Annotated in this window: 45 protein-coding genes and 2 pseudogenes; 18 read left to right on the top strand and 29 right to left on the bottom strand. The window is 73.3% G+C overall.

Annotated features, from left to right (window positions below; all coding sequences use genetic code 11):
- Positions 1-87 (top strand): annotated as a pseudogene (locus tag AB0G14_RS26455) (phytochelatin synthase); the annotation flags it as partial.
- A gap of 65 nt (positions 88-152) precedes the next feature.
- Here AB0G14_RS26455 and AB0G14_RS26450 read toward each other — a convergent pair.
- Positions 153-341 (bottom strand): annotated as a pseudogene (locus AB0G14_RS26450) (glyoxalase); the annotation flags it as partial.
- A gap of 160 nt (positions 342-501) precedes the next feature.
- Here AB0G14_RS26450 and AB0G14_RS26445 point away from each other — a divergent pair.
- Positions 502-3,357: an aconitate hydratase gene (locus tag AB0G14_RS26445; protein WP_357701781.1), complete on the top strand. Its 2,856-nt coding sequence runs from the start codon at positions 502-504 to the stop codon at positions 3,355-3,357.
- Positions 3,358-3,479: 122 nt separating this feature from the next.
- Here the strand turns inward: AB0G14_RS26445 and AB0G14_RS26440 are convergent, their stop codons facing one another.
- From AB0G14_RS26440 to AB0G14_RS26405, 8 genes are all read right to left on the bottom strand, one after another.
- Positions 3,480-4,082 carry an ATP/GTP-binding protein gene (locus tag AB0G14_RS26440; protein ID WP_357701779.1) on the bottom strand — a complete coding sequence of 201 codons (603 nt, stop codon included), beginning with the start codon at positions 4,080-4,082 and terminating at the stop codon, positions 3,480-3,482.
- A complete protein-coding gene (locus AB0G14_RS26435; protein ID WP_350686947.1) occupies positions 4,063-4,449 on the bottom strand; it encodes a DUF742 domain-containing protein in 387 nt (128 codons plus the stop codon). The genes AB0G14_RS26440 and AB0G14_RS26435 overlap by 20 nt, the downstream gene beginning before the upstream one ends.
- 5 nt (positions 4,450-4,454) lie before the next feature.
- Complete coding sequence (locus AB0G14_RS26430) at positions 4,455-4,874, bottom strand: roadblock/LC7 domain-containing protein (RefSeq protein ID WP_350686945.1); 420 nt, start codon at positions 4,872-4,874, stop codon at positions 4,455-4,457.
- Positions 4,875-4,966: 92 nt separating this feature from the next.
- Complete coding sequence (locus AB0G14_RS26425; RefSeq protein ID WP_357701776.1) at positions 4,967-7,576, bottom strand: nitrate- and nitrite sensing domain-containing protein; 2,610 nt, start codon at positions 7,574-7,576, stop codon at positions 4,967-4,969.
- Positions 7,577-7,728: 152 nt separating this feature from the next.
- Positions 7,729-9,309: a prenyltransferase/squalene oxidase repeat-containing protein gene (locus AB0G14_RS26420; RefSeq protein WP_357701774.1), complete on the bottom strand. Its 1,581-nt coding sequence runs from the start codon at positions 9,307-9,309 to the stop codon at positions 7,729-7,731.
- The gene (locus tag AB0G14_RS26415) at positions 9,306-10,256 is read right to left on the bottom strand and encodes a terpene synthase family protein (RefSeq protein WP_357701772.1); all 951 of its coding nucleotides are present in this window, start codon (positions 10,254-10,256) and stop codon (positions 9,306-9,308) included. The genes AB0G14_RS26420 and AB0G14_RS26415 overlap by 4 nt, the downstream gene beginning before the upstream one ends.
- On the bottom strand, positions 10,253-11,593 hold the full coding sequence (locus tag AB0G14_RS26410; protein ID WP_357701770.1) for a cytochrome P450: 1,341 nt from the start codon (positions 11,591-11,593) through the stop codon (positions 10,253-10,255). Before AB0G14_RS26410 ends, AB0G14_RS26415 begins: the two co-directional genes overlap by 4 nt.
- A gap of 215 nt (positions 11,594-11,808) precedes the next feature.
- On the bottom strand, positions 11,809-12,717 hold the full coding sequence (locus AB0G14_RS26405; protein WP_357701768.1) for a GNAT family N-acetyltransferase: 909 nt from the start codon (positions 12,715-12,717) through the stop codon (positions 11,809-11,811).
- A gap of 91 nt (positions 12,718-12,808) precedes the next feature.
- Between AB0G14_RS26405 and AB0G14_RS26400 the strand changes: the two genes are divergently transcribed.
- A complete protein-coding gene (locus AB0G14_RS26400; RefSeq protein ID WP_357701789.1) occupies positions 12,809-13,057 on the top strand; it encodes a DUF2630 family protein in 249 nt (82 codons plus the stop codon).
- Between the two features lie 43 nt (positions 13,058-13,100).
- On the opposite strand, the gene AB0G14_RS26395 is transcribed toward AB0G14_RS26400, so the two are convergent.
- Both AB0G14_RS26395 and AB0G14_RS26390 read right to left on the bottom strand, forming a co-directional pair.
- A complete protein-coding gene (locus tag AB0G14_RS26395; RefSeq protein ID WP_357701766.1) occupies positions 13,101-14,042 on the bottom strand; it encodes an RIO1 family regulatory kinase/ATPase in 942 nt (313 codons plus the stop codon).
- 415 nt (positions 14,043-14,457) lie between these two features.
- The gene (locus tag AB0G14_RS26390) at positions 14,458-15,327 is read right to left on the bottom strand and encodes a carbon-nitrogen hydrolase family protein (RefSeq protein ID WP_357701764.1); all 870 of its coding nucleotides are present in this window, start codon (positions 15,325-15,327) and stop codon (positions 14,458-14,460) included.
- Positions 15,328-15,433: 106 nt separating this feature from the next.
- Here AB0G14_RS26390 and AB0G14_RS26385 point away from each other — a divergent pair, with 106 nt between their 5' ends.
- The 6 genes from AB0G14_RS26385 to mug all read left to right on the top strand — a co-directional run bounded on the left by AB0G14_RS26385 (position 15,434) and on the right by mug (position 19,784).
- A complete protein-coding gene (locus AB0G14_RS26385) occupies positions 15,434-16,006 on the top strand; it encodes a helix-turn-helix domain-containing protein (protein WP_350685345.1) in 573 nt (190 codons plus the stop codon).
- A 150-nt stretch (positions 16,007-16,156) separates the two neighbouring features.
- Positions 16,157-17,056 (top strand): TIGR04222 domain-containing membrane protein, encoded by a 900-nt coding sequence (locus AB0G14_RS26380; RefSeq protein ID WP_357701761.1) that lies wholly within the window; start codon positions 16,157-16,159, stop codon positions 17,054-17,056.
- The gene (locus AB0G14_RS26375; RefSeq protein ID WP_357701759.1) at positions 17,053-17,871 is read left to right on the top strand and encodes a DUF692 domain-containing protein; all 819 of its coding nucleotides are present in this window, start codon (positions 17,053-17,055) and stop codon (positions 17,869-17,871) included. Before AB0G14_RS26380 ends, AB0G14_RS26375 begins: the two co-directional genes overlap by 4 nt.
- Positions 17,868-18,314, top strand: coding sequence for a hypothetical protein (locus tag AB0G14_RS26370; RefSeq protein ID WP_357701757.1), 447 nt, complete (start codon positions 17,868-17,870; stop codon positions 18,312-18,314). The genes AB0G14_RS26375 and AB0G14_RS26370 overlap by 4 nt, the downstream gene beginning before the upstream one ends.
- Before the next feature lie 55 nt (positions 18,315-18,369).
- The gene (locus tag AB0G14_RS26365) at positions 18,370-19,137 is read left to right on the top strand and encodes an SDR family oxidoreductase (RefSeq protein ID WP_357701755.1); all 768 of its coding nucleotides are present in this window, start codon (positions 18,370-18,372) and stop codon (positions 19,135-19,137) included.
- Positions 19,137-19,784 (top strand): G/U mismatch-specific DNA glycosylase, encoded by a 648-nt coding sequence (gene mug / locus AB0G14_RS26360; RefSeq protein WP_357701753.1) that lies wholly within the window; start codon positions 19,137-19,139, stop codon positions 19,782-19,784. Before AB0G14_RS26365 ends, mug begins: the two co-directional genes overlap by 1 nt.
- 4 nt (positions 19,785-19,788) lie before the next feature.
- On the opposite strand, the gene AB0G14_RS26355 is transcribed toward mug, so the two are convergent.
- The 3 genes from AB0G14_RS26355 to AB0G14_RS26345 form a co-directional block, all read right to left on the bottom strand.
- Positions 19,789-21,765, bottom strand: a complete 1,977-nt coding sequence (locus tag AB0G14_RS26355; RefSeq protein WP_357701787.1) for an ABC transporter ATP-binding protein — start codon at positions 21,763-21,765, stop codon at positions 19,789-19,791.
- 112 nt (positions 21,766-21,877) lie between these two features.
- Entirely contained in the window at positions 21,878-22,645 is a 768-nt protein-coding gene (locus AB0G14_RS26350) for an enoyl-CoA hydratase/isomerase family protein (RefSeq protein WP_357701751.1), read from the bottom strand.
- Between the two features lie 46 nt (positions 22,646-22,691).
- Complete coding sequence (locus AB0G14_RS26345) at positions 22,692-22,919, bottom strand: helix-turn-helix domain-containing protein (protein WP_007462679.1); 228 nt, start codon at positions 22,917-22,919, stop codon at positions 22,692-22,694.
- 206 nt (positions 22,920-23,125) lie between these two features.
- On the opposite strand from AB0G14_RS26345, the gene AB0G14_RS26340 reads away from it, so the two are divergent.
- The gene (locus AB0G14_RS26340) at positions 23,126-23,725 is read left to right on the top strand and encodes a cadmium resistance transporter (protein WP_357701749.1); all 600 of its coding nucleotides are present in this window, start codon (positions 23,126-23,128) and stop codon (positions 23,723-23,725) included.
- A 134-nt stretch (positions 23,726-23,859) separates the two neighbouring features.
- Here the strand turns inward: AB0G14_RS26340 and AB0G14_RS26335 are convergent, their stop codons facing one another.
- Positions 23,860-25,464, bottom strand: coding sequence for an ABC-F family ATP-binding cassette domain-containing protein (locus AB0G14_RS26335; protein ID WP_357701747.1), 1,605 nt, complete (start codon positions 25,462-25,464; stop codon positions 23,860-23,862).
- 243 nt (positions 25,465-25,707) lie between these two features.
- Between AB0G14_RS26335 and AB0G14_RS26330 the strand changes: the two genes are divergently transcribed.
- On the top strand, positions 25,708-26,625 hold the full coding sequence (locus AB0G14_RS26330; RefSeq protein ID WP_357701785.1) for a neutral zinc metallopeptidase: 918 nt from the start codon (positions 25,708-25,710) through the stop codon (positions 26,623-26,625).
- Positions 26,626-26,685: 60 nt separating this feature from the next.
- Here AB0G14_RS26330 and AB0G14_RS26325 read toward each other — a convergent pair whose 3' ends face one another.
- The 11 genes from AB0G14_RS26325 to AB0G14_RS26275 all read right to left on the bottom strand — a co-directional run bounded on the left by AB0G14_RS26325 (position 26,686) and on the right by AB0G14_RS26275 (position 35,574).
- Positions 26,686-27,336 (bottom strand): acVLRF1 family peptidyl-tRNA hydrolase, encoded by a 651-nt coding sequence (locus AB0G14_RS26325; protein ID WP_357701745.1) that lies wholly within the window; start codon positions 27,334-27,336, stop codon positions 26,686-26,688.
- A gap of 34 nt (positions 27,337-27,370) precedes the next feature.
- Positions 27,371-27,997: a LysE family transporter gene (locus AB0G14_RS26320; protein ID WP_357701743.1), complete on the bottom strand. Its 627-nt coding sequence runs from the start codon at positions 27,995-27,997 to the stop codon at positions 27,371-27,373.
- A gap of 185 nt (positions 27,998-28,182) precedes the next feature.
- A complete protein-coding gene (locus AB0G14_RS26315) occupies positions 28,183-28,569 on the bottom strand; it encodes a hypothetical protein (RefSeq protein ID WP_357701741.1) in 387 nt (128 codons plus the stop codon).
- A 252-nt stretch (positions 28,570-28,821) separates the two neighbouring features.
- Entirely contained in the window at positions 28,822-29,259 is a 438-nt protein-coding gene (locus tag AB0G14_RS26310) for a metal-sulfur cluster assembly factor (RefSeq protein WP_357701739.1), read from the bottom strand.
- On the bottom strand, positions 29,256-29,732 hold the full coding sequence (gene sufU / locus AB0G14_RS26305) for a Fe-S cluster assembly sulfur transfer protein SufU (RefSeq protein WP_357701737.1): 477 nt from the start codon (positions 29,730-29,732) through the stop codon (positions 29,256-29,258). Before sufU ends, AB0G14_RS26310 begins: the two co-directional genes overlap by 4 nt.
- Positions 29,732-31,036: a cysteine desulfurase gene (locus AB0G14_RS26300; RefSeq protein ID WP_357701735.1), complete on the bottom strand. Its 1,305-nt coding sequence runs from the start codon at positions 31,034-31,036 to the stop codon at positions 29,732-29,734. The genes sufU and AB0G14_RS26300 overlap by 1 nt, the downstream gene beginning before the upstream one ends.
- Positions 31,037-31,066: 30 nt before the next feature.
- Positions 31,067-31,840: a Fe-S cluster assembly ATPase SufC gene (gene sufC / locus AB0G14_RS26295; RefSeq protein WP_350686401.1), complete on the bottom strand. Its 774-nt coding sequence runs from the start codon at positions 31,838-31,840 to the stop codon at positions 31,067-31,069.
- Positions 31,840-32,166, bottom strand: coding sequence for a non-heme iron oxygenase ferredoxin subunit (locus AB0G14_RS26290; RefSeq protein ID WP_357701733.1), 327 nt, complete (start codon positions 32,164-32,166; stop codon positions 31,840-31,842). Before AB0G14_RS26290 ends, sufC begins: the two co-directional genes overlap by 1 nt.
- A complete protein-coding gene (gene sufD / locus AB0G14_RS26285; protein WP_357701731.1) occupies positions 32,166-33,308 on the bottom strand; it encodes a Fe-S cluster assembly protein SufD in 1,143 nt (380 codons plus the stop codon). The genes AB0G14_RS26290 and sufD overlap by 1 nt, the downstream gene beginning before the upstream one ends.
- A gap of 80 nt (positions 33,309-33,388) precedes the next feature.
- Positions 33,389-34,819: a Fe-S cluster assembly protein SufB gene (gene sufB, locus AB0G14_RS26280; protein ID WP_357465121.1), complete on the bottom strand. Its 1,431-nt coding sequence runs from the start codon at positions 34,817-34,819 to the stop codon at positions 33,389-33,391.
- The gene (locus tag AB0G14_RS26275) at positions 34,816-35,574 is read right to left on the bottom strand and encodes a transcriptional regulator (protein WP_357701729.1); all 759 of its coding nucleotides are present in this window, start codon (positions 35,572-35,574) and stop codon (positions 34,816-34,818) included. The genes sufB and AB0G14_RS26275 overlap by 4 nt, the downstream gene beginning before the upstream one ends.
- 98 nt (positions 35,575-35,672) lie before the next feature.
- On the opposite strand from AB0G14_RS26275, the gene AB0G14_RS26270 reads away from it, so the two are divergent.
- Entirely contained in the window at positions 35,673-36,635 is a 963-nt protein-coding gene (locus tag AB0G14_RS26270; RefSeq protein WP_357701727.1) for a COX15/CtaA family protein, read from the top strand.
- Between the two features lie 82 nt (positions 36,636-36,717).
- Here the strand turns inward: AB0G14_RS26270 and AB0G14_RS26265 are convergent, their stop codons facing one another.
- The 3 genes from AB0G14_RS26265 to AB0G14_RS26255 all read right to left on the bottom strand — a co-directional run bounded on the left by AB0G14_RS26265 (position 36,718) and on the right by AB0G14_RS26255 (position 39,257).
- Positions 36,718-37,641, bottom strand: coding sequence for a hypothetical protein (locus tag AB0G14_RS26265; RefSeq protein WP_357701725.1), 924 nt, complete (start codon positions 37,639-37,641; stop codon positions 36,718-36,720).
- 6 nt (positions 37,642-37,647) lie between these two features.
- The gene (locus AB0G14_RS26260; RefSeq protein WP_357456832.1) at positions 37,648-37,980 is read right to left on the bottom strand and encodes a hypothetical protein; all 333 of its coding nucleotides are present in this window, start codon (positions 37,978-37,980) and stop codon (positions 37,648-37,650) included.
- Between the two features lie 317 nt (positions 37,981-38,297).
- The gene (locus AB0G14_RS26255) at positions 38,298-39,257 is read right to left on the bottom strand and encodes a heme o synthase (RefSeq protein ID WP_357701722.1); all 960 of its coding nucleotides are present in this window, start codon (positions 39,255-39,257) and stop codon (positions 38,298-38,300) included.
- A 252-nt stretch (positions 39,258-39,509) separates the two neighbouring features.
- On the opposite strand from AB0G14_RS26255, the gene tkt reads away from it, so the two are divergent.
- The 6 genes from tkt to pgl all read left to right on the top strand — a co-directional run bounded on the left by tkt (position 39,510) and on the right by pgl (position 48,082).
- The gene (gene tkt, locus AB0G14_RS26250) at positions 39,510-41,648 is read left to right on the top strand and encodes a transketolase (protein ID WP_357701720.1); all 2,139 of its coding nucleotides are present in this window, start codon (positions 39,510-39,512) and stop codon (positions 41,646-41,648) included.
- 16 nt (positions 41,649-41,664) lie between these two features.
- On the top strand, positions 41,665-42,846 hold the full coding sequence (tal, locus tag AB0G14_RS26245; RefSeq protein ID WP_357701718.1) for a transaldolase: 1,182 nt from the start codon (positions 41,665-41,667) through the stop codon (positions 42,844-42,846).
- Between the two features lie 147 nt (positions 42,847-42,993).
- Entirely contained in the window at positions 42,994-44,643 is a 1,650-nt protein-coding gene (locus AB0G14_RS26240) for a glucose-6-phosphate isomerase (RefSeq protein WP_357701716.1), read from the top strand.
- Between the two features lie 2 nt (positions 44,644-44,645).
- Positions 44,646-46,196 carry a glucose-6-phosphate dehydrogenase gene (gene zwf / locus AB0G14_RS26235; RefSeq protein WP_357701783.1) on the top strand — a complete coding sequence of 517 codons (1,551 nt, stop codon included), beginning with the start codon at positions 44,646-44,648 and terminating at the stop codon, positions 46,194-46,196.
- Between the two features lie 31 nt (positions 46,197-46,227).
- A complete protein-coding gene (locus AB0G14_RS26230; protein WP_357701714.1) occupies positions 46,228-47,244 on the top strand; it encodes a glucose-6-phosphate dehydrogenase assembly protein OpcA in 1,017 nt (338 codons plus the stop codon).
- 67 nt (positions 47,245-47,311) lie between these two features.
- Positions 47,312-48,082, top strand: coding sequence for a 6-phosphogluconolactonase (pgl, locus tag AB0G14_RS26225; RefSeq protein WP_357701712.1), 771 nt, complete (start codon positions 47,312-47,314; stop codon positions 48,080-48,082).
- Positions 48,083-48,211 lie beyond the last annotated feature (129 nt).

Below are 48,211 nucleotides of genomic sequence, written 5' to 3'. Positions count from 1 at the left end.
GACTCCGCCGACCCGGCCCAGGCCTCCTACTGGATCACCACCGAGGCCCTCGCCGACTGGATCGCCACCCGCGGCTACGCCGCCTGATCCAGACACCACCACCGACAAGGGCCGGCCCCGAACGGGGCCGGCCCTTTCGTCATGCCCGAAGCACGGGCGGGGCGGAAGTCGTCCTCGACACCCAGGTGCAGCTCTGCGCCGTGCCCGGTGAACCAGCAGCCACCACGGGCCGCCAACGCCGTGGGCTTGGGCTTCTCCGTCATGCCGAGCACACCCATGTAGAAGGCGCGGGACGCGTCCTCGGAACCGCGGGGGCAGGCGAGCTGGACGTGATGGATCATGGTGGTATCTCCTCGTCCCGAACGGTGGCACGAGGTTGCGAAGTTAGCAAGACGGACGTACGGTTTTGTTGACGACGAGAATCGGCGGTAAGTGTCCCCTAACCACGGCGGCACCCCGGCCGGTGCGACAGACTGCTCAGGACTACTCACGGTCGCTGGTGTGAAGGAGTACGACGTGGCGAGCCTCGACACCTTCGGTGCGAAGACCCAGCTACGCGTCGGAGACGCGAGCTACGAGATTTTCAAGATCAGCAAGGTGGAGGGCCACGAGCGGCTCCCCTACAGCCTGAAGATCCTCCTGGAGAACCTGCTCCGGACCGAGGACGGCGCGAACATCACCGCCGACCACATCCGGCAGCTCGGCGGTTGGGACCCCACCGCCGACCCGAGCGTGGAGATCCAGTTCACCCCGGCGCGGGTGCTCATGCAGGACTTCACCGGCGTGCCCTGCGTGGTCGACCTGGCCACCATGCGCGAGGCCGTCCGCGACCTCGGCGGCGACGCCACCAGGGTCAACCCGCTCGCCCCGGCCGAACTGGTCATCGACCACTCGGTCATCGCCGACCTGTTCGGCCGCGAGGACGCCTTCCAGCGCAACGTCGAGCTCGAGTACGAGCGCAACAAGGAGCGCTACCAGTTCCTGCGCTGGGGCCAGACCGCGTTCAACGAGTTCAAGGTCGTCCCGCCGGGCACCGGCATCGTGCACCAGGTCAACATCGAGTACCTGGCCCGGACGATCATGGAGCGCAACGGCCAGGCGTACCCGGACACCGTGGTCGGCACCGACTCGCACACCACGATGGTCAACGGCCTGGGCGTGCTCGGCTGGGGCGTCGGCGGCATCGAGGCCGAGGCCGCCATGCTCGGCCAGCCGGTCAGCATGCTGATCCCGCGCGTGGTGGGCTTCAAGCTCTCCGGCGAGATGCCGGCCGGCACCACCGCCACCGACCTGGTGCTCACCATCACCGAGATGCTGCGCAAGCACGGCGTGGTCGGCAAGTTCGTCGAGTTCTACGGCCCGGGCGTGAGCGCCGTGCCGCTGGCCAACCGGGCCACCATCGGCAACATGTCGCCGGAGTACGGCTCCACCGTGGCGATCTTCCCGATCGACGGCGAGACCGTCCGCTACCTGGAGCTGACCGGCCGCGACCCGCAGCAGGTCGCGCTGGTCGAGGCGTACGCCAAGGAGCAGGGCCTCTGGCACGACCCCGACGCCGAGCCGGAGTACTCGGAGCGCCTGGAGCTCGACCTGAGCACCATCGAGCCGTCCCTGGCCGGTCCGAAGCGCCCGCAGGACCGGGTGCCGCTGGGCAGCGCCAAGACGCTGTTCCGCTCGGCGCTGACCGACTACGTGGCCGCCGACGAGACCGGTGGCGACCGGGGCCGCGCCGCTGGCGTGCCGCAGCAGGAGAAGCCGTTCGGGGTCGTGGGCCACGCCGACGAGGCCAGCGCCGAGTCCTTCCCGGCCAGCGACTCCCCCGCCAACGGCGTCAGCGACCCGGCCGACGCCCCGCGCGACCTGGAGACCGCGGCGGTCGGCGCCGGCGGGCGGGCCAGCAACCCGATCCGGGTCACCGGCGACGACGGCACCGAGTTCGAGCTGGACCACGGCGCCGTGGTGATCGCCGCGATCACCTCCTGCACCAACACCTCCAACCCGCAGGTCATGATCGGGGCGGCGCTGCTGGCCCGCAACGCGGTGGAGAAGGGCCTGACCCGCAAGCCGTGGGTGAAGACCACCCTGGCCCCGGGCTCCAAGGTCGTCATGGACTACTACGAGCGGGCCGGCCTCACGCCTTACCTGGAGAAGCTCGGGTTCCACCTGGTCGGCTACGGCTGCACCACCTGCATCGGCAACTCCGGCCCGCTGCCGGAGGAGGTCTCCGCCGCCGTCAACGAGGCCGACCTGGCCGTCGTCTCGGTGCTGTCGGGCAACCGGAACTTCGAGGGCCGGATCAACCCCGACGTCAAGATGAACTACCTGGCGTCCCCGCCGCTGGTGGTCGCGTACGCGCTGGCCGGCACGATGGACATCGACCTGGCCAACGAGCCGATCGGCGAGGACAGCCAGGGCAACCCGGTGTTCCTGCGGGACATCTGGCCGAACACCGCCGAGATCCAGGACGTCATCGCCTCGGCGATCGGCGCCACCGGCTTCAGCTCGGCGTACGCGGACGTCTTCGCCGGCGACGAGCGCTGGCAGTCGCTGCCCACCCCGACCGGCGACACCTTCGCCTGGGCCGGCGACTCGACCTACGTCCGCAAGCCCCCGTACTTCGAGGGCATGGAGCGGGAGCCGAAGGCGGTCGCCGACATCACCGACGCCCGGGTGCTGGCCAAGCTGGGCGACTCGGTGACCACCGACCACATCTCCCCGGCCGGTTCCATCAAGGCCGACTCCCCCGCCGGCAGGTACCTCGCCGAGCACGGCGTGCCGCGGCACGAGTTCAACTCGTACGGCTCCCGCCGGGGCAACCACGAGGTCATGATCCGGGGCACCTTCGCCAACATCCGCCTGCGCAACCAACTGGTCCCGGGTGTCGAGGGCGGCTTCACGGTGAACCACCTGACCGGTGAGCAGACCTCGATCTACGACGCCTCGGTGGCCTACCAGGAGGCGGGGATCCCGCTGGTCGTCCTGGCCGGCAAGGAGTACGGCTCCGGGTCGTCGCGGGACTGGGCGGCCAAGGGCACCATGCTGCTCGGTGTCAGGGCGGTCATCGCCGAGTCGTACGAGCGGATCCACCGCTCCAACCTGATCGGCATGGGTGTGCTCCCGCTGCAGTTCCCGGCCGGCGAGACCGCCGAGTCGCTGGGGCTCACCGGCACGGAGACGTTCACCATCACCGGGGTGACCGCGCTGAACGACGGGCAGACCCCGCGCACGGTCAAGGTCAGCACCGACACCGGCGTCGAGTTCGACGCGGTGGTCCGGATCGACACGCCGGGTGAGGCGGACTACTACCGGCACGGCGGCATCCTGCAGTACGTGCTGCGCCGCATGATCGCCAGCTGACGCACCATCGAAAGGGCCCCTCCCGCGCTCGCGGGAGGGGCCCTTTTCGCTTACCGGTTCGGCGCTCTCCGGGCGAGGCGGCGTCGCGGCTCACCTGCCCGCGCGCCGACCCCGCAGTGGGGTCACTCGGCCCGGCGGCGAGCGTCCCGGGTCTTCATGGCGTGCTCCAGCAGCGTGATGAGCACCTCCTTGCTCGACTCCCGCTGCCGGGCGTCGCAGAGCAGCACCGGCACCCCGGGGTCGAGGTTCAGCGCCGACTGCACCTCGTCGAGCTGGTACTGCCGGGCGCCCTCGAAGCAGTTCACCGCCACCACGAACGGCGTGCCGCGCCCCTCGAAGTAGTCGATGGAGGGGAAGCAGTCCGCCAGCCGTCGGGTGTCCGCCAGCACCACCGCGCCGATCGCGCCGAGCGCCAGCTCGTCCCAGACGAACCAGAAGCGGTCCTGCCCTGGGGTGCCGAAGAGGTACAGCACCAGGTCGTCGCTGATGGTGATGCGACCGAAGTCCATCGCCACCGTGGTGGTCTTCTTGCTCTCCACCCCCGAGAGGTCGTCGATGCCGACCCCGCTCTCGGTCAGCACCTCCTCCGTGCGCAGGGGACGCGTCTCGCTGACCGCGCCGACCATGGTGGTCTTTCCCACGCCGAAACCACCCGCGACGAGGATCTTGATCGCGGTGGGCAGTGGCGGCGCTCCCGCCGGCCGCTCAGAGTGCCCGTAGTCCATTGATTACCGCCTCGAAAACGCTGTTGTCGGGAAGGCCGGCCGTGGTGCGCGGCTCGCGCACCTGCACCAGGCTGCGGGCCACCAGGTCGCCGAGCAGGACCCGGATGGTGCCCACCGGCAGGTCCATGTGGGCGGCGATCTCGGCGACGGACTGGATCCGCTGGCAGAGCCCGACGATCGCCAGGTGCTCCGGACCCAGTCCGACCTCCGGAGTCACGTCCGCGCGGGTCGCCGTCACCAGCGAGATCAGGTCGAACGTGCCGGTGACCGGCCGGGCCCGGCCACGGGTCACCGCGTAGGGGCGCACCACCGGGCCGGCATGGTCGTCGACCCACTGGTGCTCGGCGGACTCCCCCTGCACCGTCATCGCGGTTACTTCTCGTCGGCCGGCTGCTCGGTCCGCGACGGCGACGCGACGTACTTGCCGACGCGGGTGACCAGCATCGCCATCTCGTAGGCGATCAGGCCGACGTCGGCGTCCTCGCTGGCGAGGACGGCCAGGCAGGCGTTGCGCCCGGCCGCCGTGACGAACAGGAACGACGACTGCATCTCGATGATGGTCTGCTGCACCTGCCCGCCACCGAAGCGCTTGCCCGCGCCCCGGGCCAGGCTCTGGATGCCGGCCGCCATCGCGGCCAGGTGCTCTCCGTCGTCCCGGCTGAGCCCTCGCGAGGCGGCCATCAACAGGCCGTCCGTCGAGAGCGCGACCGCGTGGTCGGCCTGCTTCACCCGGCCGACCAGATCATCCAGCAACCACGTCAGGTCGGCACTCGAAGCCGTCTTCTGCGCCACTCGTCGTCCTCTTCTCCCCCGGCTGTTGTCGCCGTACTCGTCTGGGCTGACCGCCACGCCGCGGGGTCACCCCGCAGTGCGGGCGGTGCCGGTCAGGTCGCCTGCTGATCACCGACGTCGGGTCCCTCGCCGGCCCCGGCTCCCTCGCCTGTCTCGGGCCGGCCGCCGCCGGCCCCGCCGAGCAGCCGGGCGGCGTCCGTACGGCCACGCCGGGTGCCGCTCTGGTAGGAGCTCATCATCCGGCGCACCTGCTCCGGCGGGCGTACCGTGTCCTCGTCGTCGTTCCCGGCGGCGGGCTCCTCGCGCAGTTCCGGCGCGAGGCTGGCCTGCCGGACCCGGACCGGCAGCCCGGACCCGGTGCGCACCTGCTCGGGGCAGGGCACCCGCGCGGGGCCGGCGGCCGCCGTGCTCCCGGCCCCCGCCTCCGCCGCTCCGGCCGCCGGGACGGTCTCGTCAGGGGTGGCGGCCTCCGCCGGCGCGGACGTCTGCGGGGCGGCCACGGCCGGCCGGGCGGCGGTCACCGGCAGGCCGGTCGGGAAGGTCGGGCCGTCCAGGGCCGGCTGCATCGACGCGCCCCGGGCCCGGGTGGGCAGCCGCTCCTCCGTCGGGGCGGTGGCCGACAGGCTCCGGCCGCGCGCCCGGGTGGGCAGGGCGTCCCCGGCGGGGGCCTCGGCGTCCGGGGTCGACCGCGGCGCGGCCGGCGGCGCGGCCACGGCCACCGGCGCCGTGGCGGGCTGCCCGGCGGCGGGAGTGGACGTGGCCTCCGCCGGCGCGGCGGCCGGTGCCCCGGCGGGGAAGCCGCCGGAGGTGCTCGGGTCGGCGTCGTCGGCGGTGACCAGCTCGGCCGGGATCAGCACGACCGCGGTGGTGCCGCCGTACGCCGACTCCTTGAGCTGCACGCGCACGCCGTGCCGCTCGGTCAACCGGCTCACCACGTAGAGCCCCAGGCGGGAGGCGTTGGCGAGGTTCAGCTCGGACTGGTCGACGATCCGGTGGTTCGCGGCGGCCAGGTCCTCCTCGCTCATGCCCAGGCCGCGGTCCTCGATCTCGATGGCGAAGCCGTTGGCCACCATCTGCCCGCGCACCTCGACCGTGGTGTGCGGCGGGGAGAACGACAGCCCGTTCTCGATCAGCTCGGCGAGCAGGTGGATGACGTCACCGACCGCGCGGCCGGTCAGCGAGACCGGGCCGAGGGGCAGCACGTTGACCCGGGTGTAGTCCTCGACCTCGGCGACCGCGCCCCGGACCACGTCGACCATCGGCACGTTGCGCCGCCACGCCCGGCCCGGGGTCGAGCCGGAGAGCACGATCAGGTTCTCCGCGTTGCGCCGCATCCGGGTGGCCAGGTGGTCGACCCGGAACAGGTCCTCCAGCTCCTCGGCGTCGTGCTCGCGGCGCTCCATCGCGTCGAGCAGGGTGAGCTGGCGGTGCACCAGTGCCTGGGTGCGCCGGGCCAGGCTGAGGAAGACGTCCCGGACGTTGCGGCGCAGCTCGGCCTGCTCGACGGCGGTGCGGATGGCGGTCTCCTGCACGGCGTTGAACGCCTTGCCCACCTGGCCGATCTCGTCGTCGCCGAACTCCAGCGGGGGCGCCTCCTTGGCGACGTCGACCTCCTCGCCGTGGCCGAGCCGCTCGACCACGCCGGGGAGCCGCTCGTTGGCGAGCCCGAACGCCGCCTCGCGCAGCCGCTCCAGCTGCCGCACCAGGGCCCGGGCGGTGGTGACCGACATGGCAATGGAGGCGATGACGGCGAGCAGGCCCAGACCGGCGGCCAGCACCAGCCGGACGATGACGCCGGCGGCGATCGGCGTGGACCGGTCCACGAGCGCGTCACCGGCCTCGATGATGAACCGCTGCTGCTCCTCGGCCACGACGTCCGCCGCCGCGCGCCACTGGGCGGCCGTGACAGTCGGCGGGCCGGACGTCCGTCCCGCGAGGACCACCCGGTCCTCCAGGGCGCGGAACGACGTGTAGGTCTCGCCGCCGAGCAGCGCCTCGTACCGCGCCCGGTCGGCGTCGGCCAGGTCGGCGCGGGTCTGGCTGTCGAGGAAGCGCTGTGCGCCGACGGTGCGGGCGAAGGCGGCGGACTCCTCCGGAGTCATCCGGCCCGCGGCGAGCGCCCCGGTGACCAGCGCGTCCTCCTGGGACATGAGTTCCCGGACCCGGACGAGCTGGATCAGTGCCCCGGTTTCCCGCGCGAACTGATCGTCGTCCAGGTTGCCCAGCGACCCGTAGACCTGCAGCGTCGAGTCGATGAGCCCGGTGTACGCCTCGCCGGCGGCGGCCCGGTCCACCTGGCGGGTGCGGATCGACTCGCGCACGCTGCCCAGCCGATCCAACCCGGCGACGACCACGTCGATCTGTCGCTTGGTTTCGTCGCTCGCCGCCAGGTCGACCCGCCAGCCGCGGACGGACTCCCGGAAGTCGTCGGCGACGGCCTGGGTCCGCTGCCACTGCGCCTCGAGCTGGGCCCGCTCGGGCTCGCCCGCCCCGCCGAGGAACGCCGCGGAGGCCCGACGCTCCGCCTGCAGCTCCAGCACGAGCGGCTCACTCGGCTGGGCGACCCGGCTGTCGAGCGCCTGCACCCAGATGAGGTTGACGCCCTCCCGCAGCGTCACCCAGGCGGCGAAAGCCCACAGCGCAACGAGCGAGGCCAACATAGCCACGACTTTCCGGCGCAGATTCGAGCTGCGGGAACCCATGCGAAACCATCCCTGGCGGGGAGCCTGATTCATCCGATCGGCGGAGGCGCGTGTCGCTTCGACCGACCCGGCGCACGGTAGCAGTGTCACGACGATCGCTCAAGCGGTGCTGATCATGACGCTGCGCAGCGGGCCGCGGCCCGGTGCGACGGTCAGTGTCCTATATGGCCGCTCAGCCGCGCCAGGTGCCGCGCCGCCAGCACGGCGGCCCGCACGATCAGCATCGGATGGTAGAGATCCTTGTCGTGCCACAGTGGAGCGGCGTGCCCGGTGACGTCGTCGTGGTCGTCGAGGAAGGCCAGCGCACGCCGCACGGCGGCGCCGACACCCGGCCGCGGCGGCCGTCCGTTGCCGAGCAGCACCTGCACGGCGTAGGCGGTCTCTTCCGGGGTGCCGTCCCACAGCCCCCACGAGCCGTCGGCCCGCTGGGTGTCCCGCACCCAGTCGACCGCCCGGTCGAGCGCCGCAGCGGCGGCCTCGGGCGCGTACCCGACCAGGGCGGCGGCGACCGCCGAGGTGGCGTAGTACGGCGAGGCGTGCCAGCGGTCCGTCCACCGGCCGTCGGGGAGCTGGCCGTCGATCAGCCAGCCGGCCACCCGGCGCGCCACGTCGGCGTGCGGTCGCCCCGGTTGGTGGCGGGCGTGCCAGCCCAGCGCCTCCAGCACGTGCGCGTTCGTGGTGACCGACGCGCCGTCCTCGCCCCGCCAGGTGCAGAAGTGCGCTCCGGTGTCGTACGCCAGCAGGCTGTCGGGGGCGACCGGACGGCCGAGGTGGGCCAGCGCGAATAGGGTGGCGGCGGTGGTGTCGGCGTCCGTCGGGAGCCCCGGCGAGGTCGCCGCGCCGTCCGGGCCGACCACGGCGGCCAGGTCGGCGATCATCCGGCGGGGGACGTCCGGGGCCGCGCCGACCCGGGCGAGGCTGCTGAGCACCCACGCCCGCTCGAACACGGCGATGGGCGTCGTGCACGGGACGGGGCCGCCCCCCGGCCCGACGGCGTTCGTCAGGTAGCCCAGCGCCGCCCGGTCCACCCCTGGGCGGGAGGGGTCGCCCAGCCAGGCGGCGGTGGCGGCGGGCGAGGCGCCCACGGCGCCCAAGAGCGGCCGGACGGGCAGGTTCACCCGCGTCCGCTCGTCCAGCACCTCGAAGGCGTGCAAGAGCTTCTCCGGCACGGGCCGGCCGGCGGCGAGCAGCCGGCCGACCGACTCGGACCGGTGCCGCGTCATGCCGTGCGGCATCGGCAGCGGTAGTGCGTGCGCCCACCGCGACGGCTCGGCGCCGCCGGCCGGGCGCAGCAGCGCGTCGATCCGGTCGAGCAGGGCGGGCACGATCAGGTCCACGCCCGGCATGTCCGGCACCGGCTCGTCGGCGGCCAGCAGCCGCCGCAGCGCCCCGACGCCGCGGTCCATCACGGACGCAGGCAGGTGCGTCGGCTCGCCCCGCCCGGCGCCGGACACGCACCTCAGCAGCGCCTCCACCGCGCTGAGGGTCGGCACCAGCCCGTACGCGCCGGGCGCCCCCCACGCGCCGTCGGGCCGCTGCGCGGTCACCAGGTAGCGCAGGCGCCCGGCGTGCCCGGGCAACCAGGGCGCGTCGCTGACCAGCCGCGCCGTCTCGTACACCGAGGGCGAAACCGTGCCGGCGGGGCTGGCGGCCATCGCCGCCACGAGCGCCCGCCCGGCGGTGGCGAGCCCCGGCCCGCCGACCTCCGCCACGGCGACCGGGGCCGCCGTCACGACATCCCCCAGAAGTCGGCCAGCTGGTAGAAGCCGCTGCTGAAGCCGATCTGCCGGGCCAGGTAGTCCGCCTCCCGCGGGCAGTCCGCCCGGAGCGGGACGAGCATCCGCCGGCAGTCGTCCACCAGGGCGGCGAGCCGCTGCTCCACCTCGGCGCGGTCGTCGACCAGCAGGAGGGCGTTCAGGTCGCCCCAGCGCAGGTCCCGCTCGTACGTGCCGAGGTCGTTGGCGAGGCGCAGGGCGCGCTGCACCTCGTCGCTGACCACGACCAGGTCGTCGAGCCGGGCGAGCGTGGCCTCGTCCCCGGTGTGGATCCAGTGCGCGACGTTGACGATCGTGCAGGCGAGGTTGTCGGCGTTGGCGAGGTACGCGTCGAGGCTCGGCAGGGCCGCCCGGTCGCCGGAGCGCCAGGCCGCCCTCCATGCCCATTCCCGGGCCATCGCCGCCACCGTCGCGCCCAGGCTGTTCCGCCACAGTGGACGGTGTGCGGCGAAGGCCGGGGTCGTCGCGAGTTCGTCCTGGAGCGCGGCCAGGTAGGCACCGAGGTGGTCGTCGGCGGCGGGCGGCTCGCCGGCGGCCACCGAGACGCAGCGGCCGACGATCCGGTCGACCTCGTCCCGGGACTGTGCCCGGTGGTCGATCAGCCAGTCGAGGGCGAAGCCCCACAGCACGGTCCGGTTGGCGACCCGCAGCTGCTGCGGCGTACACCACGGGGCGCCGAACGCGATGGCCAGCGAGATGTTGGCGAACAGCATGGCGTCGAACGGCTCGGCGGGGAACAGCTCGGGGTGCGCGGCGGCCGACGCCTGGAGGTCGCGTTGCCCGCGGACGGCCACGCCGCAGATCCGCCCCTGTTCCCGCGCGTCGCGCAGCTCGTCCCGCCCCCCGCCTGCCGGCTCCGGTCCGGTCCCGGTGCCGTCCTGCGCGGTCGTCAGCGCCGGGATCATGCCGGCCTCTGCTCGCGAACCGGGGTCAGCGCCATGACCACCGGCCTGCCCGGGCGCAGGGCCGCCGCCAGCTGCTTGGGCGGCATCCCTGGCTCGCGCAGCCGGAAGCGGTAGCGGCTGAGGATCGTGGCCACCACGAGCGGAGCCTCCAGGTTGAACAGGTGATTGCCGAGGCACTGGTGCGGGCCACCGCCGAACGGGAAGTACGCGTACCGGTGGCCGCGGCGCGGCTGGTCGGCGCGGAACCGGTCGGGGTCGAAGGTGTCCGGGCGGTCCCAGTACCGGGCCAGCCGCTGGGTGATGTAGGAGCTGACGACGACGATGCTGCCGGCGGGGATGCGGGTGCCGCCGATGACGTCGTCCGCCAACGCCGCGCGCGGCAGCAGCCAGCCCGCGGGATACATCCGCAGCAGCTCGTCCACGACCGACCGGGTGTACGTGAGGGCGACCAACTGCTCCCGGCTGATCACCCGGTCGGTGCCCACCACCTCGTCCAGCTCCGCGTAGAGCCGTTCGGCGATCGCGGGGTGGGCGTCCAGGATCGGCCACAGCCAGGTCAGCACGGCGTAGGTGGTCTCGGTCGCGGTGGCGAACGAGGCCACCACGTCGTCGCGGACCCGCCGTTCGTCGAGCGGGCGGCCGTCGGCGTCCCGCGCGCGGGTCAGGGCGGCGAGCAGGTCGTCGCTGTCCCGCGGGTGGGCGAGCTCGGCCCGCACCAGCGGCAGCATGATGTCGTCAACGACACCGGTCGCGCGGCGCAGGGCGCGGTCCCCCGGCACCGGCACGGCGTCGGGCACGAAGGGCAGGAGCAGCCGTGCCCGCAGCGCGGTCACGATGGTGTCCTGGGCGGCGACGATCCGCAGCTGGTCGGCGAGGCTGACCCGGTCGGCGAAGAAGACACTGCTGATCGCCCGGCAGATGACCCGCCCCAGCTCCGCGCCGATGTCCAGCCACCGGCCGGTGCGGGCCGGCTCCTCGAACCCGTCCACCGCCTCGCTGACCGCGCGGCTCATGGTGTCCACGAGGGAGTCGATGCGCTTGGCCGTGAAGTGCGGCTGCATCCGCGCGCGACTGGCCTGCCACTCGGGGCCGTCGGACATGATGCCCTGCCCGGTGAACCGCCGCACCGGCCGCCAGAGCATGCTCCGGCCGCCGCGGGTGTAGTTGGCCGCGTTGTCCCGCAGGATGTGCTGCACGTGGGCCGGCTCGGTCACCAGGTACGGGCGGATGGTCCCGACGTTGAGCCGGATGACCTCGCCCTCCGCGGCGTCCGCCAGCGCGACGAGTTCGCGTAACGGGTCGCGCAGGAGGCCCGGCAGCATCCTCCACAGTGGCACGCTCCGCGCCGCCCGCCCGTGCGGCCCGTCGGAACTCCGGTCAGCCATGGCACCCCTCACAGTCACGCTTCGTGGTGACAGACCGTCCCCCGGACGGCTGCCTTACGTCACGATTCGGAGAGCATGCCATCACCCGTTCGGACCCGCCAGAGCCGTACGAGAATTTTGCTCATGGGAATGCTGATCCATGAAGGAATTCGTGTCGGGCGTCACTCCTAAAGCGAGCGCAGGTAACGCCACTCGGCGGCCGCCGGGCGGTAGCCGAACCACTCGTTCACCGCGCGCATGGCGTCGTTGCCGGCGTCGTTGACGGTGAACGCCCGCCGGTAGCCGGCCGACCGGGCCGACCGCAGCGACACGTGCTTGACCAGCCGGGCCAGGCCCCGGCCCCGCCACTCGGCCCGGGTACCCGTCATCCCCGACAGATAGCGGTCGCCGCCGTCGGTCAGCGCGACGCTGAACGCCACCACCGCCCCGTCCGCCACGGCCACCGTGGTGAGACCCCGGTCGAGGTCCGGCCGGTCCCAGTACGCGGCCCGCCAGTCGGCGTAGCTGATCTCGTCCATCCCCACGTCGCCCGGCTCGTCGGCGGCGGCGGCCAGGTCCGCCTCGTAGAGCGGGCGCGGATCGGGCAGGTCGGCGGCCGTGGTCAGCCGCACCCCGGGCGGCGGCGCGGGCGGCGCCGGCAACGCCGCCGCCAGGTCCAGGCACAGGATCACGTTGCGGCGGCCGGGCCGGTAGCCGCGTCCCTCGGCGAAGGAGCGAGCCGCCGGCTCGTCGGCCACCCGCGCGTACGCCCGGCGCACGCCGAGCCCGGCGAGCCGCTCCTCGGCGGCGGCGAGCAGCGCCGACCCGACGCCCCGCCCCCGCCGCTCGGGACGCACGACCAGGTTGACGAAGCCGAGCCCGGGCTCGGCGCTCTCGTGCAGCAGCCCCGTCCGGGCGACGCCGGCGATCCCGTCGCCCGTCTCGGCGACCAGCATCCCGAAGCGCTCCGCCGGCTTGCCGGTCGCCTGCCAGGCGAGCAGCTCGGGCGTGACGACCAGGTGGGGCGCGCCGGCGCGGAGCAGGCCGACCACCGGCGCCGCGTCGCGCGGCCCGGCGGCCCGGACGGTGGGGATCATGGCTGGGCAACCTACCGCAGCGGCCGGCGCGGCGGGGGCGGCCGGCGGTGGAATCCGGGCGCGCCCGCACGGCCTGTGCCAGGCTCAGGGCATGGACGACAAGACCATCCTGAACCGGATCACCGAGCTGGTCGACGAGGAGCACCGGCTGCGCGCCGACGCGCAGGCCAACGAGTCGGGCACCGACGACGACGCCCGCAACCGGCTGCGCGAGCTGGAGGAGTCCCTCGACCAGTGCTGGGACCTGCTGCGCCGGCGGCGGGCCGCCCGGCAGACCCACGGCGACCCGGACGCCCAGGGGATGCGCCCCAAGCCCGAGGTCGAGCGCTACCTGCAGTGACCCGTGCCCCGGGCGGCCGGCGCCGGCCGCCCGGGGCACCCGGTCAGCGGATCCCCGCCTCCCGCAGCAGCAGCGCGGTCAGCGCCGCCGGGTCGGCCTCCCCCGCCGGCAGCCCCCGGGCCGCGAACCAGGTCGCCACCACCCGGACGTCGCGGGCCAGGAACTCCGGCCCCTGCGGGTTGGCCACCACGTCGACCACCTGCGGCAGGTCGATCAGCACCAGCCGCCCCGCGTGCACCAGCAGGTTGTACGGCGACAGGTCGCCGTGCGCGAGGCCGGCGCGGGCGAGCACCACCAGGGCGTCCACCATCTGGTCCCACAGGTCGCGCAGCTCACCGGCCTCCGGCCGCAGCTGGGCCAGCCGGGGCGCGGCCAGCCCCTCGGCCGGGTCCCCGAGGAACTCCAGCATCAGCTCCGTGCCGCGCAGCTGCACCGGGTAGGGGACGGAGATCGTGCCGTACCGGGAGCCGATCTCCCAGAGCCGGGCCAGCGCGGCGAACTCGGCCGCCGCCCACTGGCCGGCGATCATCTGTCGGCCGAACGCGGTCCGCCCGGCCATCGCCCGGTTCTCCCGGGACCGGCGGACCCGGCGCCCCTCCAGATAGCCGGCGTCGCGGTGGAAGAGCCGGTGCTGGGCGTCCCGGTAGCGCTTGACGGCCAGCAGGCAGGACCGGTCGGTGCCGGGCACGGCCCGGCGCACCAGGTGGACGTCCGCCTCCTTGCCGGTCTTGAGCACACCGAGCTCGGTGTCCTTCGCGGCCAGCTCGGTGACCAGCCAGTCCGGGTGGGGCTGCGGGCCGTGCACGGCGTCGTCCCAGGAGGACCAGCGCTCCCCCGTGTCGGGGTCCGGCTCGGCGTCGGAGTCGGGGTCGGCGGGGGCGGGCTCGGCGGCCCGGCCGCGCTTCAGGAAGAGCGGTTCGTCATCGTCGAAGCGGCGCTTGCCGCGGGTACGGCGCTCGCGCGCCGGAAGGTCGTGATCGCGCACTGCGGTGGTGATCCCTTGCTCGAGGCTGATGGAGGCAGGTGGATGTGACCTGCGAAGACGGCCATGACCGACCCCCTCTCCTCGACCGGGCGCACGCCCGGGTGCACGATGCGCCGACCATGCTCACGGCCCGGCGGCGCCCGGTCAACCGAATTACCCGAGCCGCCCCCGACCCGCGCGCCCGGGACCGCCCCGACGGCACGGCCGGGCGGTCAGCGCGAAGATCCTGGGAGGGGGCTTGCTGACCCGCGCCTCCGCCGAGATCACCGCCGACGCCGTCCAGGAAACGTTCCGCCCTGGCGCGGAAGGGCCGGCCCGGTCGAGCAGGGTGTTGTCCAGGTCCAGCAGGAGCAGCGGCACTCGGGAGCCCTACGGGGCTCCGGTACCCGCTGACCGGCCCGAGCGGCGGCCTCCGTCAGGCCGGCAGCGACGAACGGGCGCGGCCCTGGTCGGGAAGGCGGTCGAGCAGCATGGAGTGGGCCGCCCGGGTGGCCGCGAGGGCCTCCGGTGCCAGCGCGACGACCAGCACGGCCTCGCCGGTGTCCGCGCCCCGCGCCAGCGGCCGGCCCTCCGGGTCGTAGACCGCGGCGCCACCGTTGAACCGCCACGGGTCCGCGCCGTCGACGGAGTTGGCGAACACCACGTACATCGTGTTGTCCAGCGCGCGGGCGGCGTAGTAGAGGTCGCGGCGGTGCTCGGAGCCGGCCAGGTAGCCGCTCGGGCACAGGTAGCCGTGCGCCCCGTCGGCCGCGGCGGCGCGGCCGTGCTCCGGGAAGCAGCCGTCGTAGCAGATGCCGAGCCCGAGCCGCCAGTCGTCGACGAGCAGGGTGGCCCCGCGGTCGCCGGGGCTGAACAGCTCGCGTTCGCCGCTCCAGAGCTGCTGCTTGTCGTACCCGACGCGGACCACGCCGGCCCGGTCGACCACCAGGGACGAGATGGTCCGCCGCCCGTCCGGGTGCCGGACCGCCGCGCCGACCACCACGGCGGCGGCGCCGTCGCGGGCGGCTTCGCGCAGCGGGTCCAGCCGAGGGTCGGCGACGGTCGCCGTGGCGTCGGCCGCGACGTCGGTGCCGGCCGGGTCGGCCGCGAGCGTCGGCGGGTGGTACGCGGGCAGGAAGAGCTCGGGCAGCACGGCCACCCGGGCGCCCCGTTCCGTCGCCCGGCGGACCAGCCGGGCGGCGCTCGCCGCGTTGCCGGCCACGTCTCCGGGGACAGGCTCGGCCTGCACGGCGGCGACGGTCAGCGGGGCGGCGGGGACCGCGACGGCGGCGGGGAGTGGCGTCACGGGCCCGATCGTAGCGGGCGGGCGAAGGCCCGATGATCATTCGTGCGGCGCAACCAAGCCGTACGTACGGTTTGCGTGACGGGGGGTGACCTGACACGATCGACCCGTGCCCAGAGTAAGTCAGGACCAGCTCGACGCGCGTCGGCAGGAGATCCTCGCCGCCGCGCGGGCGTGTTTCGCGCGGCACGGCTACGAGGGCGCCACCGTGCGTCGGCTCGAAGAGGCCACCCGGCTGTCCCGGGGCGCGATCTTCCACCACTTCCGCGACAAGGACTCGCTCTTCCTCGCGGTCGCCGAGGACGACGCCGCCGCCATGGTGGAGACGGTCGCCCGCAACGGCCTGGTCCAGGTGATGCGCGACCTGCTGGCCGGCGCGGTCTCCCCCGACACCACCGGCTGGCTCGGCAGCCAGCTGGAGGTCTCCCGGCGGCTGCGGACCGACCCGGCGTTCGCCAAGCGGTGGGCGGAACGATCGGCGGCGGTTGCCGAGGCGACCCGCGAACGGCTGGCCCGCCAGCGGGAGGCGGGCGTGCTCCGCGAGGACGTGCCGATCGACGTGCTGGCCCAGTTTCTCGAACTGGCCTACGACGGCCTGGTGCTGCACCTCGCGATGGGACGCCCCGCCGGCGACCTCGGCCCGGTGCTCGACCTGGTCGAGGAGGCGGTCCGCCGCCGCTGACCGCCCGCCCCGGGCACGGCGCCGCCCCGGGATGTCCGGGGCCGCCACCCGTTCCGTATCGGTCCGGTAACTCGCCCCTCGCGGTTGGTCCGCCCTGGCGGGACTGCTCCACAATGAGGCCGCGATCCCCTCGCACGACAGGAGCAGCAGATGTCTGTCCTCGCCGCACCGGGTGACACCTGGGGCATTCCCGGGCACGTCTTCCTTTGGGTCTACCTCCTCGCCGCCGCCGTGGTCGTCGTCGGCGCCATCGTCCACCGCGTCCGCGTCCTCGCCGGCCCGCCGGCCGGCGACGTCGGCCAGCTCGGCCCGCAACAGGTCGCCTACCTCAACGGCGGGGAGCAGCTGGCGATCTGGGCCTCACTCGGCGGGCTGCGGGGCAGCGGGGCGATCGGCGTACGACCGGACCGGCGGCTGACCACCGGCGGCCCCATGCCGGCCGGGACCACGCCGCTGGACCAGGCGATCCACCTCGCCGCCGGCCGGCACGCCACCACCCGGGAACTGCGCCGCGACGAGTGGGTACGCCGGGCGCTCGACCAGCTCCGGACCAGCCTGGAGCAGCGCGGGCTCGCGCTCACGCAGGCGCGCCGGGCGGCGCTGCGCCTGTGGTCGTTCCTGCTCACCCTCCTGCTGGCGGTCGGCGTGTTCCGGATCATCGCGGGCCTGTCGAACGACCGCCCGGTGGGTTGGCTCGTGCTGAGCCAGATCCCGCTGATCGTGGTGTCCGTCCTGCTGCACCGGGTGCCCTGGCGGACCCGCGCCGCCACCCGGGCGCTGCGCGGCCTGCGACAGCAGCACACCTACCTCGCGCCCGCGTCCACCCCCGCCTACGCCACCTACGGCGCGGCGGGCGCCGCGATGGGGGTGGCGTTGTTCGGCACCGCGTCACTGTGGGCGATGGACCCCGGCTTCGCCGAGCAGGCCGAGATCCAGCGGCAGGCGGCGAGCGGCGCTGGCGGCTCCTCCGGCTGCGGTGGCGGCAGCTCGTGCGGCGGGGGCGGCGGGGGCGGCGGCGGGGGCGGCTGCGGAGGCGGGTGCGGGGGATGACCGGCCCGCGCGGGGTGGGCATCGGCTGGCGACCGGAGATCGCCGGTTTCGTCGCCGACCTGCCCGGGCTGCGCTTCGTGGAAGTCGTCGCGGAGGGCGTCACCGCGACCGGGCCGCTGCCGGCCGGGCTCGCCGAGCTGCGCGAACGCGGCGTGACCGTCGTGCCGCACGGCGTACGGCTCTCCCTCGGCGGCGCGGAGCCGGTCGACCCGGCCCGGGTCGCCCACCTGGCCGCGGTGGCGGAGCTGGTCGAGGCGCCACTGGTCAGCGAGCACATCGCGTTCGTCCGGGCCGGCGGCGTCGAGGCCGGCCACCTGCTGCCGCTGCCGCGCAGCCGGGAGGCGGTCGACGCGGTCTGCGCCAACGTCGCCCGCGCACAGGCCGAGCTGCCGGCGCCGATCGCGCTGGAGCCGATCGCCGCCCTCTTCGACTGGCCCGACGACGAGCTCGACGAGGCCGACTTCCTGACCGAGATCCTGGACCGCACCGGCGCGTTCCTGCTGCTCGACGTCGCCAACGTGTACGCCAACGCCCGCAACCGGGGCGGCGACCCGGTCGCGCTGCTCGACCGGCTGCCCCTGGAACGCATCGCCTACCTGCACGTGGCGGGCGGCGCCGACCACGGCGGCTTCTACCACGACACCCACACCGACCCGGTTCCCCCGGCGGTGCTCGACCTGCTGCGCGAACTGTGCGCCCGGCACCGGCCGCCGGCGCTGCTGCTGGAACGCGACGGGCACTACCCGCCCGCGGCCACGCTCCGCGCCGAGCTGGACGCCCTCGCCACCGCCTCCGGCTTCCCGGCGGTGACGTGAACGGCGACCTGGCCGCCCGGCAGGCGGAACTGGTGGCGGCGCTGGTGGCCGGCGGCCCGCCCCCGCCCGGCTTCGACCCGGCCGCGCTCGCCGCCGCCCGGGCCGCGCTGCTGCGCAAGCGGGCCGGGGACGTGGCCCGGCACTGGCCGCTGCTCGCCGCCGGCCTCGGCACGGACTGGCCGGCGACCTTCGCCCGGTGGGCGGCGGGGCGGCCGACCGCCGGCTCCCTGCGCGACGGCTGGGACCTTGCCCGCGACCTGCGCGACCGGGGCTCGCTGCCGCCGCTGGGCGCGGAGGAACTGGCCGCCCGGGACGCCACCGACCGCTACGACGGGCACGGGCCGCCACGGCCCCGCCGCCTGCCAGGGTGGGGGCGCGCCGGCGGCGCCGTCGCGGTCCAGCTCGCCGGTCGGGTACGCCTGCTGCGCCCCGCACGCCGCTGACCCGACCCACCGCCCCCGGCTGGCGCATCCGCCCGGGTACGGCAGGATCGACGGCATGGATCTCGGACTGACCGATCGGGTGTACGTACTGACCGGTGCCTCCCGCGGCCTGGGCTACGCGACCGCGGAGTGCCTCGTCGCCGACGGCGCCCGCGTGGTGCTCTCCGCCCGGGACGCCGACGCGGTGGCCGCCGCCGCGCAGCGCCTCGGCGGGCCGGACCGGGCCGTCGGGCTGACCGCCGACCTCGCCGACCCGACGACACCGGAGCGGCTGGTGGCGGCGGCCCGCGAGCACTTCGGGCGCCTCGACGGGGCGCTGGTCTCGGTGGGCGGGCCGCCGCCGGGCAGCGCCGCGTCGGTCACCGACGAGCAGTGGCGCCGATCCTTCGAGACGGTCTTCCTGGGCACCGTCCGCACGGTGCGTACGGTCGCCGCCGCCCTGGGCGAGGGCGACGGCGGCGCGATCGGGCTGGTCCTGTCGACCTCGGCCCGTTCGCCGGTACCCGGCCTGGGCATCTCCAACGGCCTGCGGCCCGGCCTGGTCGGGATGGCCAAGGACGTCGCCGACGAGTACGGGCCCCGGGGCGTACGGATGGTCGGCCTGCTGCCCGGGCGGATCATGACCGACCGCAACGTCGAGCTGTTCGCCACCACGGGCGACCCCGAGCGGGCCCGCGCGGAGGCCGAGGCGGGCATCCCGCTGCGCCGCATCGGCGCGCCAGCGGAGTTCGGCCGGGTGGCCGCGTTCGTGCTCTCCCCCGCCGCGAGCTACCTCACCGGGGTCACCGTGCCGGTCGACGGTGGCGCGCTGCGGAGCCTGTAGTGGTCCCGCCCCCCGGCGGACCGGCCGGGGCCGGGGGCACCGGACGGGGTGGCCGCCCCGAACCGACACCCGACCCCGGGAATGCCGCGCACCGGTATCCGCGGCCCACGCGGGAGGAACTCGCCGCGGCGGCGGACCGCACCCTCCCCGACCTCGTCACGCCCGGGCTGGACGTGCTCTTCGTCGGCATCAACCCGGGCCTGTGGTCGGCCGCGACCGGGTGGCACTTCGCGCGGCCCGGCAACCGATTCTGGCCGGCGCTGCACCGGGGCGGCTTCACGCCCCGGCTGCTGCACCCCGCCGAGCAGGACGAGCTGCCCGGCCTCGGGCTGGGCATCACCAACATGGTCGCGCGGGCCAGCGCCCGGGCCGACGAGCTGACCGCCGCCGAACTGGTGGAGGGGGCGGAGATCCTCAGCGGCAAGGTCGAGCGGTACCGCCCCCGGTGGGTCGCCGTGGTCGGGGTGACCGCGTACCGGATCGGGTTCGCCCGGCCGAAGGCGGCGTTCGGCCCGCAGCCGGAGCCGCTCGCCGGCGCCCGGCTCTGGGTGCTGCCCAACCCCAGCGGCCTGAACGCGCACTTCACCCCCGAGACCCTCGGCGCGGCGTTCGGCGAGCTGAAGGCGGCGGTCGTCGCCACCGGCTGAGGCGTCAGTTGGCCGCGGCCGGCGGCATCGCCTCGTCGGCGACGTAGGACCGCAGCGGCAGACTCACCGGCTCGGGGCCGGTCGCGTCCACGTACGGGGTGGGCGAGTCGGCGACCGCGAACTGGGTGCGGTAGAGCTCGGCGTAGAGCCCGCCCACGGCGACCAGCTCCTCGTGCCGGCCCCGCTCGACGATCCGACCGTCGTCGAGGACCAGGATCTGGTCGGCGTCGCGGACGGTGGAGAGCCGGTGCGCGATCACCAGCGCCGTACGCCCCGTCAGCGCCACCGACAGCGCCCGCTGCACCGCCGCCTCACTCTCCGAGTCGAGGTGCGCGGTCGCCTCGTCGAGGATCACGATCGACGGGGCCTTGAGCAGCAGCCGGGCGATGGCGATGCGCTGCTTCTCGCCGCCCGAGAAGCGGTAGCCGCGCTCGCCGACGGTGGTGTCCAGCCCGTCCGGCAGGGACCGCACCAGGTCGGCGACCTGCGCGCCGGCCAGCGCCGCCCAGATCTCGTCGTCGGTGGCGTCCGGCTTGGCGTAGCGCAGGTTGTCGGCGATGGTCTCGTGGAACAGGTGCGAATCCTGGGTCACCACGCCGATCTCGTCGCGCAGCGAGTCGAAGGTGGCGTCGCGGACGTCGACCCCGCCGACCAGCACCTGCCCGTCAGTGACGTCGTAGACCCGGGAGATCAGCATGGACAGCGTCGACTTGCCGGCCCCGGAGGGCCCGACCAGCGCCACCATCTGCCCCGGCTCGACGGCGAACGAGACGCCCTTGAGCACCGGCTCGTTGACCGTACGATCCAGCGCGGCGACCTCCTCCAGCGAGGCCAGCGAGATCTCCGCGGCGCTGGGGTAGCGGAACCGCACGTCGCGGAACTCGACCCGGCCGCTGCCCCGGGGCACCGCGACGGCGTCGGGCTTCTCCTCGATGGCGGGCTTCAGGTCGAGCACCTCGAAGACCCGGTCGAAGGAGACCAGCGCGCTCATCACGTCCACCCGGACGTTGGACAGCGCGGTCAGCGGGCCGTAGAGGCGGGTGAGCAGCAACGCGAGGGTGACCACGGTGCCGGCGCTGACGTTGCCGGTGACCGCGAGCCAGCCGCCGAGGCCGTAGGTGAGCGCCTGGGCCAGCGAGGCGACCAGCAGCATCGCGACGAAGAACGTCCGCGAGTACATCGCGGACTGGATGCCGATGTCGCGGACCCGCTCGGCCCGCCCGGCGAACCGGCGCGCCTCCACCTCGGGCCGGCCGAAGAGCTTCACCAGCAGCGCCCCCGAGACGCCGAAGCGCTCGGTCATCGTCGCGTTCATCTTCGCGTCGAGGTTGTAGGACTCCCGGGTGATCTCGGCGAGCCGCTTGCCGACCCGGCGGGCCGGGATGATGAAGACCGGCAGCAGCACCAGCGACAGCGCCGTGATCTGCCAGGAGAGGGTGAACATCACGGCGGCGGTGAGCACCAGCTGGATGACGTTGCTGACCACGCCGGACAGCGTCGACGTGAACGCCCGCTGGGCGCCGAGCACGTCGTTGTTGAGCCGACTGACCAGAGCGCCGGTCTGGGTGCGGGTGAAGAACTGCAGCGGCATCCGCTGGACGTGGTCGTAGACCCGGGTGCGCAGGTCGAGGATGATGCCCTCGCCGATGCGGGCCGAATACCACCGCTGGGCCAGGGAGAGCAGCGCGTCGGCCACGGCGAGTGCGGCGATGACCAGGGCCAGCCGCACCACCAGGTCGCCAGCCCCCGAGCCGCCCCGGCTGATCGCGTCGATCACGTCGCCGGCGAGCACCGGGGTGGCGACCCCGATGATCGCAGCCAGCACCACGGTCACCAGGAAGACGACGATGTCGCGGCGGTAGGGCCGGGCGAAGGCCACGATCCGGCGGGCCACGCCGCGCTTGAGCCGGTGCGTGGAGATCTCGTCGCGGCTGCGCATCGACCGGAGCATGCTCCAACCGGCCATGCCGCCACCGGACATCGGGTTGGACACGTTCACCTCCGGGTCGTCGGGTCGACCGCACCGTCAGGTCGATTCTCCCGACGACTCTGACAACCTCGGTCGTAACCCGGATCTTCCCGAACGGTCCTTACTATTCTCCCCGCCCGGCGAGATCGCGCAGCCGACGCGTCTGCGCCTCGCGCTCGGCCCGCTGCTGCTCGCCGGCGGACCGGCCGGCAGCGCCGGCCAGCAGCGCCTTGATCTCCACCACCGCGTCCCGGTTGTTGGCCAGCAGGCCCGCCGTCAGGTCGCGCACCGCGGCGTCGAGGTCGGCGTTCGGCACGACCAGGGTGGCCAGGCCGATCCGGTCCGCCTCGGCGGCGTCCATCCGCCGGCCGGTGGCGCAGATCTCCAGCGCGCGGGAGTAGCCGACGAGGTCGACCAGGCGCTTGGTGCCGGCGAGATCCGGCACCAGGCCGAGCGTCACCTCGGCCATGGAGAACTTCGCGTCCTCGGCGAGCACCCGCAGGTCGCAGGCGAGCGCCAGCTGGAAGCCGGCGCCGATCGCGTGGCCCTGCACGGCGGCGACGGAGACGATGTCGGGCCGGTGCAACCAGGTGAAGCCGCCCTGCAACTCCGCGATGCGGTCCGCGCACTCCTGCTCGGGCAGGGTGGCGAGCTCGGCGAACGAGCCCGGCCCGGAGGCGCCGGCCACCGTCAGGTCGAGGCCGGCGGAGAACGCCCGCCCCTCGCCACGGACGACCACGACGCGGACGTCGCCGGGCAGATCGCGCGCGAAGTCGCTCATCGCGCGCCACATCGCCGGGGTCTGGGCGTTGAGCACGTCGGGCCGACACAACGTGACCGTCGCGACCGGCCCTTCGCATTCCAGCCGAACCCCGGTCGCCTCGGCGGTCACCGGACGACCCGGGGCGCGGTGCTGGTGGACGACGCTGGGGGGCGGGTCACGCCTTCTTGCGGCGCCGGGCGCCGCCGCGCTGCCGCAGCTGCACCCCGGACTCGGTGAGCACCCGGTGGATGAACCCGTAGGAACGGCCGGTCGAGGCCGCGAGCGCGCGGATGCTCTCACCCGAGGTGTACCGCTTTACCAGGTCCTTGGCGAGCGTCTGACGCTCGGCTCCGACGATCCGGCGACCCTTCTCAGTGCTGGTGGCTGTGCCAGTGGCTGCCATGCTGTGTCCTCACGTCCCAGACTGTGCGGTTCGGATACGGTCCCACCTATTAGACCGCCTCGAACGATCATGCGCCAGATATCAACTCTTCGCCAACCGACACGCTATGCGTTGTCATCTTCCCGATAGAGTGATACTCCCGACCCGGCCGGGGTCGGCGCAGCGTGCCCGCGCGGCGACGACGGGCGCTCCGTACCCTGCCTGACGTGACGGACCTCCTCGACACGGCCGCTGGCGCGGCGGTGGTCTTCGCCGCCACCGACATCGACGACATCGTCGTCCTGACGCTGTTCTTCGTCGCCGCGCGCAGCACCGGCCGCCCCCGCACCTGGCAGATCGTGGCCGGGCAGTACCTGGGCATCGGCGCGCTGGCGCTGGCCAGCGCGGTGGTCGCGGCCGGGCTGCTGGTGGTGCCCGATCCGTGGACCGGGCTGCTCGGGCTGCTGCCGATCGCCCTCGGCGTGCGCGCGCTGCTCGACCGGGAAGCCGACGAGGCCCCGGCGGTGGTGGGCTCCACGCTCGGGGTGGCCGGGGTGACGATCGCCAACGGCGCGGACAACATCGCCGTCTACGTACCGGTGTTCCGCGCCCTCGGGCCGGCCGACAGCGCGGTGTTCCTGCTGGTCTTCGTGGTGCTCGTCGCGCTGTGGTGCGCGGCGGGCGCCTGGCTGGGCGGCCACCCCCGGGTGACCGGTGTGGTCGAACGAGCCGGCCACTGGCTCGTCCCGGCCGTGTTCATCGCCATCGGCGTGGTCATCCTGGCCACCTCGAACGTCCTCCCCCACCTCCTGACCCTCCTGCCCTGACCCCCCTCGCCGCGAGCCGCGAGCCGCGAGCCGCGAGCCGCGAGCCGCGTTGATCATGAAGTTGTTGCGCTCCGCCCGGGGCGTCGCGACAACAACTTCATGATCGACGCCGTGGGCCGGCGTCGGGCGGTGGGTCAGGCCAGCTCGACGAGTTCGAGCAGGTCGTCGCTCCAGGCGTCCTCGTCGCCGTCGGGGAGCAGGATGGCGCGGTCCGGCTTGAGCGCCATGACCGCGCCGGGGTCGTGGGTGACCAGCACGATCGCGCCCGGGTAGCGGGCGATGGCGTCGAGCACCTGCTCCCGGCTGACCGGATCGAGGTTGTTCGTCGGCTCGTCGAGCAGCAGCACGTTCGCCCCGGAGCAGACCAGGGTGGCCAGCGCCAGCCGGGTCTTCTCGCCGCCGGAGAGCACCCCGGCCGGCTTGTCCACGTCATCGCCGGAGAACAGGAACGCGCCGAGGATCTTCCGCAGGTCGGTGTCGGTCTGCTCGATGGCGGCGCTGCGCATGTGCTCCAGGACCGTGCGGTCCACGTCGAGCGTCTCGTGCTCCTGCGCGTAGTAGCCGAGCCGCAGGCCGTGGCCGGCGTGCACCTCGCCGGTGTCCGGCTCCAGCAGGCCGCCGAGCATCCGCAGCAGGGTGGTCTTGCCGGCGCCGTTGAGGCCGAGGATGGCCACCCGGGAGCCCCGGTCCACCGCCACGTTCACGTCGGTGAAGATCTCCAGCGAGCCGTACGACTTCGACAGGCCCGTCGCGGTGAGCGGGGTCTTGCCGCACGGGGCCGGGCTCGGGAAGCGCACCTTCGCCACCTTGTCGGCGACGCGTACCTCCTCCAGGCCGGCGATCAGCTTCTCGGCCCGCCGGGCCATGTTCTGCGCGGCGACGGTCTTGGTGGCCTTGGCCCGCATCTTGTCGGCCTGCGCCATCAGCGCGCCGGCCTTCTTCTCGGCGTTGGCCCGCTCCCGGCGGCGGCGCCGCTCGTCGGTCTCGCGGGCCTCCAGGTACGCCTTCCAGCCGAGGTTGTAGACGTCGACCACCGAGCGGGTGGCGTCGAGGAACCAGACCTTGTTGACCACCGACTCCAGCAGCGAACCGTCGTGGGAGATCACGATCAGGCCGCCCTTGTGGTTGGCGAGGAAGCTGCGCAGCCAGGTGATCGAGTCGGCGTCGAGGTGGTTGGTCGGCTCGTCGAGCAGCAGGATGCCGCCGCCGTTCTCGCCGGCGTCCCGGAACAGGATCCGGGCCAGCTCGATGCGGCGACGCTGGCCGCCGGAGAGGGTGCCGATGGTCTGCGCGAGCGCCCGGTCCGGCAGCCCGAGGTTGGCGCAGATCCGGGCGGCCTCGGCCTCGGCGGCGTACCCGCCGAGGGAGGCGAACTGGTCCTCCAGCGCGCCGTAGCGGCGGACCAGCCGGTCGTCGGCGCCGTCGGCGAGCTTGGCCTCGATCTCCTTCATCTGGGCCATCAGCACGTCCAGGCCCCGGGCGGAGAGCACCCGGTCGCGGCCGGTGACCTCCAGGTCGCCGGTCCGCGGGTCCTGCGGGAGGTAGCCGATGGCGCTGCGCCGCTCGATCTGCCCGGCGTAGGGCTGCCCCTCGCCGGCGAGCACCTTGAGCGTGGTGGTCTTGCCGGCGCCGTTGCGGCCGACCAGACCGATCCGGTCACCCGGCTGCACCCGCAGCGTGGTGTCGGACAGCAGGATCCGGGCGCCGGCACGAAGCTCCAGGCCGGTGGCAGTGATCATGTCGGAGGACTCGCTCTCGGGGTCTGGAAGGGCTGACTCAGGGCACGCGAAAGCGCCGGCGGGCACGAGGCCCGTCGGCGCGGGGCGGTTCAGCCTTCGCAGAGCAGCACGTGGCAAGTGTACCGGGCGTCGCCCGACCGCCCCGCCGGATTACCGACCAAGATCATCGGGTACCGAAACGCCGTCCGGACCCGGTCCGGTACCGCAACCACCAAAACGGATCAAACGGTGATCGGGGTAGACATGGAGCTGAACGAGAACGCGCGGATCGACACCAGCCAGGTGGACGACCGGCGAGGATCCGGCGGGGGCGGCGGGCTGGGCGGCATTCCCATCCCGATCGGCGCCGGCCGGGGCGGCATCGTCGGCCTCGTCATCGCCGTGCTGGTGGCCCTCGTCGGCGGCGGCTTCGGCCTGAACGCCGCCACCAACGGCGGCGGGGACCCGCAGGGCGACAACACGTCGCTGGAGCAGAAGTGCTCGGCCGACGACGCGCTCCAGCAGCTCGACTGCCGCAACGCGCTCTACGTCAACTCCATCCAGGCGTACTGGCAGAAGGCGCTGCCCGAGGCGTTCGGCGAGCAGTACCGCCCGTCCCGGACGGTGTTCTTCAGCCAGGGCGTCAACACCGCCTGCGGGCAGGCCGACTCCGGCGTCGGCCCGTTCTACTGCCCCGCCGACGACCTGGTCTACATCGACCTCACCTTCTACCGGGTGCTCGCCCAGCAGCTCGGGGCCTCCGGCGAATTCGCCCAGCCGTACGTGCTCGCCCACGAGTACGGCCACCACGTGCAGGACCTGCTCGGCACCGAGGCCCAGATGCGCCGCCAGCAGCAGCGCGACCCCGACAACGCCAACGCGCTCTCGGTCAAGCTGGAGCTGCAGGCCGACTGCTACGCCGGCGCCTGGGCGAAGAACGCCACCGGCACCGCCGACTCCAGTGGCCAGAAGATCTTCACCAGCATCAGCGAGCAGGACATCCAGCAGGCCGTCGACACCGCCGAGAAGATCGGCGACGACGCCATCTCCGAGCGGGCGAACCGGCCGGTGAACCCCGACGAGTTCACCCACGGCTCGTCGCAGCAGCGCAAGGAGTGGTTCACCCGGGGCTACTCCACCGGCGACCCGAAGTCCTGCGACACCTTCAGCGGGGCGCTGTGAGCCCGTCGCCCGCCCCGCAACGGGGTCCCGCGTCGCCGCGTCGGCAAGCGGGGCCCCGGTTCAGTTGAAGGGGTCGCGGACCAGGATCCGGACCGCCCGGGCAGCCGCGATCGCGCCGACCAGCACGGCGTGCCGGGGCTCGGGCACGTCCAACAGCCGCTCCGCGCGCAGCGCCGCCAGCGGCGCGAGCCGCCGGTCGGCCAGCACGGCGTCCACCGCCCGCCGGTCGCCGCCGCAGACCAGCGCGCTCAGCGACGACGCCTCCGGCAACAGCAGCCGTACGGCCAGCTCGGTCGCGTCGCCCAGCGCCGCCTTCGCCTGGTTGTCGCGCCGCCGGGCGAAGCGCTGCTGGGACCAGCCCCCGGCGGCGGTGCGGCCCTGCACGTACCGGGTGTCCACCTTCGACACCGTCAGCTCCTCCCCCGCCGCGACGCCCACCGCCACCGCGCCCTTGCGGGCCAGCAGCAGGCCGATCCGGCGGGGTGTGGCCGCGGCGGCCACGAATCCGGGCACGTCCGGGGCGGCCGGCGCACCGGGCGGGGCGTGCAGCTCGGCGGTCGCGCCGTCCGGCGCGGCGAGCAGCAGCCCGTACCCCTGAATGGTCGTGGTGGGCGAGCCGTGCCGGTCGGCGAAGCCCTCGACCCAGCGGGCGACCCGGCCGGGGCCGACCTCGACCCAACGGCCACCCCCGGCTGCGGGTCGGCTGCTCATACGGCCGAACCTACGGCACCGGACCGTCGGCGGCTCAGTCGGGCAGCAGCATCGCGACGGCCAGCGCGGCGATGATCGCGCTGGAGAGCAGCGCGGTCACCAGCCGCCCGCGCGGCCCGGCGAGTACCCGGCCGACCAGGGTGCCACCGCCGGCGATGAGCAGTTGCCAGCTCGCCGAGGCGACGAACGCGCCGAGCACGAAGAGCGCGGCGGCCCGTGGATCCGGGTCGGCGGCATCGCCCCGGCCCAGCACGAGCGCCGCGAAGTACACCACGGTCGCGGGGTTCAGCAGGGTCAGCGCGAGCACGCCGGCGAAGGCCCGGGGCGGGGTGTCCAGGCCCCGACGGGCACCGGTCGTCCCGGTCGCGGCGCGCGGCCGCAGCGCACGCCAGGCACCGTGGCCGGCGAGGGCGAGCAGCACGGCGGCGGCGGCCAGCCGCAGCGGACCCGCGACCGGGGCGATCAGGCCGGCGACCGCGGCCCCGCCGAGGGCTGCCACGGCGGCGTAGAGCCCGTCCGCGGCGGCCACTCCGAGCGCGGCGGCGGCGCCGACCCGGAACGACGTGCGGGCGCTGAGCCCGAGGATGAGGATCGCGATCGCACCGACCGGCACGGCGACGCCGTAGCCGGCGACCAGACCGGCCAGGAACGCGCCGGTCACGACGGCCGGCGGCGGGTCGAGACGCGACCGGGCACCGTCCGCTGTCGCCGCGCGGCGGCGGTCGCGGCAACGGGGAGGCTCAGCACCGGGTACGTCTCGATCACGCCCCGATCCTGCTTCCCCACCTCACCCGCCGCCACCCATTTCCCGGCACTCGCCGGCTGCGACGGACGCCGCCGTGGGCGTCAGGCCAGCCGGTGCGCCGCGACCGTGTTCGAGCAGTCGGCGATGGTGGTGGGCTCCGAGACGCTGAGGGCGTCCAACCGGGACCACCCGTTGACTCCGGTGGTGGTGTTACGGAGGAAGATCCAGAGCGCGTTGGTGTAGGTGGCGCAGTGGACGTCGATCCCCTGACTCGGGTAGCCGAGCCCGCGACTGCCGCAGTCGATGTGCGGATAGGCCCGGATGTTGGTCCCGTTCCCGAACGAGATGGCACCCCCGCTGTACAGATCCGGGTGGGTGCCGTGCCCGCTGCAGTGGGCACTGGCCGGGCTGGCGGGCAGCAACGCCAGCGCCGAGCCACTCGTGACGAGCGCCAGCGCGGACGCGATGGAGAGCAACCGAGATCGCATGTGCCGTCTCCTCCAGATAGATGGTGACAACTATCGATAGAGGATGTCACGCGGATCGCACCCTGGCGTCGCTCCGCCGGAACGCGGCAGGGTGGAAGAGAAGGCAGTCCCCGCACGCGCCGGGCCATCCGCGGCTGTGGGACACCCGCGCCGTCGTCGGCGAGCTGGCCGCCGTCGTCCGTCGACAGGAACGCGTCGAGCGCGCCGCCCGGGAGGGGCGGCGCGCTCGACGGGGACCGACGCCGGGCCGGGTCAGACGTTGAAGCCGAGGGAGCGGAGCTGGTCGCGCCCCTCGTCGGTGATCTTGTCGGGGCCCCACGGCGGGAGCCACACCCAGTTGATCCGGATGTCGTCGACCAGGCCGCCGCCGGGGCCGGTGGTCAGCGCCTGGCGGGCCTGGTCCTCGATCACGTCGGTCAGCGGGCAGGCCGCCGACGTCAGCGTCATGTCCAGCGTGGCGACGTTGTCGTCGCCGACGTGCACGCCGTACACCAGGCCGAGGTCGACCACGTTGATGCCCAGCTCGGGGTCGACGACGTCCTTCATCGCCTCCTCGATGTCGGCGACGGCGGCCCGGGCACCCGCGGCCTTGCCGCCGTCACCCGCGGCCGGCGCGGCGGCGTCCGTGGCCGGCGTCGCCGTGCCCTCGGTCGCCGGCGTCGCCGCGGTGGCGGTGTCCTCGCTACTCATGCCTTAACCTCCGAAGGGCTCACGCCCACGCCGGCGCGTGCCGCGGCGTCCTTGAACGCCATCCACGGCAACAGCGCGCACTTCACCCGGGCGGGGTAGCGGGCGACGCCCGCGAACGCGACCCCGTCACCGAGCACGTCCTCGTCCGGCGTGACCTGACCACGGCCGGACATCAACTCCACGAACGCCTCGTGCACCCGGAACGCCTCACCCGCGCCCCGCCCGACCAGCAGCTCGTGCAACACGCTCGCCGACGCCTGGCTGATCGAGCAGCCCATGCCGTCGTACGAGACGTCGTGCAGCACGTCGCCGTCGGTCGCCACCCGGACCGTGACCTCGTCGCCGCAGGTCGGGTTGACGTGGTGCGCCTCGGCGACCCGGGCGCCCGGGTCGTCCGCGTCGCGCAGGCCACGGCCGTGCGGGTGCTTGTAGTGGTCCAGGATGATCTCCTGGTAGAGCTGGTCGAGCTGCATCAGTCGAACACCTTCCGCGCCTGCTCCAGGCCCGCCACCAGGGCGTCGATCTCCTCGGTGGTGGTGTAGAGGTAGAACGAGGCCCGCGTCATGGCCGGCACGCCGAACCGGGTGCACACCGGCCGGGCACAGTGGTGGCCCACCCGCACCTGCACGCCGAGCGAGTCGAGCACCTGCCCGACGTCGTGCGGGTGGATGTCGCCGAGGGCGAACGAGATGGTGCCGCCCCGGCCCACCGGCACGGTCGGCCCGAAGATCCGCAGGCCGCGCACCGTGGCGAGGGCGTCCAGCGCGTACGCCGTCAGCTCCTTCTCGTGCCACTGGATGGCCCGCATCCCGATGCCGGTGAGGTAGTCGACGGCAGCGCCGAGCGCGACCGCCTCGGCGATCGGCGGGGTGCCCGCCTCGAACCGGGCCGGCGGCGCGGCGAACGTCGAGCGCGCCATCGACACCGTCTCGATCATCGACCCTCCGCCGAGCACCGGCGGCATCGCCGCCAGCAGCTCGGCCCGGCCCCAGAGCACCCCGATGCCGGTCGGGCCGCACATCTTGTGCCCGGTGAACACGACGAAGTCGGCGTCGTAGTCGACCACGTCCATCGGCATGTGCGGCACCGACTGGGAGCAGTCGAGCAGCAGCAGCGCCCCCACCTCGCGGACCCGCTCGGTGATCCGCGCGGTGGCGTTGACGGTGCCGAGGATGTTGGACATGTGCACCAGGGAGACGATCTTCGTCCGCTCGGTGACCAGGTCCGCCAGCCCCGACTCGTCCAGGCGCCCGTGGTCGGTGACCGGGAACCAGCGCAGCGTCGCGCCGGTCCGCTCGCAGAGCAGCTGCCACGGGACGATGTTCGAGTGGTGCTCCATCTCGGAGATCACCACCTCGTCACCGGGGCCGAGCCGGAACCGCGGGTCGGCGTCGGGCCGCAGCGAAGCGTTGGAGAAGGCGTACGCGACGATGTTGATCGCCTCGGTGGAGTTCTTGGTGAACACCACCTCGTCCACGCTCGGCGCGTTGACGAACGCGGCGACCTTCGCCCGGGCGCCCTCGTACGCCTCGGTGGCCTCCGTGCCCAGCGTGTGCACCGAGCGGGAGACGTTGGCGTTGTGCATCGCGTAGTGCTCGGCGAGCACGTCGAGCACCTGCCGCGGTTTGTGCGAGGTGTTGGCGCTGTCGAGATAGACCAGCCGGTGCCCGTTGACCTCCCGGTCCAGGATCGGGAAGTCGGCGCGCACCTTCGCCACGTCGTAACGCGGCACGTCGTCGTACTGCGGCATCCCCGGCGGGATCGCGATGGTAGTCATGTCGACCGGCCCACCCATTCTCGAGAGGAATCAGGCCCGCGCCGAACCGGCCCCGGCGACGTACCGCTCGTAGCCCTCTTCCTCGAGCTTGTCGGCCAGCTCCGGGCCGCCCTGCTCGACGATCCGGCCGGCCACGAACACGTGCACGAAGTCCGGCTTGATGTAGCGCAGGATCCGGGTGTAGTGGGTGATCAGCAGCAGGCCGGTGTCGCCGGTGTCGCGCACCCGGTTCACTCCCTCGCTGACCACGCGCAGCGCGTCGACGTCGAGGCCGGAGTCGGTCTCGTCGAGGATGGCCATCTTCGGCTTGAGCAGCTCCAGCTGCACGATCTCGTGCCGCTTCTTCTCACCGCCGGAGAAGCCCTCGTTGACGTTGCGCTGGGCGAACGCCGGATCCATCTGGAGGCGCTCCATGGCCCCACGCAGCTCGCCGCCCCAGGTGCGCAGCTTCGGCGCCTCGCCGTCGATGGCGGTCTTGGCGGTACGCAGGAAGTTCGCCACCGAGACGCCGGGCACCTCGACCGGGTACTGCATGGCCAGGAAGAGGCCGGCGCGGGCCCGCTCGTCGACGGACATGGCCAGCACGTCCTCGCCGTCGAGGGTCACCGAGCCGCCGGTGATCTCGTACTTGGGGTGGCCGGCGATCGAGTAGGCCAGGGTGGACTTGCCGGAGCCGTTCGGCCCCATGATCGCGTGGGTCTCGCCCGAGCGGACGGTCAGGTCGACACCGGCCAGGATCGGCTTGAGCTCACCCTCGGGCAGCTTGACCGACACCTTCAGGTCGCGGATCTCCAGGGTGCTCATTATCGGGTCACTCCATTGCTCGGCGCGAGGCTGACGTAGATGTCGCCGTCGCGGACTTCGACGGGATAGACGGGAACGGGTTCGGTGGCGGGCAGCCCGGTCGGCTCGCCGGTCCTCAGGTCGAAACGGGAACCGTGCAGCCAACATTCCAGCGTGCAGCCGGAGACCTCCCCCTCGGAGAGGGCGACCGCGGCGTGCGAGCACTCGTCGTAGACGGCGTAGAAGGCGTCGTCCTCGCCGTGCACGATCGCGAGCTGCGTGCCGTCGACGTCCGCGGCGATCGCGGTGCCCTTCGGCACGTCCTCGGTCGAGCAGATCTTGATCATCAGGCGTCGGCCTTGCTCAGCCGGGCCTCGATCGCGTCGCCGAGCCGCTCGCGCAGCTCCTCGACCGGGATCTTGTTGATCAGCTCGGCGAAGAAGCCGCGGACCACCAGGCGCCGCGCCTCGCCCTCCGGGATACCCCGGGCCATCAGGTAGAAAAGCTGCTCGTCGTCGAAGCGGCCGGTCGCGCTCGCGTGGCCGGCGCCGGCGATCTCGCCGGTCTCGATCTCCAGGTTGGGTACGGAGTCCGCCCGCGCGCCGTCGGTCAGCAGCAGGTTCCGGTTGATCTCGTACGTGTCGGTGCCGGTCGCCTCGGCGCGGATCAGCACGTCGCCCACCCAGACGGTGCGCGCGCTCTCGCCCTGCAGGGCGCCCCGGTAGCCGACGTAGCTGCGGCAGTCCGGCACGCTGTGGTCGACCAGCTGGCGGTGCTCCAGGTGCTGCCCCGAGTCGGCGAAGTAGAGGCCGTACAGCTCGGCCTCGCCGCCCCGGTCGGTGTACTCCACCGAGGTGTACTGCCGGACCAGGTCGCCACCGAGGGAGACCTGGACGTGGACCACCTTGGCGTCCCGACCCAGCTTCACCTTCAGGTGCTGGGCCTGGACGGCGTCGTCGGCCCAGTCGGCGATGGTGACCAGGGTCAGCTTCGCCCCGTCGGCCACCGCCACCTCGACGTTGTCGGCCAGCGTCGCCGAACCGGCGTGCTCCAGCACCAGGGTCGCCTCGGCGAACCGGCCGACCTCGACGAAGGTGTGCCCGAAGGCGACGCCCTCGGCGCCGTCGCCGACCACCCGCAGGGTCACCGGGTCGGTGACCACGGCGTCGCGGGCGACCTGGACCAGCAGCGCCTGCCCGGCCCCGCCGTAGGCCAGCGCGCTGACCCGGTCGACCGGGGTGAGCACGCTGCCCACCCGGGGGTCGTCGGAGCCGATCCGCTCGACGGTCACGCCCTCGGGCAGGTCGCCGTACTCGTGGCGGACCGTGCCGGTGGCGGCCTGCGCCCCGCCGACCAGCCCGCGCAGACGCTTGAGCGGGGTGAAGCGCCACTCCTCCTCCAGGCCCGTGAGGGCCGGGAAGTCGGCGACGTCGTACGAGCGGAGCGCCTGCGACTTGGTGCTGGGCGGCGCGGAAGCCTGGGTAGTCATCTCTTCCTTGGTCTGTTTCGCGACGACGGTCTCTGGTGCGGGGGCGGCGGGCCGGCGGACCGGCCCGCCCCGGGTCGGCGTCAGCCGACCGCGCCCTCCATCTGCAGCTCGATCAGGCGGTTGAGCTCCAGGGCGTACTCCATCGGGAGCTCCTTGGCGATCGGCTCGATGAAGCCGCGCACGATCATCGCCATCGCCTCGTCCTCGCTCAGGCCCCGGCTCATCAGGTAGAAGAGCTGGTCCTCGCTGACCTTGGAGACGGTGGCCTCGTGCCCCATCGACACGTCGTCCTCACGGATGTCGACGTACGGGTAGGTGTCGGAGCGGGAGATGGTGTCGACCAGGAGCGCGTCGCACTTGACCGTGCTGCGGCTGTTGGTCGAGCCCTCCAGCACCTGCACCAGGCCGCGGTACGACGTGCGGCCGCCGCCCCGGGCGATCGACTTGGAGACGATGGTGGAGGAGGTGTGCGGCGCGGCGTGCACCATCTTGGCGCCGGCGTCCTGGTGCTGGCCCTCGCCGGCCATGGCCACCGAGAGCACCTCGCCCTTGGCGTGCTCGCCGGTCATGTAGACCGCCGGGTACTTCATGGTGACCTTGGAGCCGATGTTGCCGTCGATCCACTCCATGGTCGCGCCCTCGTGGCACACGGCGCGCTTGGTGACCAGGTTGTAGACGTTGTTCGACCAGTTCTGGATGGTCGTGTAGCGGCACCGGGCGTTCTTCTTGACGATGATCTCCACCACGGCGCTGTGCAGCGAGTCCGAGGAGTAGATCGGTGCGGTGCAGCCCTCGACGTAGTGCACGTACGCGCCCTCGTCGACGATGATCAGCGTCCGCTCGAACTGGCCCATGTTCTCCGTGTTGATCCGGAAGTAGGCCTGCAGCGGGATCTCCACGTGCACGCCCTTCGGCACGTAGATGAACGAGCCGCCGGACCAGACGGAGGTGTTCAGCGCGGCGAACTTGTTGTCGCCGACCGGGATGACGGTGCCGAAGTACTCCTTGAACAGGTCCTCGTGCTCCTTGAGGGCGGTGTCGGTGTCGAGGAAGACGACGCCCTGCTCCTCCAGGTCCTCACGGATCTTGTGGTAGACGACCTCGGACTCGTACTGCGCCGCGACGCCCGCGATCAGCCGCTGCTTCTCCGCCTCGGGGATGCCCAGCTTGTCGTAGGTGTTCTTGATGTCCTCGGGCAGGTCCTCCCAGCTGGTGGCCTGCTTCTCGGTGGACCGGACGAAGTACTTGATGTTGTCGAAGTCGATCCCGGTGAGGTCGGCGCCCCAGGCCGGCATGGGCTTGCGGCCGAACAGCCGCAGGCCCTTCAGCCGCAGGTCGAGCATCCAGGCCGGCTCGTTCTTCTTGGCCGAGATGTCCCGCACCACCGCCTCGTTGAGGCCGCGCTGGGCCACCGCCCCGGCGACGTCGGGGTCGGCCCAGCCGTACTCGTAGCGACCCAGGGCGGCGAGCTGCTCTTCCTGGGTCAGGGGCTGGACGATCTGCTCGGTCATCTATCTGTCCTCACAGTGGTGACGGTCTTACCGGACTGGGCGCGCCCCGGCTGGGCGGGAATGTGCGTGGTGCACACCCCGTCGCCGTGCGCGATGGTGGCCAGGCGCTGCACGTGGGTGCCGACCAGGCGGGAGATCACCGCGGTCTCGGCCTCGCACAGCTGGGGGAACTCGGCGGCCACGTGCGCCACCGGGCAGTGGTGCTGACAGAGTTGGCCGCCGGAGGCGATCGTGGACGCGTTGGCAGCGTAGCCCTCGGCGGTCAGCGCCCCGGCGAGCGCCTCGGCCCGCGCGAGAGGGTCGTCGCCGGCGTCCTCCATGGCGGCCCGGCAGCGGGCCTCCAGGGTGGCGACCTGGTCGGCGGCGAACGCCTCGACCGCCTCGGCGCCGCCGTTGTGCGCGATCCAGCGCAGCGCGGCGGTGGCCATGTTGTCGTAGTGGTGGGTGCCGCAGCGGACCCGGGCCGCGTCGGTCAGCAGGAACACCTTCGCCGGGCGGCCCCGGCCCCGGTGACCGCGGACCGTCTGGTCGCGGGCGACCACGTCACCGTCGGCAAGCATCGCGTCGAGGTGCCGCCGGATCGCGGCCGGGCTGAGCCCGAGCGCCGAGCCGAGCTGCGCGGCGGTGGTCGCCCCCCGCTCCAGCAGCAGGTGGGTGACCCGGTCCCGGGTGGAAAGGTCGCCGGCGGACACGGACTGACCGGCGGCCGGGGCGGCCGCCGGCTGGTGCCCGGAGAGCGCCGCCGCGTTTTTCACAACGCCCACGTTACGTAATTCGTCGGGGGGTCGCAAACCCGGGTCCCGGTGATCCGAACCACCGCGCCGGCGGAGTCGCACGAACCTCGATCACTACGGTGCGTAGGATTTGCGCCGTGACTCCATCCGTCCGGTTCCCGGTCTCCACCGCCCTGCTGCGCCGTCTCGCGCTCGCCTCGATCATCGCGAACGTGGGCATCGTCGTCACCGGCGGGGCGGTCCGGCTCACCCAGTCCGGCCTCGGCTGCCCCACCTGGCCCCGGTGCACGGACGAGTCGTACGTGGCAACCGCCGAGATGGGCATCAACGGGGCGATCGAGTTCGGCAACCGCCTGCTCACCTTCGCGGTCGGCGTCATCGCGCTGGCGGTGCTGGTGGCCGTGCTGCTGCAACGCCCCCGCCGCCGGGAGCTGCTCCCCCTCGCGGTCGCCGTGCTCTTCGGCATCCCGGCCCAGGCGGTCGTCGGCGGCTTCACCGTGCTCACCGACCTCAACCCGTGGGTGGTGGGCCTGCACTTCCTCGCCTCGATGCTCGTGATCGCGGCCGCGTACGCGCTGTGGCGGCGGATCGGAGACCCGGTCGGCCCGGCGGTGGCCGTGGTGCCGGCGCCGCTGCGGACCCTGGCGATGATCACCACCGTGGTCAGCGCGGCGGTGTTGGTGATCGGCACCTGGGTGACCGGCAGCGGCCCGCACGCGGGCGACCACGGCGCGGCCCGCAACGGCCTCGACCCGGAGTCGATCGCCCAGGTGCACGCCGACAGCGTCTTCCTGCTCATCGGCCTCTCCGTGGCGCTGGTCTTCGCGTTCCGCGCGGTCGGCGCGGCCCGGGCCGCACGGGCCGCCCTGGTGCTGGTCGCGGTGGAGCTGGGTCAGGGCCTGATCGGCTTCGTGCAGTACTTCACCAACCTGCCTGCGCTGCTGGTGGGCGCGCACATGCTCGGCTCCTGCCTGGTGCTGCTGGCCACCCTCTCGGTCCAGTGGGCCACCCGCGAACGCCGTCCCGTCGCGCCGGCCCCGGACCCCTCCCCCGCCGAGGACGCCGTCCCCGTCGCCGCCTGACGGGCGTCAGGCGGCGACCGACGGCGGCGTCCGCCGGCCCGGGCGCCGGGCGGTCCGCACCGTGGCGGCGCCCGGCGTCGGGTCAGCGTGGTGGGCGGCCCAGGTGGGTCAGGATCGCGCCGGCCAGGCGGTCGGCGGCGCCCTCGGCGTACCCGAGGAACAGCGACGGCTCGGTGAGCTCCAGCTCGACCAGGATCGAGGCGCCGTCCGGGCCGGGGATCAGGTCGACCCGGGCGTAGAGCAGCCGCTCCGGCCCGCCGGGCACCGCCGCGAGGGCCCGGTCCGCCACCGCCAGCTGCTCCGGGGTGGCCGTCCGCGGCGTGATCTCCTCGGGCTTGTAGAGCCCCTCCACGCCCAGGTCCGGCCCGGTGAGCATGGGGCCCTTGCGGATCGCGTGACTGTACGCCAAGCCGTCCGGGCCGGCCAGGAAGAGCAGCGCCGTCTCACCGGCGGTGTCGACGGCGGCCAGGTACGGCTGGACCATGGTCACGCGGCCGGCCGCCGCGAGCCGCCGCACGTGCGCGACGGCCAGTTCCCGGTGCTCCGGATCGGCCAGGTCGTACCGGCCGGTGTCCTGGCTGCCCGCGCTGACCGACGGTTTGAGCACGTACTCGCCGGAGTGGGCGGGCGGCTGCCAGCTCTCCCCCGGCTCCACCCACGTCGTGGGGACGGTCGGCACGCCCGCGGCGGAGAGCTCGGCGAGGTACCGCTTGTCGGTGTTCCAGCGGACCACGTCGGCCGGGTTGGCCAGGGCCGGGACGGCGGCCGCCCAGGCGACGAACTCGTCGCGGCGGGGCATGTAGTCCCACGGCGAGCGGAGCACGGCCAGGTCGTAGCCGGCCCAGTCGGCGGTGGGGTCGTCCCAGACCACCGGTTCGGCGGTCACGCCGCGGCGCGCGAGCGGGTCGAGCACCAGCCGGTCGTCGGCTTCGAGGGCGGGCAGTTCGGCACAGGTGACGAGAGCGACCCGGGGTTCCCCCCGGGTCGACTGGTGGTGGTTTGTCAATTTATGTCAACGGGCCATCGAGCGCCGGGCCATCGACCGCCAGAGGTCGTTGCTCGGACGCATCTGGTCCATGAGTTCACGCTCCCAGGCGTTCTCGACGGTGACGCCCGCCTTCGCGCAGGCCTGCCGCGCGACGACGGTGTCGTCCGCGAACTGGTCGCCCCACACCCCGTCCTCGCCTACGAGGACGATGCGTGCGCCGCGCTTGCCGACGTACTCGATGACCGCCTTCGCCCCGCCGTGTCCGGCGGCGAACGACTTGATGCCCGCGACCAGGCCCTGGGGGGCCTGTTCGGCGGTCTGTTCGGCCGTCAGCGTCGTATCGGAACCATCTGCCATGACGCGAAGCGTAAGCAGACTTCCATCCGGGCGGGCGAGAACCATGAAGCTTTTGTGATGCCAATTACCTGATGGTTTAAGGAAGACCACAGGTGAATCGCCCGACTTTATCCGGACTTACCACCGCAAAGCTCCGCCGCGAACCGGGCCTGCCTGGGGCAAGGCGAACTGTTCGGACCGATGCCCACGCTGTCACGGATGTAACAAGAAACCCGGACAAGGCATACACGATGCTGATTTTACCGCACAACGTGCCCGCGCCCGGCGCGCGGCCAGCGAACGCACTTGCCGGCCGGGATGCGCGGTGACCGCCCGGGTCAGATCAGCGCGTCGAGCGCGACGGCGGCGAAGAGGATCGTCAGGTAGGTCGTCGACCAGTGGAACAGCCGCATCGGCTTGACGGCCTGGCCCCGCGAGACCCGCCGGGCCAGCCGGTGCGCCTCCACCAGGAAGATGCCGCCGACCACCAGGGTGGGCACGCCGTAGATCGCGCTCATCCCCAGCGGCCACACCGCCAGCGAGGAGGCCACGGTGAGCCACGCGAAGATGATGATCTCGGCGTTGACCCGGCGGGCGGAGGCCACCACCGGCAGCATCGGAATGCCGGCCCGGGCGTAGTCGTCCTTGTACTTCATCGCCAGCGGGTAGAAGTGCGGCATCTGCCAGAAGAAGACCACCGCGAACAGCGCCCACGCGGCGGGCGCCAGCGACCCGGTCACCGCCGCCCAGCCGATCAACACCGGCGCCGCCCCGCAGGCGCCACCCCAGAACGTGTTAGCCGTCGTGGTGCGCTTGAGCCAGAGGGTGTAGACGAGGTCGTAGTAGGCGATCGCGGCCAGGGTGAGACCGGCGGCCAGCAGGTTGGTGAACGCCGCCATCAGCGCGACCGACACCACCGCCAGCACCAGCCCGAAGATCAGCGCGTTGCGCGGCGACACGGTGTGCGCCGGCAGCGGGCGGCGCTTGGTGCGCCGCATCAGCTCGTCGATGTCCCGGTCGATGTAGCAGTTGATGACGCTGGCCGCGCCCGCGGCGAGCGAGCCGCCGACCAGCACCACGGCCATCAGCCAGAGCGACGGCATGCCGCCGTCCGCGAGCATCATCGCCGGCACGGTGGTGACCAGGAGCAGTTCCACGATCCGCGGCTTGGTCAGCGTCACGTATGCCGAGACCACCGCGCGGACGTCCCGGCGACCGACCGCCGGGGCCTCCGCCGCCGCGCGCACCGGTGGCTGCCCGGCAGAGTTGCTGACGGGGCGCTCGGTGATCATGCTCACGGATTGCCACCTTCCGGCGTCGGCAGGGGAGGTCGGATCGGTCGGACCCGACTCGGGCCACACACCGCACCACAGACTACGCGCTGTCGTTTTGGCTGCCCGGGCGACCCGACAACGGTGCGGGCCGTCACACCCCCCGATCCTCCCGGACGCGCACAGACCTGCATGCAGAGATCCCCGGGCGGACGTTTAGGACCGCTCGATAGGGTCATCGCTGAGGGTTCCGCCCATCTGCCGAGGAGCACAACCATCGTGGCTGCCAACCGACCCGAGCACCCCGCACTGAACTGGTCCGACCTCGACCGCCGGGCCGTCGACACCGTCCGCGTGCTGGCCATGGACGCCGTGGAGAAATCCGGCAACGGCCACCCGGGCACCGCGATGAGCCTCGCGCCCGCGGCCTACCTGCTCTTCAACCGGGTCATGCGGCACAACCCGGCCGACCCGAACTGGCCCGGCCGGGACCGGTTCGTGCTCTCGGCGGGCCACTCCAGCCTCACCCTCTACATCCAGCTCTTCCTCGCCGGCTACCCGCTCAGCCTCGACGACCTCAAGTCGCTGCGGCAGTGGGGCTCGCTCACCCCGGGCCACCCCGAGCACGGCCACACCCCGGGCGTCGAGACCACCACCGGCCCGCTCGGCCAGGGCCTCGGCAACGCGGTCGGCATGGCGATGGCGGCCCGCCGCGAGCGCGGTCTGTTCGACCCGGAGGGCGAGCCGGGCGCGTCGGTCTTCGACCACGACATCTGGTGCATCGCCTCCGACGGCGACATCGAGGAGGGCATCACCCACGAGGCCAGCGCGCTCGCCGGGCACCAGCAGCTCGGCAACCTCACGGTGATCTACGACGACAACGAGATCTCCATCGAGGACGACACCCGGATCGCCATGAGCGAGGACGTCGCGGCCCGCTACGAGGCGTACGGCTGGCACGTGCAGACGGTCGACTGGCGCACCGGCGACGCCGACCAGGGCGACTACCACGAGGACGTGGAAGCCCTCTACCAGGCGCTGCTGGCGGCGAAGGCCGAGACCGGCCGCCCCTCCTTCATCGCGCTGCGCACCATCATCGGCTGGCCCGCGCCCAACAAGAAGAACACCGGCAAGATCCACGGCTCCGCGCTCGGCGGCGACGAGGTGGCCGCCACCAAGCAGATCCTCGGCTTCGACCCGGCGCAGTCCTTCGAGGTCGACGAGAAGGTGCTCGCGCACGCCCGCCTGGTGATGGAGCGGGGCGCCCGCGCCCAGCAGGAGTGGACCGCGGCGTTCGACGGCTGGTCGAAGGCCAACCCGGAGCGCCGGTCGCTCTACGACCGGATGGCCGGCCGGGTGCTGCCGGACGGCTGGGCCGAGGCCCTGCCCGAGTTCCCGGCCGACGCCAAGGGCATCGCCACCCGGGCCGCCTCCGGCAAGGTCCTGGAGGCGCTCGCCCCGGTGCTGCCCGAGCTGTGGGGCGGCTCGGCCGACCTGGCCGAGAGCAACAACACCACCATGAAGGGTGAGCCGTCCTTCGTCCCCGCCGTCCACGCCACCAAGGACTTCCCGGGCCACGAGTACGGCCGCACGCTGCACTTCGGCATCCGCGAACACGCCATGGGCGCGATCCTCAACGGCATCGCCCTGCACGGCGGCACCCGCCCGTACGGCGGCACCTTCCTGGTGTTCAGCGACTACATGCGCCCCTCTGTCCGGCTCGCCGCGCTGATGAAGCTGCCGGTGGTCTACGTCTGGACGCACGACTCGATCGGCCTCGGCGAGGACGGCCCCACGCACCAGCCGGTGGAGCACCTGACCGCGCTGCGCGCCATCCCCGGCCTGGACGTGGTCCGCCCGGCCGACGCCAACGAGACCGCCTGGGCCTGGCGGTGCGCGCTGGAGCACACCGACCGGCCGACCGCGCTGGCGCTCAGCCGCCAGGCGCTGCCGACCTTCGACCGGTCGACGCTGGCCGGCGCCGAGGGCGTGGCGAAGGGCGGCTACGTGCTCGCCGAGGCGTCCACCGGCAAGCCGCAGGTGATCCTCGTCGGCACCGGTTCCGAGGTGCAGCTCTGCCTGACCGCGCGGGAGCGCCTGGAGGCCGACGGCACCCCCACCCGGGTCGTCTCGATGCCCTGCCAGGAGTGGTTCGCCGAGCAGGACGAGGCGTACCGGGAGTCGGTGCTGCCACGCGGGGTAAAGGCACGGGTGAGCGTGGAGGCGGGCATCGCCATGTCCTGGCGGCACCTCGTCGGCGACTGCGGCGAGAGCGTCAGCCTGGAGCACTACGGCGCCAGCGCCCCGCACTCCATGCTCTTCGAGCAGTTCGGGTTCACCCCCGACCGGATCGTGGCCGCCGCGCACGCGGCGCTCACCCGGGTGGGCGAGATCACCGGTTTCACGACCGGCAACTGAGGGGAGCGTGGACGACATGACGAAGGACAGGCTGGGCGAGCTCAGCGCCGCGGGTGTGGCGATCTGGCTCGACGATCTTTCCCGGACGCGGCTCAGCTCCGGCGGGCTGGACCAGTTGCGCCGCGAGAAGCACCTGGTCGGGGTGACCTCCAACCCGACCATCTTCGCGAAGGCGCTGAGCGACGCGGACGAGTACGACTGGCAACTGAAGGACCTCGCCATCCGTGGGGTGGACGTCGAGGAGGCCGTCCGCATGCTCACCACGTACGACGTGCGGTGGGCCTGTGACGTGATGCGGCCGGCGCACGACGCGACCGCAGGGGTGGACGGCCGGGTCTCCATCGAGGTGGACCCGCGGCTGGCCCACGAGACCGAGAAGACCGTCGCCGAGGCCGGGGCGCTGTGGTGGCTGATCGACCGCCCCAACCTCTTCATCAAGATCCCGGCCACCGAGGCGGGCCTGCCGGCGATCACCGCCACCCTGGCCCAGGGGATCAGCGTCAACGTCACGCTGATCTTCGGGCTGGACCGCTACTCCGAGGTGATGGACGCGTTCCTGGCCGGCCTGGAGCAGGCGAAGGCGAACGGCCACGACCTGTCCAAGATCGGGTCCGTGGCGTCGTTCTTCGTCTCCCGCGTCGACACCGAGGTCGACAAGCGGCTGGAGAAGATCGGCTCCGCCGAGGCCAAGGCGCTGCGCGGCAAGGCCGCCATCGCCAACGCCAAGCTGGCCTACGAGCGCTACGGCACGGTCTTCTCCTCCGACCGCTGGCAGGCCCTCGCCGACGCCGGCGCGCACCCGCAGCGGCCGCTGTGGGCGTCCACCTCCACCAAGAACCCCGACTACCGGGACGTCATCTACGTGGAGGAGCTGGTCGCGCCCGGCACCGTCAACACCATGCCGGAGCCGGTCATCCACGCGTACGCCGACCACGGCGAGACCCGCGGCGACACCATCACCGGCTCGTACGACGAGGCCCGCAAGGTCTTCGCGGACCTGGAGTCGGTCGGGGTCGACATGGCCGACGTGATCGCCACCCTGGAGCGCGAGGGCGTGGAGAAGTTCGAGGCGAGCTGGCTGGAGCTGCTCGACGGCGTGCGCAAGTCGCTGGCCGCCGCGGGCAAGGGCACCGGCCACCCGGGCGACGCCGCGAAGGGCAACGCGCGGGCCGCGCAGCAGGCGGGAGGCAACGCGTGAGCGAGCGAACCATCAGGCACAGCAGCGTGGCGCCTCGCGCCGCCGCCGAGCGGAGCGAGGTGGCGGCGTGAGCGAGCGAAGCGAGCGAACCATCAGGCACAGCAGCGTGGCGCCTCGCGCCGCCGCCGAGCGGAGCGAGGTGGCGGCGTGAGCGACCTGCTCGCCGGGGCGGTCGAGGCGGCCGCCGGGCTCGCCGTGCACGGTGCCGACACCGTCGACAAGTCGGCCCCCGCCTCCACCCGCGACGCGCTGGTCCGCGCCGGCGTGCCGGGCAGGCTGGCGGAGAAGGACCCGACCCTGTGGGGCCCGGACGCCGAGGCCGAGGCGAAGATCCGCCTCGGCTGGGTGGACACCCACCTGCGCAGCCGCGAGCTGCTCCCCCAGCTCGCCGAGCTGAAGGCGGAGCTGGCCGACCTGGACCACGTGGTGCTCGCCGGCATGGGCGGCTCGTCGCTGGCCCCGGAGGTCATCGCGCGCACCCTCGGCAAGCAGCTGACCGTGCTCGACACCACCGACCCGGGACAGGTCCGGGCGGCGCTGGCCGACCGGCTGGAGCGCACCGTGGTCGTGGTGGCCAGCAAGTCGGGCTCGACGGTGGAGACCGACAGCCACCGCCGGGCCTACTGGCAGGCGTTCCTGGACGCAGGGATGACCGAGGCGGAGGCCGGCCGGCACTTCGTCATCGTCACCGACCCCGGTTCGCCGCTGGAGGCCACCGCCGCCGAGATGGGCGCCTTCACCGTGCTGGCCGACCCGAACGTGGGCGGCCGCTACTCGGCGCTGACCGCGTTCGGGCTGGTCCCGTCGGCGCTGGCCGGCGTCGAGGTGGCCGAACTGCTCGACGAGGCGGACGCGCTGTCCCGGTCGCTGGGCGGCGACCGGGACAACCCGGGCCTGGCCCTGGGCGCCGCCCTCGGGGCGGCGGCCACCATGGGCCGGGACAAGGTCGCCCTGATCTCCGACGGCACCGGCATCGACGGCCTCGGCGACTGGGCGGAGCAGCTGATCGCCGAGTCCACCGGCAAGTCCGGCGTCGGCATCCTCCCGGTCGTCGTGGAGTCCCCGGAGAGCCCCGGCGCCGGCGGCGCCGACGTGCTCACCGTGACCTACGGCGGCGCGCTGGCCACCGGCGCCGTCCCGGGCGGCGGCACCGGCCCGGACGTGGCGGTCAACGGCCCGCTCGGCGCGCAGTTCCTGGCCTGGGAGTACGCCACCGCGATCGCCGGTGTGGTCCTCGGCATCGACCCGTTCAACCAGCCCAACGTCACCGAGTCCAAGGAGAACACCAACAAGATCCTCGCCTCGGGCCCGCCGGCGGAGACGCCGTCGTTCACCGAGGGCGCGATCGAGGTGTACGCGCCGCAGGGCGCCCCGGGCGACCTGGCCGGCGTGCTCCGCTGGCTGGTCGACGGGCTGGGCGGCGACGGTTACCTCGCGGTGATGGCGTACCTCGACCGGTTCGCCGACGCCGATGCGGCCCGGCTGCGGCCGCTGCTGGCCGGGGCCTCCGGCCGGCCGGTCACCTTCGGCTGGGGGCCGCGGTTCCTGCACTCCACCGGCCAGTACCACAAGGGCGGCCCGCAGGTCGGCAGCTACCTCCAGCTCACCGGCGCGGTCGCCGACGACCTGCCGGTGCCCGGCAAGCCGTACACCTTCGGGGAGCTGCAGGCGGCGCAGGCCGCCGGCGACCGGCAGGCCCTGGCCGGGCGGGAGCGCCCCCTGGTGCGGCTGCACCTGACCGACCGGTCCGCGGGCGTGGCCCAGCTGCTCGATGTGGTCGGGGCGCTGCGGGCGTGACGATGAGGACCATGGACGATGCCGAGCGAGGAGGCGGCGTGAACCCGCTGCGCGACCCGCAGGACCGCCGGCTGCCGAGGATCCCGGAGCCGTGCGCCCTGGTGATCTTCGGCGTCACCGGCGACCTGGCCCGCAAGAAACTCCTCCCGGCGGTGTACGACCTGGCGAACCGGGGGCTGCTGCCCCCGGGCTTCGTCGTCCTGGGTTTCGCCCGTCGGGACTGGGGCGACGGCGACTTCGAGTCGCTGGCCCACGAGGCCGCCAAGAAGCACGCCCGCACCCCCTGGCGGGAGGAGGTGTGGGCGCGGCTGGTCGGCAACATCAAGTTCGTGGGCGGCTCGTTCGACGACGACGCCGCGTTCGACCACCTCGCCGCCACCCTCGACGAGCTGCGCCAGACGCACGGCATCCCGGGCAACGCCGCCTTCTACTTCTCCATCCCCCCGGCGGCGTTCCCCGTGGTGCTCAAGCAGCTGGCCCGCACGGGGATGGCCGACAACGCCAAGTCCGGCGGCTGGCGCCGGGTGGTGGTGGAGAAGCCGTTCGGGCACGACCTGCCCTCGGCGAAGGCGCTCAACGACCTGGTCGACGACGTCTTCACCCGCAAGGACGTCTTCCGCATCGACCACTACCTGGGCAAGGAGACCGTCCAGAACATCCTCGCCCTGCGGTTCGCCAACAACCTGTTCGAGCCGCTGTGGAACTCCAAGTACGTCGACTCGGTGCAGATCACCATGGCCGAGGACGTCGGCATCGGCACCCGCGCCGGCTTCTACGATTCGGCCGGCGCGGCCCGGGACGTGCTCCAGAACCACCTGCTCCAACTGCTGGCGCTGGTGGCGATGGAGGAGCCGACGAGCTTCGACGCGGACGAGATCCGCACCGAGAAGCTCAAGGTGCTGCGGGCGATCACCCTGCCGAAGGACATCGCGGAGGGCACCGTCCGCGGCCAGTACCTGCCCGGCTGGGTGGGCGGCCAGCGCGCGGTCGGCTACCTGGAGGAGGAGGGCGTCCCGGAGGACTCGACCACCGAGACGTACGTGGCGGTCCGGCTCGGCATCCAGAACCGCCGCTGGGCGGAGGTGCCGTTCTACATCCGGGCCGGCAAGCGGCTGCCACGCCGCGTCACCGAGGTCGCCATCATGTTCAAGAAGGCGCCGCACCTGCCGTTCAACGCCGCCGACATGGAGTCTTTGGGCAACAACCAGCTCGTCATCCGGGTACAGCCCGACGAGGGCGTGGTGCTCAAGTTCGGCTCCAAGGTGCCCGGCACCACGATGGAGGTCCGCGACATCGCGATGGACTTCCAGTACGGCGAGGCGTTCACCGAGTCCAGCCCCGAGGCGTACGAGCGGCTGGTGCTGGACGTGCTCATCGGTGACCGCACCCTCTTCCCGGACGCCGCCGAGGTCGAGCAGAGCTGGCAGGTGGTGGACCCGCTGGAGCACGCGTGGGCGGGCACGAAGCCGGAGCCGTACCGGGCCGGTGAGTGGGGACCCCGCGCCGCCGACGAGATGCTGGCCCGCGAGGGTCGGGCCTGGCGCAGAGCGTGAGCAAGCCCAGCGAGTCAACCAGGAGGCTCCAGTGATCGGCCTGTGGGACACCACCGGCAACGAGGTGGTCAAGGCGCTCGCCGCCGAACGGCGCAGCGCCGGCGGGGTGGCCAGCGGCATGGCGCTCACCCTGATCGTGGTGGTGGACGAGAAACGGGTCCGCGAGGCGGAGGCGGCGGCCACGATAGCGGCCGCCGCCCACCCCTGCCGGCTGGTGGTGGTGGTCCGCTCCGACGTCGAGCGGGAGCGCAACCGCCTCGACGCGGAGATCGTCGTGGGCGGTCGGCTCGGCCCCTGCGAGGCGGTGGTCACCCGGATGTACGGGCGGCTCGCCCTGCACGCCGAGTCCGTGGTGATGCCGCTGCTGGTGCCGGACGTGCCGGTGGTGACGTGGTGGCACGGCGAGCCGCCGGCCGAGATCGCCACCGACTTCCTCGGCGTCGTGGCCGACCGGCGGATCACCGACGCCGCGCAGGCCGCCGACCCGATCGAGGCGCTGCGCCAGCGGGCCCGGGACTACGCGCCGGGCGACACCGACCTGGCGTGGACCCGGATCACCCCGTGGCGCACGCTGGTGGCCGGGGCGTTCGACACCACCCAGGCGCGGGTGACCGAGGCGACCGTGGTCGCCCCGGCCTCCGACCCCACCGCCGCGCTGATGCGGGGCTGGCTGGCCGCCCGGCTCGGCATCGACCCGGTGTGGCAGCGCACCGACGAGTTCCCCCGCATGCGGGAGGTGCAGCTGCGCTGCGCCAACGGCGACGAGCTGACGCTGACCCGGGAGGACAGCGTGGCGACGTTCCGGCGTACCGGCCAGGAGGACCGGCACCTGCCGCTCGTCCGCCGGCCGCTCGGCGACGAGCTGGCCGAGGAGCTGCGCCGGCTCGACGCCGACCAGGTGTACGCGGAGGCGCTGGGCACCACGGCCGGCCTGACCGGCCTGGACCAGCGCCCGGCGCAGCGGGTGCACGTCTGGAAGGACCCGGCCACCGCGCAGCGGGCCGAGGCGGGGGTGACCGCGCACGCGGGAACGAGCACCCAGCACTGAGCGCCCGACTGCCGGGCGCACGAGGAACACCGACCGCGCGGCGGCCGGAGAAACGAAGGCACATCAGATGAGTGAGGCGAGTGTCGCCGTCCACGCCGACGCCGACCTGCTGGCCCAGGCGGTGGCCGCCCGGTTGGTGGTCAAGCTGCTCGACGCGCAGGCCGAGCGGGGCCAGGCGTCGGTGGTGCTGACCGGCGGGCGGATAGCCGCGGCGGTGCACCGGGCGGTGGCGGCGCTGCCGGCCCGCGACGCCGTGGACTGGTCCCGGGTGGACGTCTGGTGGGGCGACGAGCGGTTCCTGCCCGCCGGCGACCCGGAGCGCAACGAGACGCAGGCCCGGGCGGCCCTGCTGGACGTGGTGCCGCTGGACCCGGCCCGGGTCCACCCGATGCCCGCCTCCGACGGGCCGGCCGGGCCGGATCCGGAGGAGGCGGCCGCCCGCTACGCCGAGGAGCTGGCCCGGGCGGCGCGTCCCGGCCACGCCGCGCTCCCCCACTTCGACGTGCTGATGCTGGGCGTCGGCGAGGACGGGCACGTGGCGTCGGTGTTCCCGGAGCACCCGGTGCACCACGACACCCGGCCGGTCAGCGCCGTCCGGGGCAGCCCGAAGCCCCCGCCGGTGCGGACCACCCTGACCCTCCCGGCGATCAACACCGCCGAGGAGGTCTGGTTGGTGGCCAGCGGCGCCGACAAGTCCCGGGCGGTCGGCATGGCGCTGGCCGGGGCGGGGCCGGTGCAACTGCCGGCGGCCGGCGTGCAGGGTACGGGTCGTACGCTCTGGCTGCTGGACCGGGCGGCGGCGGCCGACGTGCCGACCCGCCTGCGCAGCCTGCGCTGAGCGTGTAAGGAAGGGCCCCTTGTTAACGCTATGCGCTCGGGTTCTAGGGATCGTTGCAACGCCTGACGTGATCAGGGGTTGCAGTGTTCGAGATCCGTGGGGATCGCAGGCCGCAGGGTCCGAAGAAGC

The sequence above is a fragment of the Micromonospora sp. NPDC023814 genome (assembly GCF_040639595.1).
GTDB lineage: Bacteria > Actinomycetota > Actinomycetes > Mycobacteriales > Micromonosporaceae > Micromonospora.
The sequence above is the reverse complement of the archived record's forward strand: the minus strand, read 5'-3'. Positions and strand labels throughout refer to the sequence as shown.

Excerpts from the sequence above, each read along its gene's own strand:
- AB0G14_RS26380 (WP_357701761.1), top strand. The coding sequence starts at position 16,157 with ATGTCTGTCCTCGCCGCACCGGGTGACACCTGGGGCATTCCCGGGCAC.
- tal (WP_357701718.1), top strand. The coding sequence starts at position 41,665 with ATGACGAAGGACAGGCTGGGCGAGCTCAGCGCCGCGGGTGTGGCGATC.
- AB0G14_RS26425 (WP_357701776.1), bottom strand. The coding sequence starts at position 7,576 with ATGGGTTCCCGCAGCTCGAATCTGCGCCGGAAAGTCGTGGCTATGTTG.
- AB0G14_RS26435 (WP_350686947.1), bottom strand. The coding sequence starts at position 4,449 with ATGACGGTGCAGGGGGAGTCCGCCGAGCACCAGTGGGTCGACGACCAT.
- AB0G14_RS26440 (WP_357701779.1), bottom strand. The coding sequence starts at position 4,082 with ATGGACTACGGGCACTCTGAGCGGCCGGCGGGAGCGCCGCCACTGCCC.
- AB0G14_RS26260 (WP_357456832.1), bottom strand. The coding sequence starts at position 37,980 with ATGGCAGATGGTTCCGATACGACGCTGACGGCCGAACAGACCGCCGAA.
- sufD (WP_357701731.1), bottom strand. The coding sequence starts at position 33,308 with ATGACTACCCAGGCTTCCGCGCCGCCCAGCACCAAGTCGCAGGCGCTC.
- AB0G14_RS26335 (WP_357701747.1), bottom strand. The coding sequence starts at position 25,464 with ATGATCACTGCCACCGGCCTGGAGCTTCGTGCCGGCGCCCGGATCCTG.
- zwf (WP_357701783.1), top strand. The coding sequence starts at position 44,646 with ATGAGGACCATGGACGATGCCGAGCGAGGAGGCGGCGTGAACCCGCTG.
- AB0G14_RS26325 (WP_357701745.1), bottom strand. The coding sequence starts at position 27,336 with ATGAGCAGCCGACCCGCAGCCGGGGGTGGCCGTTGGGTCGAGGTCGGC.
- AB0G14_RS26365 (WP_357701755.1), top strand. The coding sequence starts at position 18,370 with ATGGATCTCGGACTGACCGATCGGGTGTACGTACTGACCGGTGCCTCC.
- AB0G14_RS26375 (WP_357701759.1), top strand. The coding sequence starts at position 17,053 with ATGACCGGCCCGCGCGGGGTGGGCATCGGCTGGCGACCGGAGATCGCC.
- AB0G14_RS26400 (WP_357701789.1), top strand. The coding sequence starts at position 12,809 with ATGGACGACAAGACCATCCTGAACCGGATCACCGAGCTGGTCGACGAG.
- AB0G14_RS26405 (WP_357701768.1), bottom strand. The coding sequence starts at position 12,717 with ATGATCCCCACCGTCCGGGCCGCCGGGCCGCGCGACGCGGCGCCGGTG.
- sufB (WP_357465121.1), bottom strand. The coding sequence starts at position 34,819 with ATGACCGAGCAGATCGTCCAGCCCCTGACCCAGGAAGAGCAGCTCGCC.
- AB0G14_RS26415 (WP_357701772.1), bottom strand. The coding sequence starts at position 10,256 with ATGATCCCGGCGCTGACGACCGCGCAGGACGGCACCGGGACCGGACCG.
- AB0G14_RS26355 (WP_357701787.1), bottom strand. The coding sequence starts at position 21,765 with ATGTCCGGTGGCGGCATGGCCGGTTGGAGCATGCTCCGGTCGATGCGC.
- sufU (WP_357701737.1), bottom strand. The coding sequence starts at position 29,732 with ATGCAGCTCGACCAGCTCTACCAGGAGATCATCCTGGACCACTACAAG.
- AB0G14_RS26330 (WP_357701785.1), top strand. The coding sequence starts at position 25,708 with ATGGAGCTGAACGAGAACGCGCGGATCGACACCAGCCAGGTGGACGAC.
- AB0G14_RS26345 (WP_007462679.1), bottom strand. The coding sequence starts at position 22,919 with ATGGCAGCCACTGGCACAGCCACCAGCACTGAGAAGGGTCGCCGGATC.
- AB0G14_RS26315 (WP_357701741.1), bottom strand. The coding sequence starts at position 28,569 with ATGCGATCTCGGTTGCTCTCCATCGCGTCCGCGCTGGCGCTCGTCACG.
- sufC (WP_350686401.1), bottom strand. The coding sequence starts at position 31,840 with ATGAGCACCCTGGAGATCCGCGACCTGAAGGTGTCGGTCAAGCTGCCC.
- AB0G14_RS26310 (WP_357701739.1), bottom strand. The coding sequence starts at position 29,259 with ATGAGTAGCGAGGACACCGCCACCGCGGCGACGCCGGCGACCGAGGGC.
- AB0G14_RS26290 (WP_357701733.1), bottom strand. The coding sequence starts at position 32,166 with ATGATCAAGATCTGCTCGACCGAGGACGTGCCGAAGGGCACCGCGATC.
- AB0G14_RS26300 (WP_357701735.1), bottom strand. The coding sequence starts at position 31,036 with ATGACTACCATCGCGATCCCGCCGGGGATGCCGCAGTACGACGACGTG.
- pgl (WP_357701712.1), top strand. The coding sequence starts at position 47,312 with ATGAGTGAGGCGAGTGTCGCCGTCCACGCCGACGCCGACCTGCTGGCC.